General features: G+C 38.5%; 69 protein-coding genes, 1 pseudogene and 2 other annotated features (2 of these 72 cut by a window edge). Of the genes and pseudogenes, 68 read left to right on the forward strand and 2 right to left on the reverse strand.

Translation table 11 applies throughout. From position 1 onward, the window contains the following. The 67 genes from glpT to rpsI all read left to right on the forward strand — a co-directional run. Positions 1-741, forward strand: the 3' portion of a protein-coding gene (gene glpT / locus NSQ14_RS00520; RefSeq protein WP_041846759.1) for a glycerol-3-phosphate transporter. 618 nt of this gene lie to the left of the window's left edge; only the last 741 of its 1,359 coding nucleotides appear in the window; its start codon lies beyond the left edge, outside the window; the stop codon is at positions 739-741. 581 nt (positions 742-1,322) lie between these two features. Then, the gene (locus NSQ14_RS00525) at positions 1,323-1,784 is read left to right on the forward strand and encodes a CtsR family transcriptional regulator (protein ID WP_034766951.1); all 462 of its coding nucleotides are present in this window, start codon (positions 1,323-1,325) and stop codon (positions 1,782-1,784) included. Between the two features lie 23 nt (positions 1,785-1,807). Further along, the gene (locus NSQ14_RS00530) at positions 1,808-2,350 is read left to right on the forward strand and encodes a UvrB/UvrC motif-containing protein (RefSeq protein ID WP_034766953.1); all 543 of its coding nucleotides are present in this window, start codon (positions 1,808-1,810) and stop codon (positions 2,348-2,350) included. 3 nt (positions 2,351-2,353) lie between these two features. Further along, a complete protein-coding gene (locus tag NSQ14_RS00535) occupies positions 2,354-3,424 on the forward strand; it encodes a protein arginine kinase (RefSeq protein WP_034766955.1) in 1,071 nt (356 codons plus the stop codon). 15 nt (positions 3,425-3,439) lie between these two features. Further along, on the forward strand, positions 3,440-5,866 hold the full coding sequence (clpC, locus tag NSQ14_RS00540; protein ID WP_108897210.1) for an ATP-dependent protease ATP-binding subunit ClpC: 2,427 nt from the start codon (positions 3,440-3,442) through the stop codon (positions 5,864-5,866). 148 nt (positions 5,867-6,014) lie between these two features. Next, positions 6,015-7,391: a DNA repair protein RadA gene (gene radA, locus NSQ14_RS00545; RefSeq protein ID WP_227091963.1), complete on the forward strand. Its 1,377-nt coding sequence runs from the start codon at positions 6,015-6,017 to the stop codon at positions 7,389-7,391. A gap of 182 nt (positions 7,392-7,573) precedes the next feature. Further along, entirely contained in the window at positions 7,574-8,659 is a 1,086-nt protein-coding gene (locus NSQ14_RS00550) for a PIN/TRAM domain-containing protein (protein WP_251246677.1), read from the forward strand. 219 nt (positions 8,660-8,878) lie between these two features. Then, positions 8,879-9,568: a 2-C-methyl-D-erythritol 4-phosphate cytidylyltransferase gene (gene ispD, locus NSQ14_RS00555; RefSeq protein ID WP_041846756.1), complete on the forward strand. Its 690-nt coding sequence runs from the start codon at positions 8,879-8,881 to the stop codon at positions 9,566-9,568. 20 nt (positions 9,569-9,588) lie between these two features. After that, positions 9,589-10,065 (forward strand): 2-C-methyl-D-erythritol 2,4-cyclodiphosphate synthase, encoded by a 477-nt coding sequence (gene ispF / locus NSQ14_RS00560; RefSeq protein WP_041847220.1) that lies wholly within the window; start codon positions 9,589-9,591, stop codon positions 10,063-10,065. A 103-nt stretch (positions 10,066-10,168) separates the two neighbouring features. Beyond that, a complete protein-coding gene (gene gltX / locus NSQ14_RS00565) occupies positions 10,169-11,623 on the forward strand; it encodes a glutamate--tRNA ligase (protein ID WP_041847221.1) in 1,455 nt (484 codons plus the stop codon). A 45-nt stretch (positions 11,624-11,668) separates the two neighbouring features. Beyond that, positions 11,669-11,914, forward strand: a binding site (T-box leader). A gap of 73 nt (positions 11,915-11,987) precedes the next feature. Then, positions 11,988-12,686, forward strand: a complete 699-nt coding sequence (gene cysE / locus NSQ14_RS00570) for a serine O-acetyltransferase (RefSeq protein ID WP_034766972.1) — start codon at positions 11,988-11,990, stop codon at positions 12,684-12,686. Then, positions 12,637-14,034, forward strand: a complete 1,398-nt coding sequence (gene cysS / locus NSQ14_RS00575; protein WP_034766974.1) for a cysteine--tRNA ligase — start codon at positions 12,637-12,639, stop codon at positions 14,032-14,034. Before cysE ends, cysS begins: the two co-directional genes overlap by 50 nt. A 3-nt stretch (positions 14,035-14,037) precedes the next feature. Then, complete coding sequence (locus NSQ14_RS00580) at positions 14,038-14,463, forward strand: Mini-ribonuclease 3 (RefSeq protein WP_034766976.1); 426 nt, start codon at positions 14,038-14,040, stop codon at positions 14,461-14,463. Beyond that, a complete protein-coding gene (rlmB, locus tag NSQ14_RS00585; RefSeq protein ID WP_034766978.1) occupies positions 14,456-15,193 on the forward strand; it encodes a 23S rRNA (guanosine(2251)-2'-O)-methyltransferase RlmB in 738 nt (245 codons plus the stop codon). The genes NSQ14_RS00580 and rlmB overlap by 8 nt, the downstream gene beginning before the upstream one ends. Before the next feature lie 5 nt (positions 15,194-15,198). Beyond that, on the forward strand, positions 15,199-15,705 hold the full coding sequence (locus tag NSQ14_RS00590; protein ID WP_034766980.1) for an NYN domain-containing protein: 507 nt from the start codon (positions 15,199-15,201) through the stop codon (positions 15,703-15,705). A gap of 63 nt (positions 15,706-15,768) precedes the next feature. Further along, complete coding sequence (gene sigH, locus NSQ14_RS00595) at positions 15,769-16,434, forward strand: RNA polymerase sporulation sigma factor SigH (protein ID WP_095141911.1); 666 nt, start codon at positions 15,769-15,771, stop codon at positions 16,432-16,434. A gap of 172 nt (positions 16,435-16,606) precedes the next feature. Then, entirely contained in the window at positions 16,607-16,753 is a 147-nt protein-coding gene (gene rpmG / locus NSQ14_RS00600; RefSeq protein WP_072012620.1) for a 50S ribosomal protein L33, read from the forward strand. Between the two features lie 32 nt (positions 16,754-16,785). After that, positions 16,786-16,965, forward strand: a complete 180-nt coding sequence (secE, locus tag NSQ14_RS00605; protein WP_034766984.1) for a preprotein translocase subunit SecE — start codon at positions 16,786-16,788, stop codon at positions 16,963-16,965. A gap of 367 nt (positions 16,966-17,332) precedes the next feature. After that, positions 17,333-17,866: a transcription termination/antitermination protein NusG gene (gene nusG, locus NSQ14_RS00610; RefSeq protein ID WP_034766986.1), complete on the forward strand. Its 534-nt coding sequence runs from the start codon at positions 17,333-17,335 to the stop codon at positions 17,864-17,866. A gap of 167 nt (positions 17,867-18,033) precedes the next feature. Then, positions 18,034-18,459 carry a 50S ribosomal protein L11 gene (gene rplK / locus NSQ14_RS00615; RefSeq protein WP_034766988.1) on the forward strand — a complete coding sequence of 142 codons (426 nt, stop codon included), beginning with the start codon at positions 18,034-18,036 and terminating at the stop codon, positions 18,457-18,459. Positions 18,460-18,566: 107 nt separating this feature from the next. Beyond that, positions 18,567-19,256 carry a 50S ribosomal protein L1 gene (gene rplA, locus NSQ14_RS00620; protein WP_034766990.1) on the forward strand — a complete coding sequence of 230 codons (690 nt, stop codon included), beginning with the start codon at positions 18,567-18,569 and terminating at the stop codon, positions 19,254-19,256. Between the two features lie 52 nt (positions 19,257-19,308). Beyond that, positions 19,309-19,471: a sequence feature (ribosomal protein L10 leader region), on the forward strand. A 41-nt stretch (positions 19,472-19,512) separates the two neighbouring features. After that, positions 19,513-20,013 (forward strand): 50S ribosomal protein L10, encoded by a 501-nt coding sequence (gene rplJ, locus NSQ14_RS00625; RefSeq protein ID WP_034766992.1) that lies wholly within the window; start codon positions 19,513-19,515, stop codon positions 20,011-20,013. A gap of 122 nt (positions 20,014-20,135) precedes the next feature. Then, positions 20,136-20,501 carry a 50S ribosomal protein L7/L12 gene (gene rplL, locus NSQ14_RS00630; RefSeq protein WP_034767001.1) on the forward strand — a complete coding sequence of 122 codons (366 nt, stop codon included), beginning with the start codon at positions 20,136-20,138 and terminating at the stop codon, positions 20,499-20,501. Positions 20,502-20,622: 121 nt separating this feature from the next. Next, positions 20,623-21,234, forward strand: coding sequence for a class I SAM-dependent methyltransferase (locus NSQ14_RS00635; RefSeq protein WP_227139572.1), 612 nt, complete (start codon positions 20,623-20,625; stop codon positions 21,232-21,234). A 224-nt stretch (positions 21,235-21,458) separates the two neighbouring features. Then, on the forward strand, positions 21,459-25,019 hold the full coding sequence (gene rpoB, locus NSQ14_RS00640; protein ID WP_095141914.1) for a DNA-directed RNA polymerase subunit beta: 3,561 nt from the start codon (positions 21,459-21,461) through the stop codon (positions 25,017-25,019). Positions 25,020-25,141: 122 nt separating this feature from the next. Continuing rightward, entirely contained in the window at positions 25,142-28,738 is a 3,597-nt protein-coding gene (gene rpoC, locus NSQ14_RS00645; protein ID WP_095141915.1) for a DNA-directed RNA polymerase subunit beta', read from the forward strand. A 140-nt stretch (positions 28,739-28,878) separates the two neighbouring features. Next, positions 28,879-29,127: a 50S ribosomal protein L7ae-like protein gene (locus tag NSQ14_RS00650; protein ID WP_034767010.1), complete on the forward strand. Its 249-nt coding sequence runs from the start codon at positions 28,879-28,881 to the stop codon at positions 29,125-29,127. Between the two features lie 100 nt (positions 29,128-29,227). Beyond that, positions 29,228-29,647: a 30S ribosomal protein S12 gene (rpsL, locus tag NSQ14_RS00655; protein ID WP_034767013.1), complete on the forward strand. Its 420-nt coding sequence runs from the start codon at positions 29,228-29,230 to the stop codon at positions 29,645-29,647. Between the two features lie 46 nt (positions 29,648-29,693). Further along, positions 29,694-30,164 (forward strand): 30S ribosomal protein S7, encoded by a 471-nt coding sequence (gene rpsG / locus NSQ14_RS00660; protein ID WP_034767015.1) that lies wholly within the window; start codon positions 29,694-29,696, stop codon positions 30,162-30,164. A 77-nt stretch (positions 30,165-30,241) separates the two neighbouring features. Next, complete coding sequence (gene fusA / locus NSQ14_RS00665; protein WP_346216753.1) at positions 30,242-32,320, forward strand: elongation factor G; 2,079 nt, start codon at positions 30,242-30,244, stop codon at positions 32,318-32,320. A 130-nt stretch (positions 32,321-32,450) separates the two neighbouring features. After that, positions 32,451-33,638, forward strand: coding sequence for an elongation factor Tu (gene tuf, locus NSQ14_RS00670; protein WP_034767019.1), 1,188 nt, complete (start codon positions 32,451-32,453; stop codon positions 33,636-33,638). 341 nt (positions 33,639-33,979) lie between these two features. Next, positions 33,980-34,288 (forward strand): 30S ribosomal protein S10, encoded by a 309-nt coding sequence (gene rpsJ, locus NSQ14_RS00675; RefSeq protein ID WP_003156464.1) that lies wholly within the window; start codon positions 33,980-33,982, stop codon positions 34,286-34,288. Positions 34,289-34,321: 33 nt separating this feature from the next. Next, positions 34,322-34,951: a 50S ribosomal protein L3 gene (gene rplC, locus NSQ14_RS00680; protein ID WP_034767021.1), complete on the forward strand. Its 630-nt coding sequence runs from the start codon at positions 34,322-34,324 to the stop codon at positions 34,949-34,951. A 26-nt stretch (positions 34,952-34,977) separates the two neighbouring features. Then, on the forward strand, positions 34,978-35,601 hold the full coding sequence (rplD, locus tag NSQ14_RS00685; RefSeq protein WP_034767023.1) for a 50S ribosomal protein L4: 624 nt from the start codon (positions 34,978-34,980) through the stop codon (positions 35,599-35,601). Further along, positions 35,601-35,885, forward strand: coding sequence for a 50S ribosomal protein L23 (gene rplW / locus NSQ14_RS00690; protein WP_034767030.1), 285 nt, complete (start codon positions 35,601-35,603; stop codon positions 35,883-35,885). Before rplD ends, rplW begins: the two co-directional genes overlap by 1 nt. Before the next feature lie 24 nt (positions 35,886-35,909). After that, positions 35,910-36,740: a 50S ribosomal protein L2 gene (gene rplB, locus NSQ14_RS00695; protein WP_034767031.1), complete on the forward strand. Its 831-nt coding sequence runs from the start codon at positions 35,910-35,912 to the stop codon at positions 36,738-36,740. Between the two features lie 60 nt (positions 36,741-36,800). Beyond that, positions 36,801-37,079 (forward strand): 30S ribosomal protein S19, encoded by a 279-nt coding sequence (gene rpsS, locus NSQ14_RS00700; protein WP_034767032.1) that lies wholly within the window; start codon positions 36,801-36,803, stop codon positions 37,077-37,079. Positions 37,080-37,097: 18 nt separating this feature from the next. Beyond that, the gene (rplV, locus tag NSQ14_RS00705) at positions 37,098-37,439 is read left to right on the forward strand and encodes a 50S ribosomal protein L22 (protein WP_034767033.1); all 342 of its coding nucleotides are present in this window, start codon (positions 37,098-37,100) and stop codon (positions 37,437-37,439) included. Between the two features lie 3 nt (positions 37,440-37,442). Continuing rightward, positions 37,443-38,099 carry a 30S ribosomal protein S3 gene (gene rpsC, locus NSQ14_RS00710; protein WP_034767034.1) on the forward strand — a complete coding sequence of 219 codons (657 nt, stop codon included), beginning with the start codon at positions 37,443-37,445 and terminating at the stop codon, positions 38,097-38,099. Between the two features lie 2 nt (positions 38,100-38,101). Then, positions 38,102-38,536 carry a 50S ribosomal protein L16 gene (gene rplP / locus NSQ14_RS00715; protein ID WP_034767035.1) on the forward strand — a complete coding sequence of 145 codons (435 nt, stop codon included), beginning with the start codon at positions 38,102-38,104 and terminating at the stop codon, positions 38,534-38,536. Beyond that, the gene (rpmC, locus tag NSQ14_RS00720; protein ID WP_034767036.1) at positions 38,526-38,726 is read left to right on the forward strand and encodes a 50S ribosomal protein L29; all 201 of its coding nucleotides are present in this window, start codon (positions 38,526-38,528) and stop codon (positions 38,724-38,726) included. Before rplP ends, rpmC begins: the two co-directional genes overlap by 11 nt. 21 nt (positions 38,727-38,747) lie before the next feature. Further along, positions 38,748-39,011, forward strand: a complete 264-nt coding sequence (gene rpsQ / locus NSQ14_RS00725) for a 30S ribosomal protein S17 (RefSeq protein ID WP_034767038.1) — start codon at positions 38,748-38,750, stop codon at positions 39,009-39,011. Positions 39,012-39,052: 41 nt separating this feature from the next. Then, entirely contained in the window at positions 39,053-39,421 is a 369-nt protein-coding gene (gene rplN, locus NSQ14_RS00730; RefSeq protein WP_034767040.1) for a 50S ribosomal protein L14, read from the forward strand. 38 nt (positions 39,422-39,459) lie between these two features. Beyond that, entirely contained in the window at positions 39,460-39,771 is a 312-nt protein-coding gene (gene rplX / locus NSQ14_RS00735; protein ID WP_034767042.1) for a 50S ribosomal protein L24, read from the forward strand. Positions 39,772-39,799: 28 nt separating this feature from the next. Beyond that, on the forward strand, positions 39,800-40,339 hold the full coding sequence (gene rplE, locus NSQ14_RS00740; RefSeq protein ID WP_034767044.1) for a 50S ribosomal protein L5: 540 nt from the start codon (positions 39,800-39,802) through the stop codon (positions 40,337-40,339). A 20-nt stretch (positions 40,340-40,359) separates the two neighbouring features. Further along, the gene (locus NSQ14_RS00745; protein WP_034767047.1) at positions 40,360-40,545 is read left to right on the forward strand and encodes a type Z 30S ribosomal protein S14; all 186 of its coding nucleotides are present in this window, start codon (positions 40,360-40,362) and stop codon (positions 40,543-40,545) included. A 27-nt stretch (positions 40,546-40,572) separates the two neighbouring features. Further along, on the forward strand, positions 40,573-40,971 hold the full coding sequence (gene rpsH, locus NSQ14_RS00750; RefSeq protein ID WP_034767049.1) for a 30S ribosomal protein S8: 399 nt from the start codon (positions 40,573-40,575) through the stop codon (positions 40,969-40,971). Between the two features lie 27 nt (positions 40,972-40,998). Beyond that, the gene (rplF, locus tag NSQ14_RS00755) at positions 40,999-41,535 is read left to right on the forward strand and encodes a 50S ribosomal protein L6 (protein ID WP_034767051.1); all 537 of its coding nucleotides are present in this window, start codon (positions 40,999-41,001) and stop codon (positions 41,533-41,535) included. A 30-nt stretch (positions 41,536-41,565) separates the two neighbouring features. Further along, positions 41,566-41,928 carry a 50S ribosomal protein L18 gene (rplR, locus tag NSQ14_RS00760; RefSeq protein ID WP_034767053.1) on the forward strand — a complete coding sequence of 121 codons (363 nt, stop codon included), beginning with the start codon at positions 41,566-41,568 and terminating at the stop codon, positions 41,926-41,928. Between the two features lie 21 nt (positions 41,929-41,949). Further along, positions 41,950-42,450, forward strand: a complete 501-nt coding sequence (gene rpsE, locus NSQ14_RS00765) for a 30S ribosomal protein S5 (protein ID WP_034767056.1) — start codon at positions 41,950-41,952, stop codon at positions 42,448-42,450. 13 nt (positions 42,451-42,463) lie between these two features. After that, entirely contained in the window at positions 42,464-42,643 is a 180-nt protein-coding gene (rpmD, locus tag NSQ14_RS00770) for a 50S ribosomal protein L30 (RefSeq protein ID WP_034767059.1), read from the forward strand. A gap of 30 nt (positions 42,644-42,673) precedes the next feature. Next, complete coding sequence (gene rplO / locus NSQ14_RS00775) at positions 42,674-43,114, forward strand: 50S ribosomal protein L15 (RefSeq protein ID WP_034767061.1); 441 nt, start codon at positions 42,674-42,676, stop codon at positions 43,112-43,114. Then, positions 43,114-44,406 (forward strand): preprotein translocase subunit SecY, encoded by a 1,293-nt coding sequence (gene secY, locus NSQ14_RS00780; protein WP_041846752.1) that lies wholly within the window; start codon positions 43,114-43,116, stop codon positions 44,404-44,406. The genes rplO and secY overlap by 1 nt, the downstream gene beginning before the upstream one ends. A gap of 62 nt (positions 44,407-44,468) precedes the next feature. Continuing rightward, positions 44,469-45,119 (forward strand): adenylate kinase, encoded by a 651-nt coding sequence (locus tag NSQ14_RS00785; protein WP_034767063.1) that lies wholly within the window; start codon positions 44,469-44,471, stop codon positions 45,117-45,119. Positions 45,120-45,263: 144 nt separating this feature from the next. After that, on the forward strand, positions 45,264-45,569 hold the full coding sequence (locus NSQ14_RS00790; protein ID WP_034767065.1) for a KOW domain-containing RNA-binding protein: 306 nt from the start codon (positions 45,264-45,266) through the stop codon (positions 45,567-45,569). Then, positions 45,569-45,787 (forward strand): translation initiation factor IF-1, encoded by a 219-nt coding sequence (gene infA / locus NSQ14_RS00795; protein WP_010191517.1) that lies wholly within the window; start codon positions 45,569-45,571, stop codon positions 45,785-45,787. The genes NSQ14_RS00790 and infA overlap by 1 nt, the downstream gene beginning before the upstream one ends. 33 nt (positions 45,788-45,820) lie before the next feature. Next, positions 45,821-45,934 (forward strand): 50S ribosomal protein L36, encoded by a 114-nt coding sequence (gene rpmJ / locus NSQ14_RS00800; RefSeq protein ID WP_003156543.1) that lies wholly within the window; start codon positions 45,821-45,823, stop codon positions 45,932-45,934. Positions 45,935-45,953: 19 nt separating this feature from the next. Next, entirely contained in the window at positions 45,954-46,319 is a 366-nt protein-coding gene (rpsM, locus tag NSQ14_RS00805; protein WP_034767071.1) for a 30S ribosomal protein S13, read from the forward strand. Positions 46,320-46,341: 22 nt separating this feature from the next. Then, positions 46,342-46,731 (forward strand): 30S ribosomal protein S11, encoded by a 390-nt coding sequence (gene rpsK / locus NSQ14_RS00810; RefSeq protein WP_034767073.1) that lies wholly within the window; start codon positions 46,342-46,344, stop codon positions 46,729-46,731. 171 nt (positions 46,732-46,902) lie between these two features. Then, positions 46,903-47,847 carry a DNA-directed RNA polymerase subunit alpha gene (locus tag NSQ14_RS00815; RefSeq protein WP_034767075.1) on the forward strand — a complete coding sequence of 315 codons (945 nt, stop codon included), beginning with the start codon at positions 46,903-46,905 and terminating at the stop codon, positions 47,845-47,847. 49 nt (positions 47,848-47,896) lie between these two features. Beyond that, positions 47,897-48,262 (forward strand): 50S ribosomal protein L17, encoded by a 366-nt coding sequence (gene rplQ, locus NSQ14_RS00820; protein WP_346216754.1) that lies wholly within the window; start codon positions 47,897-47,899, stop codon positions 48,260-48,262. A 639-nt stretch (positions 48,263-48,901) separates the two neighbouring features. Further along, a complete protein-coding gene (locus NSQ14_RS00825) occupies positions 48,902-49,741 on the forward strand; it encodes an energy-coupling factor ABC transporter ATP-binding protein (protein ID WP_034767082.1) in 840 nt (279 codons plus the stop codon). After that, positions 49,717-50,586, forward strand: a complete 870-nt coding sequence (locus tag NSQ14_RS00830) for an energy-coupling factor ABC transporter ATP-binding protein (protein WP_034767084.1) — start codon at positions 49,717-49,719, stop codon at positions 50,584-50,586. Before NSQ14_RS00825 ends, NSQ14_RS00830 begins: the two co-directional genes overlap by 25 nt. Further along, positions 50,583-51,377: an energy-coupling factor transporter transmembrane component T family protein gene (locus NSQ14_RS00835; protein ID WP_034767086.1), complete on the forward strand. Its 795-nt coding sequence runs from the start codon at positions 50,583-50,585 to the stop codon at positions 51,375-51,377. Before NSQ14_RS00830 ends, NSQ14_RS00835 begins: the two co-directional genes overlap by 4 nt. A gap of 93 nt (positions 51,378-51,470) precedes the next feature. Then, positions 51,471-52,208, forward strand: coding sequence for a tRNA pseudouridine(38-40) synthase TruA (gene truA / locus NSQ14_RS00840; RefSeq protein ID WP_346216755.1), 738 nt, complete (start codon positions 51,471-51,473; stop codon positions 52,206-52,208). A 188-nt stretch (positions 52,209-52,396) separates the two neighbouring features. Further along, positions 52,397-52,834: a 50S ribosomal protein L13 gene (gene rplM, locus NSQ14_RS00845; protein ID WP_034767091.1), complete on the forward strand. Its 438-nt coding sequence runs from the start codon at positions 52,397-52,399 to the stop codon at positions 52,832-52,834. 20 nt (positions 52,835-52,854) lie between these two features. Further along, on the forward strand, positions 52,855-53,247 hold the full coding sequence (gene rpsI / locus NSQ14_RS00850) for a 30S ribosomal protein S9 (protein WP_034767092.1): 393 nt from the start codon (positions 52,855-52,857) through the stop codon (positions 53,245-53,247). Between the two features lie 336 nt (positions 53,248-53,583). Here the strand turns inward: rpsI and NSQ14_RS00855 are convergent, their stop codons facing one another. Both NSQ14_RS00855 and NSQ14_RS00860 read right to left on the reverse strand, forming a co-directional pair. Next, positions 53,584-54,939, reverse strand: coding sequence for an Nramp family divalent metal transporter (locus NSQ14_RS00855; RefSeq protein ID WP_328187729.1), 1,356 nt, complete (start codon positions 54,937-54,939; stop codon positions 53,584-53,586). Positions 54,940-55,595: 656 nt separating this feature from the next. Beyond that, a complete protein-coding gene (locus NSQ14_RS00860; protein ID WP_346216756.1) occupies positions 55,596-56,084 on the reverse strand; it encodes a DUF4825 domain-containing protein in 489 nt (162 codons plus the stop codon). A gap of 68 nt (positions 56,085-56,152) precedes the next feature. On the opposite strand from NSQ14_RS00860, the pseudogene NSQ14_RS00865 reads away from it, so the two are divergent. After that, positions 56,153-56,909 (forward strand): annotated as a pseudogene (locus NSQ14_RS00865) (PTS transporter subunit EIIC) (its annotated part continues 8 nt past the right edge of the window); the annotation flags it as partial.

The following is a 56,909-nucleotide window of genomic DNA, read 5'->3' on the forward strand; positions in this document are numbered from 1 at the left end:
GTTGCTATTATTTCGTATTTCTTAATTCGAGATACTCCTCAATCTGTTGGATTACCTCCAATTGAAGAATACCGAAATGATTATCCAACAAAAACGCGAGAAACATTTGAAAAGGAGCTGACAACGAAGGAGATCTTATTTAAATATGTATTAAACAATAAGTGGGTTTGGGCGATAGCATTTGCGAATATTTTTGTTTATTTTGTACGCTATGGCGTTCTTGACTGGGCACCGATGTACTTAAGTGAAGAAAAAGGTTTTGATATGGATAAATCTAGTATTGCCTACTTCTTATATGAATGGGCTGGTATTCCAGGTACGTTATTATGTGGTTGGATTTCAGATAAGGTATTTAAAGGGCGCCGTGGACCCGCAGGCTTTGTCTTTATTCTTGGAGTTTTAGTTGCTGTTCTTGTGTACTGGTTTAATCCAGCAGGAAAGCCGATTATTGATATGGCTTGTCTAATTGCAATAGGATTTTTAATTTACGGACCTGTTATGTTAATTGGTTTACAAGCACTTGATTTTGTACCTAAAAAAGCTGCAGGAACCGCTGCTGGTTTAACCGGATTATTCGGATACCTAGGTGGCACAGTAACTGCAAATGCTTTAATGGGTGTCCTTGTAGATGCAGCGGGATGGAACGCAGGTTTTATATTGTTAACGATATCATGTGTACTCGCAGCAGTTGTTTTTGCATTTACATGGAATGTTCGTGGACAGGAAATTGTTAAAAACTAATTATTAAATCAATTTAGAAATATCCCTGTTTTAAAAAAGTTAATTCAGGTTTCGATTTGGAGAGATCTTAAGAATAAAGGCATAAAAGGATCGCAGTATTTACCAATCAAGTTTATGCTTTCTTAAGATCTCTTTTGCCAATGACATTTACCAAAATCAGTTTTAAAAAAAGAATGAAACCATTTTTCATAATCTCAAACCTTAGAAAACGTCTCATGCTCTGAATAATTTCCCCGAAACCCCAAGAAATTGAAATAACTTTTACCCGGACTTTAAAAAGTCTTTCCCAAAAACTTATCGCTCAAAAAATGTGTTTAGCATTTTTCAAGGAATCATCGTGAAAGACAACTTTTCAATCAAATCATGTGCTATTTTATGTAAACAATGTTTAGAAGGTACTTTCAAAGGCAACAAATAAATTATAAATGAAAATGGTTATTTGGTTTGCGATTCATAATAAAAAAATATATAATAAATTAAAGTCAAATATAGTCAAAGTCAATAGTTAATAATATAATTGATTATAGGAACTTCTGTTGTTTTTGAAAATAATACAAAGAGGTTTTTGGAGGGAGGAAACCTTGAGAAATATTTCGGATATCATTGAGGAATATTTAAAGCAAATATTAGAGATGAGTGAAGAAGAAATATTAGAAATTAAACGCAGTGAGATTGCCAGTAAATTTCAATGTGTTCCTTCACAGATCAATTACGTTATTAATACAAGATTTACCCTTGAACGCGGCTATTTAGTTGAGAGTAAACGTGGCGGTGGCGGATATATTCGGATTATTAAAGTTAGACCGAATAGTAAGAAACACCTTATCGACCAATTGTTTGCGATCATTGGTAATCAAATTCCTCAATCTTCTGCTACAGATATCATAAATCGATTACGAAAAGAAGGAGTTATTAATGAACGTGAAGAAAAAATAATGTTAAGTGCACTGGATCGTTCAGTAATTTATTTAGACTTGCCCGAACGAGATTTAATAAGGGCAAGAATTTTAAAAGCAATGTTATTAACTCTAAAGTATGAATAATATCATAAGGCAGGGGAACTAAGTTGATATGTCAAGAGTGTCAAAAAAGGACTGCAACCTTGCATTTTACAAAGATTATTAATGGGGAAAAAACGGAAATACACCTTTGTGAACATTGTGCACAAGAAAAAGGTACAGAGTTTATGATTAGTGGTACTTCCGGATTTGCAATTAATAATTTATTAGCAGGATTATTCAATTTGAACTCGAATATAGAACAATTAAATCAAAATAATCCGATCCAATCCGGCGAAATTATTCAATGTGACAGATGTGGAATGACATTAAATCAAATTTTGAATATTGGACGTTTCGGATGTGCACATTGCTATAAAGCATTTCAAGAACAATTAAATCCACTTTTAAGAAGACTCCATGGAGGAAATTGGAAACATAATGGAAAAATCCCTCAACGTTCCGGTGGAGTCCTGAACATCCGGAAGAAAATTGATATCTTAAAAGAAACGTTACAAACCTTAGTTGCTAAGGAAGAATTTGAAAAAGCCGCTGAAGTAAGGGATGAAATTCGCCTTTATGAGAAACAATTGCAAGAGGGGGGCGAATAAACTATGTCAATCGAACGGTTTATAAATCAATCGATAAGTTCCTGGATGAATGCAGATGGTCCCCAGGCTGACATTATTTTGACTTCCAGAATTCGTCTGGCAAGAAATTTAAAAGATTACTTATTCCCAACCATTTTTACAAAAGAGGAAGCTGACAAAGTCCTAAAACAAGTTGAATCTGTTATTCCACTTTTAAATTTGCATCCGCTAAAAGATGCGGAATTGTTAAAAATGGAAGAACTTCAACCTTTACAGAAACAAGTGTTAGTGGAAAAACATTTAATTAGTCCAAGTTTAGCCGATCAGTCTATTACCGGTGCATGTCTGTTATCGCAAAATGAAGAAATTAGTATTATGATTAATGAAGAGGATCATATTCGAATACAATGTATTTTATCAGGATTGCAATTACAAGCAGCTCTTGATCTTGCTAATGCGGTTGATGACCAGCTTGAACAGCACTTGGATTATGCGTTTAATGAAGTGCGTGGTTATTTAACAAGTTGTCCGACAAATGTTGGAACAGGACTTCGGGCTTCTGTTATGCTGCATCTCCCCGGTTTGGTCATGACACAACAAATGAGACAGTTGATTCCATCTATTAATCAACTTGGTTTAGTTGTCCGGGGGATTTATGGAGAAGGGAGCGAGGCTTTAGGCAATATCTTCCAAATTTCCAATCAAATTACATTGGGAAAATCCGAACAGGATATTATCATAGACTTAAATGATGTGGTTCAACAGATTGTTAATCAGGAGCGTGCGGCCAGAGAAGCGATTATTAAAACATCCGGTGTTCAATTAGAAGATAAAATTTATCGTTCATTAGGGGTACTAATGAACAGCAGGATTATTGAAACAAAGGAAGCGGCTCAATGTCTGTCCGATGTGCGCCTTGGCATTGATATCGGATATATAAAAAATATCTCAAGGAATATTTTGAATGAGTTAATGATTCTTACACAACCCGGTTTTTTACAACTTTATGCAGGTGGAGGACTTAGGCCATTTGAGCGAGATGTAAGGAGGGCAACGATGATTCGTGAACGCCTCCAAATGGAAAATAACAACTGATAAGGAGGTAAATATATGCTATTTGGACGATTTACTGAAAGAGCACAAAAGGTATTGGCACTTTCCCAGGAAGAAGCCATCCGTTTAAAACATGTGAATGTAGGGACCGAACATATTTTGTTAGGATTAGTCCGGGAAGGTGAAGGGATTGCTGCTAAAGCTTTGTTTGGAATTGGATTAACTCCGGAAAAAATACAAAAAGAAGTGGAAAATTTAATTGGTGTTGGCAAAGAATTAACACAAACTCCCCAATATACGCCGAGAGCGAAAAAGGTTATTGAACTATCCATGGATGAAGCAAGAAAACTCGGGCATTCCTATGTCGGAACGGAACATATTCTTCTCGGGTTAATTAGAGAAGGAGAAGGTGTGGCTGCACGTGTACTTAGCAATCTTGGCGTAAGTTTAAATAAAGCACGGCAACAAGTTCTTCAGCTGTTAGGTAACAGTGATTCGGGTGCTTCTAATGGGAGTGTAACGAATGTAAACACACCAACTTTGGATAGTCTTGCCAGAGATTTAACACAAGTGGCAAGGGACGGCAATCTCGATCCTGTTATTGGTCGCAGTAAAGAAATTCAACGGGTTATTGAAGTATTAAGCCGTCGAACAAAAAACAACCCGGTCTTAATTGGTGAACCCGGTGTCGGAAAAACGGCGATTGCGGAAGGACTGGCACAACAAATTGTCAACAATGAGGTGCCGGAAATTTTACGTAATAAACGGGTAATGACCTTAGATATGGGGACCGTTGTTGCCGGAACGAAATATCGCGGAGAATTTGAGGATCGTCTCAAAAAAGTAATGGACGAAATTCGTCAGGCCGGAAATATTATTCTATTTATCGATGAATTGCATACGTTAATTGGCGCGGGTGGTGCTGAAGGTGCAATTGACGCATCCAATATTTTAAAACCTTCGTTGGCACGTGGTGAATTGCAGTGTATCGGTGCAACGACCCTTGATGAATATAGAAAATATATTGAAAAAGACGCAGCACTAGAACGAAGATTCCAACCGATCATGGTCGATGAGCCAACAGTAGAAGAATCTATTCAAATTTTACAAGGACTTCGTGACCGGTATGAGGCTCACCACCGGGTAGCGATTACCGACGACGCAATTGTAGCTGCTGTAACTCTTTCTGATCGATATATTTCCGACCGTTTTTTACCGGATAAGGCCATCGACGTCATTGATGAAGCCGGTTCAAAAGTTCGTCTCCGTAGCTTTACGACACCGCCAAACTTAAAAGAATTAGAAGTAAAGCTGGATGAAGTTCGGAAAGAAAAAGATGCGGCGGTTCAAAGTCAGGAATTTGAAAAAGCTGCATCATTAAGGGATATGGAACAAAGACTCCGTGAGCAACTTGAAGAAACAAAGAAAATATGGAAAGAAAAACAAGGAAAAGAGAACAGCCAAGTTACTGTTGAAGACGTCGCAAGCGTAGTGTCTAGCTGGACAGGGATTCCGGTATCAAAAATTGCAGAAACAGAGACAGAAAAATTATTGAAACTGGAAGAAATTCTTCATAATCGTGTCGTAGGCCAAACGGAGGCGGTTAAAGCTATTGCCAAAGCTGTACGAAGAGCAAGAGCCGGACTAAAGGATCCGAAGCGTCCAATCGGTTCATTTATTTTCTTAGGTCCTACCGGTGTTGGTAAGACCGAATTAGCAAGGGCTTTAGCTGAAGCAATGTTCGGTGACGAAGATGCAATGATTCGGATTGATATGAGTGAGTACATGGAGAAACACTCCACATCACGTCTTGTCGGCTCACCACCGGGATATGTCGGTTATGATGAAGGCGGTCAATTGACTGAAAAAGTAAGACGAAAACCCTACTCCGTTATTTTGCTGGATGAAATTGAAAAGGCACATCCGGATGTATTTAATATTTTATTACAAGTATTAGAAGATGGACGTCTTACCGATTCGAAAGGAAGAACGGTTGATTTCAGGAATACAATAGTAATCATGACTTCTAATATCGGAGTAGAGTCATTGAAAAGAAATAAGTATGTTGGATTCAGTGTCCAAGATGGAAATCAAGATTATAAAGACATGAAAGATCGTGTCATGGAAGAGTTAAAGCGGGCTTTCCGTCCGGAATTTTTGAACCGGGTTGATGAGATTATTGTATTCCACTCTCTTGAAAGGGAACATTTGAAAAAAATTGTTGACTTGCTTCTGGAATCATTAAAGAAACAATTAAAAGAGCAAGGTGTCGAATTAACATTAACAGATTCGGCTAAAGAAAAAATTACAGAAGTAGGCTATGATCCGGAATACGGGGCAAGACCTTTACGCCGTGCGATTCAAAAACATGTTGAAGATTTACTATCTGAGGAATTATTAAGAGGAACAGTGAAGCCCGGTCAACATGTTACTGTGGATGTTGAAGAGGATGAATTTAAAGTAAAAGCAAGTGTATACTCTTAATGAATATCAGTTGAAGGAATAAACATTAGGAGGCAACTTTTCTAAATACAACTTTAGTAGGTTGCCTCGTTTCCTTATATATGGGAAAATAAGGTAGAAAAATACAAAAATATAACAATGTTTTTATATTAAGGGGAAAATAATATAGATGGCTAAAGTGAAAACAAAATTTATTTGTCATTCTTGCGGCTATGAATCACCAAAATGGTTAGGGCGCTGTCCGAACTGTCAACAATGGAATACATTTGTTGAAGAGATTCAGGAAGTAACAGGCAATCGCCATGCCGGATTTTCTCATCATTCACCATTGACATCGGATCGAAAGGCGGTTCCTCTTACAACGGTTGAATCTAAAGAGGAAACGCGGGTTTTAACTAATTCAGTTGAATTGAATCGTGTTTTAGGCGGTGGGATTGTCAATGGCTCACTCGTGTTAATCGGTGGAGATCCCGGGATTGGGAAATCAACATTACTTTTACAAGTTTCCAACCAGTTGGCTACCAAAGGATTGAAAGTACTGTATATATCAGGTGAAGAATCTGTAAAACAAACAAAAATGCGTGCTGATCGTTTAGGAATAACAAGCGGCAATTTATACGTACTTTCGGAAACGGATATGTTGTTTATTGAACAAACAATTCAAGAAATCAAACCGGATTTTACAGTAATTGACTCCATCCAAACGATATACCACCCGGATGTGACCTCTGCTCCAGGTTCCGTTTCTCAAGTTAGGGAATGTACGAGTGGAATGATGAGAATAGCCAAAACAAGTGGGATTCCGATATTCATTGTGGGGCATGTAACGAAGGAGGGGGCTATTGCCGGTCCAAGAGTTTTAGAACATATGGTTGATACGGTTCTTTATTTTGAAGGGGAACGACATCATTCATTTCGAATTTTACGTGCGGTAAAAAACCGTTTTGGCTCTACAAATGAAATTGGTATATTTGAAATGAAAGAAGAGGGTTTAAATGATGTTGCCAATCCGTCAGAAGTTTTTTTAGAAGAACGCTCAATGGGTTCTTCGGGTTCAACCGTAGTTGCATCAATGGAAGGCACCAGACCGATTTTAGTTGAAGTCCAATCCTTAATTTCGCCATCAACATTTGGAAATCCTCGCAGAATGGCAACTGGAATCGATTATAATCGTGTTTCTTTACTCATGGCCGTTTTAGAAAAACGTGTTGGGATGTTATTGCAAAACCAAGACGCCTATTTGAAAGCAGCTGGTGGGGTAAAATTAGATGAACCGGCCATCGACTTAGCTATTGCTATTAGTATAGCTTCCAGTTTCAGGGACACACCGACACGGGCAACCGATTGTTTTATCGGTGAAGTCGGATTAACAGGTGAAATTAGAAGAGTATCACGAATCGAACAGAGGGTAAGGGAAGCAGCAAAGTTAGGATTTAAAAGAATAATAATTCCCCGGAACAATATAGGTGGCTGGGAAATTAACCAACCTATTCAAATTATTGGGGTAGCGACGATTAATGAAGCACTTCAAGCTGCATTCGATTAAGGAACGATCTGTTTTCTTAATATAAGGAACAATAAGTTGTTTCGGGTGCCCTTACATTTTTTGATAGATTCTGTTGGAAAATAACTATTTCATTCTGATTACATTTAAAAAATAAATCTGTTATATAACGTTTCAAAAATTAGTAATTGTTTATAATGTATATTATACGAGGAGGTGAGTTTATGCTTACACGTATTGTCCAAACTTGTTTCCTGTTTGTAGGAGGAACATTAGGTGTTCTGTTTTTACCGTTTTTATATCATCTGACAAACCTAGATCAGTTTGCACTTGTTGATAACCCTTTTGTATCTGCAATCCTAGGAGCTATTATCTTTTATCTTATCACTTTTTGGGCTGTTAAATATGTTGTGAATTTTATTAAGTGGGTCGAGGAATCATTAATAAAAGCGCCAATTTTGGATTTACTGTTCGGAACAATAGGATTAATACTCGGATTGGTTGTAGCGTTTTTGATTAGTTATGCCTTAAATGCTGTATTCTTACCTGTTCTTAATGAAATTGCCCCGATTATCTTGACTTTGCTTTTTGGCTATCTGGGTTTCCAAGTAGGTTTTAAAAAGCGGGATGAACTATTAAGTATTTTCCAAAATCGGGCAAATAAGAAAAAAGTAGCAGATGGTAATACCCAAAAAGGTAGTGGTCAATTAAAAATTTTAGATACTAGTGTCATTATTGACGGCCGAATTGCGGATATTTGTCAGACAGGTTTTTTGGAAGGGACCATTGTGATTCCCCAATTTGTTTTAGAAGAACTGCAACATATTGCTGATTCATCAGATGTTCTAAAGCGAAACCGCGGCAGAAGAGGGCTTGATATTTTAAATAAAATCCAAAAAGAGCTTCCCATTAAAGTGGAAATATATGAAGGGGATTTTGAAGATATCCAAGAGGTTGACAGCAAGCTGGTAAAATTGGCTAAATTAACAAATGGTACAGTGGTTACCAATGACTTTAATTTAAATAAAGTATGCGAGCTTCAACAAGTAAACGTGCTAAATATTAATGACTTGGCTAATGCGGTTAAACCGGTCGTTCTTCCGGGTGAAGAAATGATTGTTCAAGTAATTAAAGACGGGAAGGAACACAACCAAGGAATTGCCTATCTTGATGACGGAACGATGATTGTTGTTGAAGAAGGACGTAATCATATAGGTAAAACAATTAATGTTCTCGTAACAAGTGTATTGCAAACATCTGCGGGTCGAATGATATTTGCCAAGCCCAAATTATTAGAGAAAGCATTATAGATTAATGAAAGGAGGATCCAATTTGAATTATGATCCTCCTTATTTTATTATATTAAGAAAAGGCTGGTTTAAAATTTTGTTGCTATTGGATGCAGAAGCGGATACATAAAACTTGAAATCGTTCCTGAGGTTAGAAGTGATTAAAAGTTATTTTTCAATCAAAATGCAACAATCTTACAGAAAAGAGTCAAAATATAGAGGATCAGGGGAAGTATACGAATGGAATATCATGTTGTCATCCCGGCAGCAGGTACGGGGAAACGAATGGGTATGGAAAAAAACAAATTGCTTGTTCATATTGATGAAATACCGGTACTTGTACATACCTTGAAAATTTTTGAAAAGGACAATTGGTGTAAATCCATTACACTCGTTATTCATAAACAGGATCGAAAAGAAATAAGGGACTTGGTTGAGCAATTTCAATTAAGAAAAATTGCGGCTATGGTAGAAGGAGGCAGTGAACGGCAACAGAGCGTATATAAAGGATTGCAACAGCTGCAAAATGAATGCATTGTGCTTATACATGACGGGGCAAGACCGTTTGTAAAGCAAAAATATCTTCATCAACTGGTTGAAAAGGCAAATCACTACGGGGGAGCGGTGTTGGCTGTTCCGGTAAAAGATACAATCAAAAAAGTGAGGAACCGTATTGTTGAGGAAACGATTGATCGTTCAACATTATGGTCGATCCAAACGCCTCAAGCATTTCAACTCCATTTAATCATGAATGCCCATAAAAAGGCTGAAGAAGATGGATATATAGGGACAGATGATGCTAGTTTGTTAGAAAGATTTGGAGGAAAAGTTGTTGTCGTTGAAGGAGATTATGAAAATTTTAAAATAACCACACCGGAGGATTTAATTTTTGCCAATGCAATTATTCAAAGACAAAAAGGGAATGAATAACAGGAAAAGGAGAGATTGGCTTGTTGCGTGTTGGACAAGGATATGATGTTCACCAGTTAGTTGCAGGACGTCCGTTAATTATTGGCGGGGTACATATCCCGTATGAAAAAGGGCTTTTGGGGCATTCAGATGCGGATGTTTTATTACATGCAGTGACAGATGCGTGTTTAGGAGCGGTTGGTTTAGGTGATATCGGCAGTTATTTCCCGGACAATGATGATGCTTATAAAAATGCAGACTCCGCTGTTTTATTGAAAAATGTTTGGGAAATGATTAAAGATAAAGGTTACCAACTGGTAAATATTGATGCCACTATTATTGCACAAAAGCCGAAAATGGCACCCTATATTGAATTAATGAAAACAAATATCGCCTCTATTCTGGAAGCTGAACGAGAACAAATAAATGTTAAAGCAACAACTACGGAAAAGCTCGGATTTACAGGAAGAGAGGAAGGGATTGCCTCATTGGCTGTCGTTTTGTTAGAAAAGGTTTAAAATAATTCAAGTTAAGATGATAACAAATCTCTGTTTTTGTTGTAAAATAAGTAAAGTTAACGATAGTAAAATCGTATTGATAAATAATTGGAGGTAAATTTAAATGAGCGACATACGCGTTCGATATGCACCGAGCCCAACCGGTCATTTACATATCGGAAATGCAAGAACGGCACTTTTTAATTATTTATTTGCCCGTAATCAAAAGGGTCAATTTATTATTCGGATAGAGGATACGGACCAAAAGCGGAATATTGTCGGCGGGGAAGAAAGTCAGCTAAAATATTTAAAATGGCTTGGTATGGACTGGGATGAAAGTGTTGATGTCGGTGGTGAATATGGACCGTATCGGCAATCAGAACGACTCGACATTTATAAAAAATATTATGAGGATTTACTGGAAAAAGGATTAGCCTATAAGTGTTATTGCACGGAAGAAGAATTAGAAAAAGAACGGGAAGAACAAATTGCCCGTGGAGAAGCACCGCGTTATTCCGGTAAATGCCGTCATTTAACAAAAGAAGATCAGGCTAGACTTGAAGCGGAGGGACGAAAACCAAGTATTCGTTTCCGTGTCCCGGAAGGAAAAGTTTATCGCTTCAATGATATCGTCAAGGGGGAAGTTTCCTTTGCGTCTGAAGATATCGGGGATTTTGTCATTGTCAAAAAAGACGGGATGCCGTTATACAATTTTGCTGTGGCTATTGATGATCATTTAATGAAAATCAGTCATGTTCTTCGCGGTGACGATCATATTTCCAATACACCGAAACAATTAATGATTTATGAAGCGTTTGGATGGGAACCTCCAACTTTTGGACATATGACATTGATTGTTAATGAAAATCATAAAAAATTGAGTAAACGGGATGAATCGATTATTCAATTTATCGAACAATACGAAGCGCTCGGCTATTTACCGGAAGCATTATTTAATTTTATTGCATTATTAGGCTGGTCACCGGTTGGAGAAGAGGAAATTTTCTCCAAGGAAGAGTTAATCGAGATATTCGACCCGGCTCGCCTCTCCAAATCACCTGCTGTTTTTGACAGACAAAAATTGATTTGGATGAATAACCAATACATGAAAAAACTTCCGGTTGAAAAAGTTGTACAATTGGCATTGCCACATTTAGTGAACGCAGGACGTGTTCCTGAAAATCCAAGCCCCGAACAATTGGAAATGGTGAATAAACTGGTTGCTCTTTATCAAGAACAAATGAGTTATGGGGCGGAGATTGTTTCATTGTCCGAGCTTTTCTTCAAAGAGGAAATCAGCTATGATGAAACTGGAAAAGCAATCTTAAGTGAAGAACAAGTACCTGAAGTATTACGGGCATTTTTACAAGAACTGGAGGATTTAGAGCCATTCGAAGCTGCGGAAATTAAAGCTGCAATCAAACGGGTTCAAAAAGCGACCGGTCAAAAAGGTAAAAAATTGTTTATGCCAATCCGTGTTGCTGTTACAGGTCAAGAACATGGACCGGAACTACCGAATACAATCGAGTTATTAGGCAAAGAAACAGTAAAAAAACGGATCCAAAACATTTTAAGTTAACTTTTTTATAAAAATGTAATATAGTAAATGTACAAAGAGAATAAAATGAAAGCTGTGACGGGGAGAAGTAAATAATGATACTTTTTCAGAGAGGATCACATAAGCTGAGAGTGGTCTAAAGTTATGGTTATTGAAATGCACCCCGGAGTCCTTTGTTGAAACAATCATTGGAGTAGGTAAAGGCGGCATCCTACCGTTATTAGGACAGAGTTGGGACCATAAACCTTCATTTGCTGTTTCTATAAAATTGGTCCAAACAGAGTGGAACCGCGCAAAATTAGCGTCTCTGTCCTTGTGACAGGGGCGTTTTTAATTTTTAGAAAAGCAAAAAGGGAGAGAGATTCTAGCCAAAGAGGGTGAGATGATGTTTAAAAGGATGAAAGAAGATATTGAAGTTGTTTTTGATCAGGACCCTGCAGCCAGGAGTTATGTGGAAGTAATTTTGACCTACTCAGGATTACATGCCATTTGGTTCCATCGGATTGCTCATTGGTTTTTTAAGAAAAAATTATTTTTTGTGGCTAGATTTATTTCACAATTCAGCCGGTTTTTGACCGGTATTGAAATCCACCCGGGAGCAAAAATCGGTCGACGCCTTTTCATCGATCATGGGATGGGTGTAGTTATTGGGGAAACTTGCGAAATTGGCGATAATGTAACCATTTATCAAGGTGTAACACTTGGAGGGACAGGTAAAGAAAAAGGGAAAAGACACCCGACATTGAAAGATAATGTGCTGGTTGCTACCGGTGCGAAAGTGCTCGGCTCAATCACCATTGGCGAAAATTCAAAAATTGGTGCCGGTTCGGTCGTATTAAAAGATGTTCCTCCGAACGCAACTGTGGTAGGAATTCCCGGGCATGTAGTTGTTCAAGATGGTGTGAAAATAAAGAAAGATCTGAATCATACGGACTTGCCTGATCCGATAGCCGACATTTGCAAATCGATGCAACAACAAATAAATGAACTCAAAGATGAAATCGAACGGCTAAAGAAGGAAAGGAGTTTAGAAGATGTCCATTCGAATTTACAATACATTGACGCAGAAAAAAGAAGTGTTTAAACCGATAGAAGAAGGAAAAGTAAAGATGTATGTGTGCGGGCCGACCGTTTATAATTATATTCATATCGGCAATGCACGGCCCGCGATCGTTTTTGATACGGTACGTCGCTATTTAGAGTTTCGTGGTTATGAAGTGAAGTATGTATCGAATTTTACCGATGTGGATGATCGAATTATCAAAGCAGCGAACGAAAATAATGAAGATGTGTTTTCTTTGGCCGACCGGTTTATCCGGGCTTATTTTGAAGATATCGCTGCTCTCGGATGCCTCAAGGCTGCACATCATCCGCGGGTTACTGAAAATATGGATATTATCATCCATTTTATTAAAGGCCTCATTGATAAAGATTTTGCTTATGAATCGGATGGGGATGTGTATTTTCGGACGAAGAAATTCCAAGAATACGGAAAGTTATCTCATCAATCAATTGATGATTTACGACTTGGTGCAAGAATTGAAGTAGGCGAGAAAAAACAGGACCCGCTGGATTTTGCTCTTTGGAAAGCGGCAAAACCCGGTGAAGTATACTGGGAAAGTCCATGGGGAAAAGGCCGACCGGGTTGGCATATTGAATGCTCGGCAATGGCAAGGGAATATCTCGGTGATACGATTGATATTCATGCCGGGGGGCAGGATTTGACATTTCCACACCATGAAAATGAAATCGCTCAATCGGAAAGTTTAACGGGAAAACCTTTTGCAAATTATTGGATGCATAATGGCTATATTAATATTGATAACGAAAAAATGTCCAAATCGTTAGGAAACTTTGTGCTTGTTCATGACATTATTACGCAGCATGACCCGAATGTATTACGCTTTTTTATGCTGTCGGTTCATTACCGGCATCCGATTAATTACAGTGAAGAATTATTGAACAACGCAAAATCAGCATTGGAACGCTTACAAACGTCGTACCAAAACTTAAAACATCGCTTGGAGGCGAGTACAAACTTAGTAGAAGATGACCAAAAATGGCTCGATCAAATTGCAAACTTCCATAATCAATTTATTGAGGAAATGGATGATGACTTTAATACAGCCAATGCAATATCGGTTCTGTTTGAGGTATCCAAGTTGGCAAATTATTATTTGATGGAAAAAAATACATCGCCAGTTGTGATTCGTAAATTTTTAGAGACATTTGAACAATTTTTTAATGTTTTAGGATTGGAACTGACCAAAGACCAATTACTGGATGAGGAAATTGAACAATTGATTACAAAAAGAAATGAAGCGAGAAAAAATCGTGATTTTCATACAGCCGATCAAATTCGTGACCAATTAAAAGAGATGAACATCGTTTTGGAAGATACCCCTCAAGGAACGCGTTGGAAAAGGAGTTAACGTATGCTGATAAGTGATTATGTTCGAGACCCAAAAAGCTTAAATAGTCTTGCCCTTGCCTACATGGGTGACGCCGTCTATGAAGTATATGTCAGGCGTCACTTATTAAAAAAAGGGGAAGTAAAACCGAATATCTTACAGAAAAAAGCGATTCAATATGTATCGGCAAAAGCACAAAACTTTATTATCCATGCTTTTATTAACGATGAATATCTGACTGAAGAGGAATTGGCCGTTGTCAAAAGAGGAAGAAATGCGAAAAGTCATACAACCCCTAAAAATACGGATGTTCAAACCTATCGTTATAGCACTGCCTTTGAAGCATTGCTTGGGTATCATTTTCTCTCGCAAAACTTCCTTCGTTTGGAGGAATTAATCCAGCAAGCTTTTATGAAAGTAGAAGAAAGAATAGGTGATCAACATGGATGATTTTATTATTGGAAAAAATCCTGTTTTGGAGGCAATCAAGGCAAAGCGGGATATAAATAAAATATGGATAGGCGAAGGTTCCCAAAAAGGGGCGATGCAACCAATTATTAAAGCGGCAAAGGAAAATCAATTAATTATTCAGTTTGTACCTAGAAGAAAGCTTGATGAAATGGTGGACGGCAACCATCAAGGAGTAGTTGCTCAAGTTGCCGCTTATCAATATTATGAACTTGATGAACTGTTCAGAAGGGCAGAAGAGCAAAATGAACCCCCTTTTTTCCTCATCTTGGATGAAATTGAAGATCCGCATAATTTGGGCTCCATTATGCGTACGGCAGATGCCTGCGGGGTCCATGGCATCATTATTCCAAAACGAAGATCAGTTGGTTTGACAGCAACTGTGGCAAAGGCTTCGACCGGAGCAATTGAGCATATTCCTGTTGTAAGAGTAACAAATATTACCCGGATCATAGATGAACTGAAAGAAAAAGGAGTATGGATTGCCGGAACAGATGCCAAAGGAGACATGGATTACCGGGATGTTGATGGAGTCTTGCCGATTGCCCTTATCATCGGCAGTGAAGGAAAAGGGATCAGCCGATTACATAAAGAAAAATGTGATTTTCTTCTGCAATTACCAATGAGAGGTCATGTCACTTCCTTGAATGCATCGGTAGCAGCGGCACTGCTAATGTATGAAATTTATCGAAAACGTAGTCCGTTAAGGTAAAACCCATGGATATTCTTATTGTTGATGGATATAACATGATCGGAGCATGGCCAGAATTGCAGAAATTAAAGAATAAAGATTTAGCAGCTGCAAGGGATTTACTAATTGAAAAAATGGCTGAATACCAAGGGTTTACCGGAGTCAAAGTCATCATTGTTTTTGATGCCTATATTGTAAAAGGCTTAGAACGGAAATATAGAAATTTTAATATCGAGATTATTTTTACTAAGGAAAAGGAAACGGCAGACGAAAGAATTGAAAAATTGGCTAATCAGTTGGTTAACCGTACAACAAAAGTATTTGTCGCGACATCTGATTATGCTGAGCAAGGGCAAATTTTTGGCAAGGGAGCATTTCGTAAATCTGCCCGGGAATTGTATAATGAAATTAAAGAAATAGAAAAAAAGATTTCAAAAAATGTGGATGAAATTAAGCATGAACGGCCAATTTCCAAAATACCTTTAACGAAGGAAGTGCTTGATTTTTTTGAAAGATTCAGAAGAGGCGAATGAATGATGTTGACGCTATAAAAATTGCTAATGTATAATGTACCTAACAACTGAGTGGCCGGGGTGATGTTCTTGAGGGAAAAGGGTAAAATATACGGTAATCTTCAGTTTGGCAATATGGATGATGAGCAACTCGTTGAAATGGTTCACAAAGGAGATAGTGAGGCACTTGATTATTTAATCCATAAATATCGTCAGTTCGTCCGAGCCAAAGCAAGATCGTATTTTTTAATTGGTGCTGACCGTGAAGACATTGTTCAGGAAGGTATGATCGGATTATTTAAGGCCATCCGGGATTATAAAGATGATAAGTCGTCGTCTTTTAAAGCGTTTGCGGAATTGTGCATTACAAGGCAAATTATTACGGCAATTAAAACGGCAACGCGGCAAAAGCATATTCCCCTCAATTCTTATGTATCATTGGACAAGCCTGTCTATGACGAAGAATCAGATCGGACTTTAATGGATATGTTGACAGAAACAAAATCATTGGATCCGGAAGAGCTAATTATTAATCAGGAAGAATTTGATCATATTGAAATAAAAATGGCAGAGTTGTTAAGTGACTTGGAGCGGGAAGTTTTAGCATTATATTTGGACGGGCAATCCTATCAGGAAATTTCCGGAGAGTTGAATCGACATGTCAAGTCAATTGATAATGCTTTACAAAGAGTGAAACGGAAACTGGAAAAATACTTAGAATCCAGGGAAACGCCGATGAAGGGTTTCTAATTTTATAGAATAAGAATAAAACATCCGGGTCAATAACTTTGGACTAGTTTTATTGTTCAGTCCACAAGAAAAACCGCGACAGGACATTCAAGAGACATTGACATAATAACCGGTTACATGTTAAAGTTTGAAAGATAGAGTAGTTTAGATTAAAGATTGATGGTGTGTGTAGATGCCTAAAAAAATAGTATTAGCATGTTCGGTATGTGGGTGTAGGAATTACCGGACGACGGAAACAAATGATAGCAAAGACGAACGTCTGGAGTTAAAAAAATATTGTCCAAAATGCCAAACACATACAGTTCATAGACAAGCATAAACCTAGTAATTTCCCAATTTTGGAGGTTTGACATGCAAAGGATCAGCAAGTTTTTCCATAATGTTATCGTAGAAATGCGTAAAGTTCGATGGCCGCACCGGAAAGAATTGACCAAGTATACGATTACTGTAATTACAACACTTATCTTTTTTACAATTTTTTTCACTTTAGTAGATCTAGGTTTAACACAAATTATTGAGTTATTACCTTAATAAGTGAATAACATGTTCATCCTTTGTTATAATGGTAATGAACAGTGTAAAACCCGGTTGTCGGGTTTTTTCATTATACGTTAGTAAAGTATAAATTTCCAGCTAGGATGAGAATTCGCTTGTGGCGGGAAATTTTAAGTTTTCAATATAAGTGCACAAGGAATGCTGTGTAGAGCAAGGAAGGCTTCGAAAGCATAGGCTCCGCAGTTGAAAGAACAATGACTTTTCCAACGAATAAATCGTAGCCGAAAAATTATATTTTTTTCGGTGATCGACGAGTCACGAGTCGTTCATAAAGGCTCGGACGCTTAAGTTTTCTTTATCTTATATTTTGATTTAGGGAGGGAAGGACATATAGTCCTCTTCAATGGAAAAAAATTGGTATGTTGTTCATACGTATTCAGGGTATGAAAATAAAGTGAAGGCAAATTTGGAAAAACGGGTTGAAACGATGGGGATGGAAGATAAAATCTTTCGTGTGATCGTCCCGGAAGAAGAAGAGACAGAAATAAAAAACGGAAAATCCAAAGTCGTAAAGAAAAAAGTATTTCCGGGTTATGTGTTAGTGGAACTGATCATGACAGATGATTCCTGGTATGTTGTCCGTAATACTCCTGGAGTAACAGGCTTTGTTGGTTCAACCGGTTCCGGCTCAAAACCGATACCGTTATTACCGGAAGAGGTTAGCGCACTTTTAAAACGGATGGGTATTGAAGAAAAACGTATTGAGGTTGATCTGGAAGTAGGGGACACTGTAAAAGTAATTGAAGGGCCATTTGCCAACTTTACAGCTTCTGTTGAAGATATCGACCGTGCTAAGGCAAAAATCAAAGTACTAGTGAATATGTTTGGCCGGGATACGCCGGTAGAATTAGACTTTTCACAAATTGAAAAAATATAATAACGAATAGCTTGAAAAATGTCTTGAAATTTGATACTATTTTTAAGTCGGTATGTCTCTTTATTGAGATTGACAGTGTTTTAGTGCTGTTGTAAGATATATGCTATTGAATGAGTGGGAGGGCATAGACCCATTTACCACATCACGGACTTAAGGAGGTGTGTCTCGTGGCAAAAAAAGTCATCAAAGTAGTGAAACTGCAAATTCCAGCAGGTAAAGCAAATCCTGCGCCACCAGTCGGTCCTGCATTAGGTCAAGCTGGCGTTAACATAATGGGATTTTGTAAAGAATTCAACGCTCGTACAGCTGATCAAGCTGGTTTGATTATACCGGTAGAAATTACAGTCTTTGAAGACCGTTCGTTTACTTTTATTACGAAAACACCACCTGCTGCTGTACTTCTCAAAAAAGCAGCTGGTATTGAATCTGGTTCCGGTGAACCAAACAGTAAAAAAGTTGCGACAGTTAAACGTGATAAAGTGCGTGAAATTGCTGAAACAAAAATGCCTGACTTAAATGCAGCAAGTGTTGAAGCAGCCATGAAAATGGTTGAAGGTACTGCACGCAGCATGGGTATTGTGATTGAAGATTAATTGTTTCATGAAGAGTATGGGGTTGCGGCAACAGTGTTTATTTTCAAGTCGCAACCTCTATTCGTGGGAGGTCCCAACCGTTAAAACCACAGTTAAGGAGGATTATTATGGCTAAAAGAGGTAAAAAATATATTGAAGCTGTAAAGCTGATTGATCGTTCAAAAGCATATGATGCAAAAGAAGCAATTGAACTATTGAAAAAAACAAGTTATGTAAAATTTGACGCATCGGTAGAAGTTGCATTTCGCTTAGGCATTGACCCTAGAAAAAATGACCAACAAATCCGTGGAGCAGTTGTTCTTCCAAACGGAACCGGTAAAACGCAACGTGTGCTAGTTTTTGCGAAAGGTGATAAGGCAAAAGAAGCAGAAGCTGCCGGAGCTGACTATGTAGGTGATGCAGATTATATTAATAAAATTCAACAAGGTTGGTTTGAATTTGATGTAATCGTCGCAACACCTGATATGATGGCAGAAGTTGGGAAATTGGGTCGTGTGTTAGGTCCGAAAGGCTTAATGCCAAACCCGAAGACAGGTACGGTTACATTTGATGTTACACGTGCTGTAAATGAAATTAAAGCAGGGAAAGTTGAATATCGTGCAGATAAAGCAGGAAATGTCCATGTTCCAATTGGAAAAATTTCCTTTGACAATGATAAACTTCTCGAAAACTTAGCTACTATTGTTGAAACAATTAATAAAGCGAAACCTGCTGCCGCAAAAGGCACTTATATAAAAAATGTAACAATCAGTTCAACAATGGGACCTGGAATTAAACTTGACCCAACAACTGTTTAAAAATGACAGTTGACTGATAAAGCATATATATGTTATGATTTTTTTCGTAAATGAAATAAAAGCATTTATACCGTAGACAGTAGGTGCTCCTCAAGAGCTTAATTTCCTACCGAGGTAATAAACATAGATCGTATGATTACCAGGATTTCGAATGTCGAAAAGACTGGCTATGTAAACCTCCTTGTCTACCGGCAAGGAGGTTTTTTGGTAGACAGGCCGGTATAGATGTGATAATCATCAACTGGGAGGTGTAGGTATGTCTAGTGCTGTTGAACAAAAGAAACAGTTAGTGGAAGAAATTGCTGAAAAACTAAAAAACAGTGTTTCAACCATTGTTGTTGACTATCGCGGATTGAATGTTGCTGAGGTAACAGAACTGCGGAAACAACTTCGTGAAGCAGGGGTTGAATTTAAAGTTTATAAAAACTCTTTAACCCGCAGAGCTGCTGAAGCTGTTGATTTAAACGGTTTAACTGAAGTTTTAACAGGTCCGAATGCCATTGCGTTCAGTAATGAAGACGTTGTGGCTCCTGCAAAAATTTTAAATAACTTTGCAAAAGAACATGAAGCATTAGAAATGAAAGCAGGCGTTATTGAAGGAAAAGTATCTTCGGTTGAGGAAATTAAAGCTCTTGCTGAACTTCCTTCAAGAGAAGGTTTACTCTCTATGTTGCTTAGCGTTCTTCAAGCTCCAATCCGCAACTTTGCGCTTGTTACAAAGGCAGTTGCTGATCAAAAAGAAGAACAAAGTGCATAATTCAATAAAGATTGCATGATTTAAACTTTTTAATGTTTCTTAATGCAAGAGATTAGGGTTCGTTCGGTTTAAAAACATTCGATTATTTAATATGAAAATTATCAAATTAGGAGGAAAAACTGATGACGAAAGAACAAATTATTGAAGCTGTAAAAAATATGTCAGTTTTAGAATTAAACGATTTAGTAAAAGCAATTGAAGAAGAGTTTGGTGTAACTGCTGCTGCTCCTGTAGCTGTAGTTGGCGGAGCTGCTCCTGGAGCTGCTGGTGATGAAAAAACTGAATTTGATGTTGTTTTAACTGAAGCCGGTGCTCAAAAAATTAAAGTTATTAAAGTGGTTCGTGAAATCACAGGTCTTGGACTTAAAGAAGCAAAAGATCTTGTTGACAACACACCAAAACCAGTTAAAGAAGGTGCTTCTAAAGAAGAAGCAGAAGAAATTAAAGCAAAACTTGAAGAAGTTGGAGCAGGCGTTGAAGTTAAATAATTTACTTGAGCAAGTTCATCTCGGATTGATTATATAAAATAAAAAAAGCTCGCTGACAATAGCGAGCTTTTTTCACAAAACTTTCCCCCTTCCTACCTAGAACTGAATTGAGGTGATGATCATGGTTGATCATTATTATTCCCATAAACCAGATGTAGCCAGTGATCCGAAATATTGGTCTTGTCAGCTAAAAGGATACCTGTTTCGCTTTAAAACGGACCGTGGTGTGTTTTCGAAAAATGAGGTAGACTATGGATCAAAATTGCTTATCGACACATTTATACCCCCGGATGTTGATGGAACCATACTTGATGTTGGATGCGGTTATGGTCCAATCGGTTTGGCGCTCGCACGTTCCTATCCAAACAGACAAATACATATGATAGATATTAATGAGAGAGCCATTCGGCTGGCGAAAGAAAATGCGGAACAAAATCACATTGATAATGTAAACATTTTTGAAAGTGATGTTTTTGAAAATGTGATTGAGCATAACTATGCAGCAATCGTAACTAACCCTCCAATCCGTGCCGGTAAAAAAGTAGTGATAGAAATCATAGAAAAAAGCTATCAGCATTTATGCGATGGCGGTGAATTTTGGGTTGTTATCCAAAAGAAGCAGGGCGCCCCATCGGCAAAAAAAGTGATGGAAGAAATATATGATGAGGTGAAAATTGCAAAACGGGATAAAGGATATTATATTTTAAAGGCAAAAAAATTTGACTCTGATTAATGCATATGTTAATATAATTTAATGCCAATATGTATTTACCTATATAACCAATTTTTCCATAATTATTCGTATATTTTTATGGAAAAATGGGGAAAATAGTATAAATAAGACTAGATTTTTTGTGGTTTTCAAAGGAAACCCTTTTTTCTTTTTACAATAACTTAGTAAGAGCATTTCAATGATTTTTGGCATTTTCAAAACGTTTGATTTGAGGGGTGAATCAGTTGACAGGTCAACTAGTTCAATATGGACGGCACCGCAAGCGGAGAAGTTATGCGAGAATACGTGAAGTTTTAGAATTACCGAATCTTGTTGAAATTCAAACCGCATCATACAAATGGTTTTTTGATGAAGGTTTGCGGGAAATGTTTCAGGATATTTCCCCGATAGAGGATTTTACGGGTAATTTGTCTCTTGAGTTCATTGACTATGAATTGGGAGAACCAAAGTACTCTGTTGATGAAGCAAAAGAACGTGATGTTACATATGCAGCACCACTGAGGGTAAAAGTTCGGTTAGTTAATAAGGAAACTGGGGAAGTAAAGGACCAGGATGTGTTCATGGGTGATTTTCCGCTTATGACAGAAACAGGTACCTTTATTATTAATGGTGCTGAACGGGTCATTGTCTCCCAATTGGTTCGTTCCCCCAGTGTCTATTATAATGCAAAAGTTGATAAGAATGGTAGAAGTGGTTTCAGTGCAACTGTAATACCAAACCGTGGTGCTTGGCTCGAATATGAAACCGATGCGAAAGATGTTGTTTACGTTCGCATCGATCGTACGCGAAAACTTCCGGTTACAGTATTATTACGTGCTTTAGGATTTGGTTCAGATCAAGAGATCATTGATTTAATAGGTGATAATGAGTTTTTGCGAAATACGCTGGAAAAAGATAATACCGATAGCACGGAAAAAGCATTAATAGAAATATATGAGCGCTTGCGGCCGGGTGAACCGCCAACCGTTGAAAATGCAAAGAGTTTATTGATCTCACGTTTTTTCGACCCAAAACGGTATGATTTAGCCAATGTTGGGCGCTATAAAATGAACAAGAAATTAAATATTTCCAATCGTTTGTTTGGGCAAACCTTGGCTGAAACACTCGCTGATCCCGAAACCGGAGAAATTGTTGCTGAAAAAGGGACAGTATTAGATCGACGTACTTTGGATCGACTTATTCCTTATATCGAAAAAGGAATTGGTTTTAAACGATTTAATCCGACCGGCGGCGTTTTGGAAGAAGAAATTTTAATCCAATCCATTCGAGTTTATGCTCCAAATGATGATGAGAATAAAGAAATTAATATTATTGGGAATGCAGGTATAAAGGAAAAAATTAAACATATCACACCGGCAGATATTATTTCGTCTATTAGTTATTTCTTCAATTTGCTTCATCAAGTTGGTAGAACGGACGATATTGATCATCTGGGTAATCGCCGGATTCGCTCTGTTGGTGAATTATTACAAAACCAATTCCGTATCGGTTTATCAAGAATGGAACGGGTTGTCCGTGAAAGAATGTCGATTCAAGATACGAACACAATTACACCACAGCAACTCATTAATATTCGCCCGGTAATTGCGGCAATCAAAGAGTTTTTTGGCAGTTCTCAGCTGTCACAATTCATGGACCAAACGAACCCGTTAGCTGAACTTACCAATAAAAGACGTTTATCCGCTCTTGGACCGGGTGGTTTGACACGAGAACGGGCAAGTATGGAAGTACGGGACGTTCACTATTCACACTATGGAAGAATGTGCCCGATTGAAACACCTGAAGGTCCGAACATTGGGTTAATCAACTCGCTTTCCACGTATGCGAAAGTGAATAAATTTGGCTTTATTGAAGCACCGTATCGCAAGGTTAATCACGAGACTGGTAAGGTTACTAATGAAATTCATTACATGACAGCGGATGAAGAAGATAACTATGTTGTCGCTCAGGCGAATGCGAAAGTGGATGACGAAGGGAACTTCTTGGAAAAAGAAGTTTTTGCAAGATTCCGTGGTGAAAACTTAGTTGTTTCAGTTGACCGTGTCGATTATATCGATGTTTCTCCTAAACAAGTCGTTTCCGTTGCGACTGCTTGTATTCCGTTCCTTGAAAACGATGACTCTAACCGCGCTTTGATGGGAGCAAACATGCAGCGTCAAGCTGTTCCGTTACTTGTTCCTGAAGCACCAATTGTAGGTACGGGAATGGAACATGTCAGTGCTCGTGATTCAGGGGCGGCAGTTATTTGTAAACATGATGGTATCGTTGAACATGTTGAAGGCGATCAAATTCGTGTTCGTCGTATTTCAACAATTGATGGTCAAGAAGTTCGCGGTGACTTGGATCGTTATAAAGTTCATAAATTTGATCGTTCCAATAATGGAATGAGCTTTAACCAGAGACCAATTGTCAAGGTCGGTGATCGTGTCAAAAAAGGTGAAATTTTGGCCGATGGACCTTCCATGGAAAAAGGGGAATTGGCTTTGGGACGAAATGTACTGGTTGCTTTCATGACATGGGAAGGTTACAACTATGAAGATGCGATCGTCATGAGTGAACGTCTGGTGAAAGATGATGTATATACTTCTATTCATATTGAAGAGTATGAATCTGAATCCAGGGATACAAAACTAGGGCCTGAAGAAATCACGAGAGATATTCCGAATGTTGGGGAAGATGCTCTTCGAAATCTTGATGAGCGTGGAATCATCCGCATTGGAGCAGAAGTGAAAGATGGCGATCTTCTCGTTGGGAAGGTAACACCAAAAGGAGTTACGGAATTAACTGCTGAAGAAAGACTTCTACATGCGATCTTTGGTGAAAAAGCAAGGGAAGTTCGAGATACCTCTCTGCGCGTTCCACATGGCGGCGGCGGAATTGTTCTTGATGTAAAAGTATTCAATAGGGAAGACGGCGATGAACTGCCACCTGGAGTTAATCAATTAGTTCGGGTATATATTGTACAAAAACGGAAAATCCGTGTTGGCGATAAAATGGCCGGACGACATGGGAATAAAGGGGTTATTTCACGCATTCTTCCGGAAGAAGATATGCCGTACTTACCTGATGGAACCCCTGTTGATATCATGCTAAATCCATTAGGTGTGCCGTCACGGATGAACATTGGGCAAGTTTTAGAGTTGCATTTAGGGATTGCTGCAAAGAAACTTGGCATCCATGTTGCTACACCGGTCTTTGACGGTGCAACCGAAGATGATGTGTGGGATACGTTGGAGGAAGCCGGTCTTGCCCGTGACGGTAAAACCATTCTTTATGACGGTAGAACTGGTGAACCGTTTGATAACCGTGTATCTGTCGGTATCATGTATATGATTAAACTGGCACATATGGTTGACGACAAATTGCATGCTCGCTCAACAGGTCCTTACTCGTTAGTTACCCAACAACCGCTGGGCGGAAAAGCACAGTTTGGTGGACAACGGTTTGGTGAAATGGAAGTGTGGGCTTTAGAAGCCTATGGAGCGGCATATACGCTTCAAGAAATCTTAACCGTTAAGTCGGACGATATTGTTGGTCGGGTAAAAACATACGAAGCTATCGTTAAAGGCGAGAATGTTCCTGAACCGGGTGTTCCGGAATCTTTCAAAGTGTTGATGAAAGAATTGCAAAGTTTAGGTTTGGATGTCAAAATCCTTTCCGGAAACCAACAGGAAATTGACATGAAGGACTTAGAAGATGATGATGATTTTCAACAAGCTGATGCTTTAAATATACAATCCGAAAACAATAATCAAGAATCTGAAAAAGTAGGTGTCACCGAGTAAAAAAAGAAAAAAACTCAATACTTACAGATCTCAATTTTAAATCGAGAGCCTGTGTATTGGGTTTTTCTTTCCCTGAAATGAACCAAATTGGGAATTACCCTTATGAATAGGAGGTCGACCCCTTGCTAGACGTAAATAACTTTGAATATATGAAAATTGGTTTGGCTTCACCGGATAAAATTCGTTCATGGTCACACGGTGAAGTCAAAAAACCGGAAACAATCAACTATCGCACATTAAAACCGGAAAAAGACGGTCTATTTTGTGAACGGATTTTTGGTCCGACAAAAGATTGGGAATGCCATTGCGGTAAATACAAACGAGTAAGATATAAAGGTGTTGTCTGTGATCGCTGCGGTGTTGAAGTGACCCGTTCAAAAGTTCGTCGGGAAAGAATGGGGCATATTGAACTGGCAGCTCCGATATCACATATATGGTATTTTAAAGGAATTCCAAGCCGGATGGGGCTTGTGCTGGACATGTCTCCGAGAGCACTTGAGGAAGTTATTTATTTCGCCTCATATGTCGTTACAGAACCGGGAAATACAACATTAGAAAAGAAACAATTACTATCTGAAAAAGAGTACCGTTCTTATCGGGAAAAATATGGCAATAAATTCCAAGCCGGAATGGGTGCAGAAGCAATTAAAAAACTTCTCCAAGATGTCGATCTTGAAAAGGAAAGTGCCACTTTAAGGGAAGAGCTAAAAACTGCTCAAGGACAAAGAAGAACCCGTGCGATTAAACGGTTGGAAGTTATTGAGGCCTTCCGTAATTCAGGGAACGATCCTTCATGGATGGTTCTTGATGTTCTACCCGTTATCCCGCCTGAATTACGTCCAATGGTCCAACTGGATGGCGGTCGTTTCGCCACTTCTGACTTAAATGATTTATATCGTCGGGTAATTAACAGAAATAACCGGCTGAAACGTTTATTAGATCTTGGTGCTCCCAGCATTATCGTTCAAAATGAAAAACGGATGCTGCAAGAAGCTGTCGATGCGTTAATTGATAACGGTCGTCGCGGCAGACCGGTAACAGGCCCGGGAAATCGTCCGTTAAAATCTTTATCCCATATGTTAAAAGGAAAACAAGGTCGATTCCGTCAAAACTTGCTCGGAAAACGTGTTGACTATTCGGGGCGTTCTGTTATCGTTGTCGGTCCAAACTTAAAAATGTATCAATGCGGTTTGCCGAAAGAAATGGCCATTGAATTATTTAAGCCGTTTGTCATGAAAGAACTTGTTGCCAAAGGCTTAGCTCACAATATTAAATCAGCAAAACGGAAAATAGAACGGCTCAGTCCGGAAATCTGGGATGTGTTGGAAGAAGTTATTAAAGAACACCCGGTCTTATTGAATCGTGCCCCAACACTACATAGATTGGGAATTCAAGCATTTGAGCCAACATTGGTGGAAGGTCGTGCCATTCGTTTGCACCCGTTAGTCTGTACGGCTTACAACGCGGACTTTGACGGTGACCAAATGGCTGTCCATGTTCCGCTATCTGCTGAAGCCCAAGCGGAAGCACGTTTACTCATGCTTGCTGCTCAAAACATCTTGAATCCGAAAGACGGAAAACCGGTTGTTACACCTTCCCAAGATATGGTGCTAGGTAACTATTATTTAACATTAGAAAGAAAAGGGGCAATCGGTGAAGGAATGGTCTTCAAAGATCGGGAAGAAGCACTCATTGCTTACCAAAACGGATATGTCCATTTACACACAAGGGTAGCGGTTCATGCCGGTTCGTTGAAAAACCCAACATTTACCGAAAAGCAAAACAAAAAATTGCTATTAACAACGGTTGGGAAATTAATTTTCAATGAAATTTTACCGAAATCTTTCCCATATATAAATGAGCCGACAACTTCAAATTTGGAAGAAAAGACACCTGCAAAGTATTTTGTTGACCCTTCTGCAAATATTAAGGAAATCCTTGAAGAAAGAGAATTGATTTCTCCATTCAAGAAAGGCTATTTAGGAAAAATTATTGCGGAAGTGTTTAAACGGTACAAAATAACCGCAACATCAAAAATGCTTGATCGCATGAAAGATCTCGGTTTTAAATATTCAACAAAAGCAGGTATTACCATTAGTATTGCGGATATCACTGTACTTCCACAAAAATATGAAATCTTGGAAGATGCCCAAAGAAAAGTTGATAATGTACAAAAACAATTCCGGAGAGGTTTAATAACGGAAGATGAACGCTATGATCGTGTCATTTCCATCTGGAGTGCGGCAAAAGATGAAATTCAAGGAAAACTGATGGAATCGTTGGATAAATTCAATCCGATCTTTATGATGAGTGATTCCGGTGCCCGGGGTAATGCGTCGAACTTTACCCAACTTGCCGGTATGCGTGGCTTGATGGCGAACCCGGCCGGGCGAATCATTGAGTTGCCAATTAAATCAAGTTTCCGTGAAGGCTTGACTGTTCAAGAATACTTTATCTCTACCCATGGTGCCCGGAAAGGTCTGGCGGATACTGCACTTAAGACGGCAGACTCGGGTTATTTAACGAGACGTCTCGTAGATGTCGCCCAAGATGTCATTATTCGAGAAGAAGACTGTGGAACAGATCGCGGAATTTACGTTTCTGCAATCATGGATGGAACAGAGATTATCGAACCGCTGGAAGAACGCTTAATCGGACGTTACTCCAGGAAAACCGTAAGACATCCGGAAACAAATAAAGTGATCGTGGGACAAAATGAGTTAATTACTGAAGACATTGCCAAAGAAATTGTAAAAGCAGGAATTACTTCTGTTTGGATTCGTTCTGCATTTACATGTAATACAAAACATGGTGTATGTAAAAAATGTTATGGATATAACTTGGCTACAGGACAGGAAGTTGAAGTCGGTGAAGCAGTTGGAATTATTGCTGCCCAATCAATTGGTGAACCGGGAACGCAGTTGACGATGCGTACGTTCCACACCGGTGGGGTTGCCGGGGATGATATTACCCAAGGTCTTCCTCGTGTTCAAGAGCTTTTTGAAGCACGGAATCCAAAAGGTCAAGCCGTTATTACTGAAATCGACGGTGAAATCACTTCAATAAGCGAAGGAAAAGATCGTCAACAAGAAATTGTTGTTTCCGGTAGTATTGAAACAAGGACATACAATGCACCATATACAGCCCGCTTAAAAGTTGCTGTGGGTGATATGGTTAAACGGGGTCAAGAATTAACAGAAGGTTCGATTGATCCGAAAGAACTATTAAAGGTAACAGATGTTCAAACTGTTCAACAATATTTATTGCATGAGGTACAACGTGTTTACCGGATGCAAGGGGTTGAAATCGGCGATAAACATATCGAAGTAATGGTTCGTCAGATGTTACGTAAGGTTCGAGTGATCGATTCAGGAGAAACAGATGTTTTACCGGGTACGCTAATGGATATCCATCAATTTACCGAAGCGAACAAAAAAGCATTGCTTGAAGGGAAAAATCCGGCAACCGGAAAACCTGTACTGCTCGGAATTACGAAAGCCTCTCTTGAAACTGACTCATTCTTGTCGGCGGCATCATTCCAAGAAACAACCCGTGTTCTTACTGATGCAGCCATTAAAGGAAAACAAGATGAATTACTCGGCTTAAAGGAGAATGTTATTATCGGGAAACTTGTTCCAGCCGGTACAGGAATGCAAGTATATCGGAAAACTAAGTTCAAAAAAATGAAAGATATTGAAGAACCGGTAATTGTCGAATAAAAATGAAACGTGCCGGGATCAGTCCGAACGGATCCCGGCCCATATAAAAATATTCAATTAACAACTTGACTTTTAATTTTTATGGTGCTAATATATTCAAGGTGCTCCTAATCATCCTGTTGCTTTGGAGGATATATAAGATGTCTTATGAAAAAGTAAAACAGGCCAGGAATATAAAAATAGGAACAAAGCAAACTTTGAAAGCTCTGAAGTCGGGCTCTGTTCATGAAGTGATCGTTGCTAGCGATGCCGATAAGAAACTCATATCGGAAATTGTTAAAATTGCGAATGAGGCAAATGTGCCAATTATCTATGTAGATTCCATGGAGAAACTTGGAAAAGCGTGTGGTATAGACGTGCGTGCTGCAACAGTTGCTATTATGAATTAAATATTACTGTAGTTAATTATTTAACTACAAAATTATTTTTGCCCAAAAATGAATCACCTGGATGTGTGGGCTTAAAAAACCAAGAAGGGAGGAAAAAATCATGCCTACAATTAATCAATTAGTTCGTAAACCACGTAAAGCGATTGTTGAAAAGTCAAAATCTCCTGCACTAAACAAGGGTTATAACAGTTTTAAAAAGGAACAAACGAACCTTGCATCACCTCAAAAACGCGGTGTATGTACACGTGTAGGGACGATGACACCGAAAAAACCAAACTCCGCACTTCGTAAATATGCTCGTGTTCGGCTAACGAACGGAATCGAAGTAACAGCTTATATTCCCGGGATCGGACATAATTTACAAGAACACAGTGTTGTGTTAATCCGTGGCGGACGTGTAAAAGACTTACCTGGGGTACGTTACCATATCGTTCGTGGAGCGTTAGATACGGCAGGAGTAGAAAACCGTAAACAAGGTCGTTCGAAATACGGTACAAAACGTCCGAAAGAGAAGAAATAATAAACCATTTTTAAGTTGATTATCTTTTGAAAGGAGGAATAAGGTAATGCCACGTAAAGGCCCAGTTGCGAAAAGAGATGTGTTACCGGATCCGATTTATAATTCAAAACTAGTAACACGTTTAGTAAATAAAATTATGATTGATGGAAAAAGAGGAAAAGCTCAAACAATCCTTTATAAAGCATTTGATATTATCCGTGAGCGGACCGGAAAAGAGCCAATGGAAGTTTTCGAACAAGCTCTTAAAAATGTTATGCCGGTATTAGAAGTAAGAGCCCGCCGTGTAGGTGGTGCGAACTATCAAGTGCCTGTAGAAGTTCGTCCTGACCGTCGAACAACATTAGGTTTACGCTGGTTAGTAAACTATGCTCGTCTTCGCGGAGAAAAAACAATGGAAGAACGTTTAGCCAACGAAATCATGGATGCTGCAAATAATACAGGTGCTTCCGTGAAAAAACGTGAAGATACACATAAAATGGCTGAAGCAAACAAAGCGTTTGCTCACTATCGTTGGTAATTCATTACTTCTATTATTAAGTATACGATTTTTGCAATTAACTTTTTAATAATTATAACAAGGAAGGAGAAATATGGATGCCAAGAGAGTTCTCCTTAGAAAACACTCGTAATATTGGAATCATGGCACATATCGATGCAGGAAAAACAACAACAACCGAACGCATCCTATTTTACACTGGCCGGATCCATAAAATTGGTGAAACCCATGAAGGTGCTTCCCAAATGGACTGGATGGAGCAAGAACAAGAACGGGGGATTACCATTACTTCTGCTGCTACGACAGCACAATGGAAAGGTCACCGTGTAAATATTATCGACACCCCGGGACACGTAGACTTCACTGTTGAAGTTGAACGTTCCTTACGTGTACTAGACGGTGCAGTGACTGTTCTTGACGCCCAATCCGGTGTTGAACCACAAACAGAAACTGTATGGCGTCAAGCAACAACATACGGGGTACCGAGAATTGTTTTTGTAAATAAAATGGATAAAATCGGGGCCAATTTCTTGTATTCAGTCGATACACTTCATGATCGTTTGCAAGCAAATGCCCATGCGATTCAGTTGCCGATGGGTGCCGAAGATCAATTCAACGGTATCATCGATTTAGTTGAAATGAAAGCTGTATTTTATGCAAATGATCTTGGTACTGAAATTACTGATGGAGAAATTCCTGACGAGTATAAAGACCAAGCTGAGGAATATCGCAACAAATTAATTGAGGCTGTTGCTGAACTTGATGAAGACTTAATGATGAAATATCTTGAAGGTGAAGAAATTACAGTTGAAGAACTGAAAGCAGGTATTCGTAAAGCAACTTTAAGTGTTGAGTTCTTCCCGGTACTTTGCGGTTCAGCGTTTAAAAACAAAGGTGTTCAGTTGATGCTGGATGCAGTAGTCGACTATCTGCCATCACCGATTGACATACCTTCTATCAAAGGTATTATTCCGGATACGGATGAAGATGTTGAACGTCATGCAGATGACGATGAGCCTTTCTCTGCATTAGCATTTAAAGTAATGACCGATCCATATGTTGGTAAACTGACATTCTTCCGTGTTTACTCGGGTACATTGCAATCCGGCTCTTATGTACTGAACTCTACAAAAGGGAAACGTGAGCGGATTGGGCGTATTCTGCAAATGCACGCAAATCACCGTCAAGAAATTCCAGAAGTTCATGCCGGCGACATTGCTGCAGCGGTTGGTTTGAAAGATACAACAACCGGCGATACCCTTTGTGATGAAAAAAATCCGGTTATTTTAGAATCTATGGAATTCCCGGAACCGGTCATCTCTGTTGCGATTGAACCAAAATCGAAAGCTGACCAAGACAAGATGAGTACAGCATTACAAAAACTTCAAGAAGAAGACCCGACATTCCGTGCACATACAGACCAAGAAACAGGTCAAACCATCATCGAAGGTATGGGTGAACTTCACCTTGATATTATCGTCGATCGTATGCGCCGTGAATTTAAGGTAGAAGCAAATGTGGGTGCTCCACAAGTTGCATATCGTGAAACATTTACTACTTCAGCTCAAGTTGAAGGGAAGTTTGTTCGCCAATCCGGTGGACGTGGACAATATGGTCACGTTTGGATCGAGTTCTCACCGAATGAACAAGGTAAAGGCTTTGAATTTGAAAATGCAATTGTCGGTGGGGTTGTTCCACGCGAATATATACCAGCCGTTCAAGCAGGACTTGAAGATGCAATGAAAAACGGTGTCATTGCCGGTTATCCTTTAGTTGACATTAAAGCAAAATTATTTGATGGTTCTTATCATGATGTTGACTCTAGCGAAATGGCATTTAAAGTTGCGGCTTCACTTGCTTTGAAAAATGCCGCTAAAAAATGTAACCCTGTATTACTGGAACCAATTATGAGAGTGGAAGTTGTTATTCCGGAAGAATACTTGGGCGATATTATGGGCGATATTACTTCTCGTCGTGGTCGCGTTGAGGGAATGGAAGCCCGGGGGAACGCACAAGTTGTTCGTGCAATGGTTCCTCTTGCCGAAATGTTTGGATATGCAACCTCATTGCGTTCCAACACACAAGGACGCGGTACTTTTACAATGTTTACGGATCACTATGAAGAAGTACCAAAATCAATTGCTGAAGAAATAATTAAAAAAAATAGCGGTCAATAATTGATTTTGTAAAGTGAATCTTGTATAACTACTATTGAAGGTTACAAATGCGATGGAAATGGTTTAACCACCTTTCCAGAGCTACATAATATATTTTGTAAATTTTAAAATTAAAGGAGGATATATCCTAATGGCTAAAGCTAAATATGATCGTTCAAAACCACATGTTAATATTGGTACTATCGGACACGTTGACCATGGTAAAACTACTTTAACTGCAGCAATTACTGCTGTTCTTGCAAAACAAGGGAAAGCAGAAGCTCGTGCATATGACCAAATCGACGGTGCTCCTGAAGAAAAAGCTCGTGGAATCACGATTTCTACTGCACACGTTGAATATGAAACTGACAAACGGCACTATGCACACGTTGACTGCCCAGGACATGCTGACTATGTTAAAAACATGATTACTGGTGCAGCTCAAATGGACGGAGCAATCCTTGTTGTATCTGCTGCTGACGGTCCAATGCCACAAACTCGTGAACACATTCTTCTTTCTCGTCAAGTAGGTGTTCCCTACATCGTTGTATTTTTAAACAAATGCGATATGGTTGACGATGAAGAATTATTAGAATTAGTTGAAATGGAAGTTCGTGACCTGTTATCAGAATATGACTTCCCGGGTGATGATATCCCTGTTATTAAAGGTTCTGCTTTAAAAGCTCTTGAAGGAGACGCAGAATGGGAAGGTAAAATCCTTGAATTAATGGAAGCTGTTGATGAATACATTCCAACTCCACAACGTGAAACTGATAAACCATTTATGATGCCGGTTGAAGATGTATTCTCAATCACTGGTCGTGGTACAGTTGCAACCGGTCGTGTAGAACGCGGTGAGTTAAAAGTTGGTGACGTTGTTGAAATCGTTGGTCTTTCAGAAGAACCAAAACAAACAACTGTAACTGGTGTTGAAATGTTCCGTAAATTATTAGACCAAGCAGAAGCCGGTGACAATATCGGTGCACTTCTTCGTGGGGTTGCTCGTGATGAAGTTGAACGTGGTCAAGTACTTGCTAAACCAGGAACAATTACACCACATACAAAATTTAAAGCACAAGTTTACGTATTAACAAAAGAAGAAGGTGGACGTCATACTCCATTCTTCTCAAACTATCGTCCGCAATTCTATTTCCGTACAACAGATGTTACAGGCATCATTGAATTACCTGAAGGCGTAGAAATGGTTATGCCTGGCGACAATGTTGAAATGACAGTAGAATTGATTGCACCGATCGCTATTGAAGAAGGTACAAAATTCTCAATTCGCGAAGGTGGACGTACAGTCGGAGCAGGCTCTGTTGCTTCTATCGAAAAATAAAAATCATTTCGATCAGACGAAAGACGGGTAGATAATCTATCCGTCTTGTTTTTTTAAACAAAAAATTTCAAGCAGATGTATGGCTTCAAATTATTATCAAAAGTTACCATGCTAATGATGTTGAAAAAAGGTTATGTTCTATGTATAATAGTAGAGGTTTTGTTACAGATAACTTTGGAAAAAGGTTGCATTCGTTATACTTTTTATGTATAATATCAAATGTTGACTTTTATTAGCGATGAAGTGAGAGGTTGCTGACACACCCGGCCGCTTTGCCATGGCATGTGTGCAGGAAATTTTCATGGAGAAGTCTAGCAATTAGGCGAAAAGGAGGGAAAATAATGGCAAAACAAAAGATTCGTATCCGATTAAAAGCATATGATCATCGTATTCTTGATCAATCAGCAGAAAAGATTGTGGAAACCGCAAAACGTTCCGGAGCATCAGTAAGTGGTCCGATTCCGTTGCCAACTGAAAAATCAGTTTATACCATTTTACGTGCGGTACACAAATATAAAGATTCCCGAGAACAATTCGAAATGCGTACACATAAACGTTTGATCGACATCGTGAATCCAACTCCACAAACTGTTGATGCTTTGATGAGATTGGATTTACCATCCGGTGTTGATATTGAAATTAAATTATAATCAATTCACTTTAAAATTTAGGAGGTGTGACTGATGACCAAAGGAATCTTAGGAAGAAAAATTGGTATGACTCAAATTTTCTTGGAAAACGGCGATCTTATCCCTGTTACAGTTGTTGACGTAACACCTAACGTCGTTCTTCAAAAGAAAACTGTTGAAACAGACGGTTATAATGCAATTCAATTAGGTTATGAAGATAAACCTGAAAGATTGGCAAATCAGCCCGAAAAAGGCCATGTTGCCAAAGCAAATACCGCTCCTAAGCGCTTCATCAGTGAAATTAGAGATGTAAATATAGAAGAATATGAAATTGGTCAAGAAGTCAAAGCAGATATTTTTCAAGAAGGTACGATTGTCGATGTAACCGGAATTTCCAAAGGGAAAGGATTCCAAGGTGCTATTAAACGGCACGGACAATCACGTGGACCAATGTCACACGGTTCTCGTTATCATCGTCGTCCTGGTTCAATGGGGCCAATAGCTCCAAACCGTGTATTCAAATCTAAAGAATTACCGGGTCGTATGGGTGGAGAACAAATTACCATTCAAAACCTGGAAATTGTCAAGGTGGATACAGATAGAAACCTTCTATTAATTAAAGGAAATGTTCCTGGTCCAAAAAAATCATTCTTGAAAATTAGAACGGCGATAAAAGCAAAGTAAATTAAAGAGGAAAGGAGGACATAGGAATGCCAAAAGTAACTGTGTATAACCAAGCCGGATCACAAGTCGGAGAAATCGAACTGAATGATTCCGTATTTGGTATTGAACCGAATAAACATGTCATGTCAGAAGTGATCATTAGTTTGCGAGCTTCTCAGAGACAAGGAACTGCAAAAGTAAAAAATCGTTCCGAAGTTCGCGGCGGTGGTCGTAAACCATGGAGACAAAAAGGAACAGGCCGTGCTCGTCAAGGCTCAATTCGCGCACCTCAATGGCGTGGGGGTGGTACAGTATTTGGCCCAGTACCGCGTAGTTATGCATATAAACTTCCGAAAAAGGTGCGTCGCTTAGCATTAAAATCGGCTTTATCAACAAAAGTACAAGAAAACAATATTGTGATACTTGATCAATTAACATTTGAAGCACCAAAGACAAAAGATTTTGTAACTGTTCTAAAAAATCTGTCAGTGGATACAAAAGCACTTATTGTAACAAGTGATACTAATGAAAATGCAGTATTATCTGCGCGAAATATCCCTGGTGTAAAAGTTGTCAGCTCAAATGCGGTTAATGTATTAGATATTATTGGTCATGAAAAGTTAATCATGACAGAAGATGCTGCCAGAAAAGTAGAGGAGGTGCTAGCATAATGGATGCACGTGATGTAATCAAGCGCCCCGTCATTACTGAACGCTCTATGAACGATTTGAACGATAGAAAATATACATTTGAAGTAGATGTCAGAGCGAATAAAACCCAAGTAAAACAAGCCGTTGAAGAAATTTTCGGTGTTAAAGTAGAAAAAGTTAACATTATGAACTACAAAGGTAAGTTCAAAAGAATGGGCAGATATACCGGTTTTACAAATAAACGTAGAAAAGCAATTGTCAAATTAACGGAAGATAGTCAAGAGATTGAAATCTTTCAAGCTTAAGTAATTGAAAAGGAGGGAAAATAAATGGCGATTAAACATTATAAACCTACCTCAAATGGTCGGCGTAATATGACGGTTTCCGATTTTGCGGAAATTACTACAGATAAACCGGAAAAATCATTGTTACGTCCGTTAAACAAAAAGGCAGGCCGTAATAACCAAGGTAAGTTAACTGTTCGTCACCAAGGCGGTGGACATAAACGCCAATACCGTGTGATTGATTTTAAACGTAACAAAGATGGCATACTCGGACGCGTTGCCACTATTGAATATGATCCGAATCGATCTGCAAATATCGCCTTAATCCATTATCATGATGGAGAAAAAAGATATATTCTTGCACCAAAAGGATTAGAAGTCGGAATGGATATTGAATCCGGTCCGGATGCGGATATTAAAGTTGGAAATGCTCTACCTTTGGCAAACATTCCGGTTGGTACCGTAATTCATAACATTGAATTAAAACCCGGAAAAGGCGGTCAATTAGTTCGTTCTGCCGGAGCAAGTGCACAAGTGCTCGGTAAAGAAGGCAAATATGTACTAGTTCGCTTAACATCCGGTGAAGTTCGTATGGTTCTTGGTACTTGCCGTGCAACAGTCGGTCAAGTTGGAAATGAACAACATGAACTTATAAATATCGGTAAAGCAGGTCGTTCCCGCTGGTTAGGCAAACGCCCAACTGTACGCGGATCTGTAATGAACCCGAATGACCATCCACACGGTGGTGGTGAAGGTAAAGCTCCTGTTGGACGTAAATCTCCAATGACTCCTTGGGGTAAACCTGCACTTGGATATAAAACTCGTAAGAAAAATAATAAGTCAGATAAGTTTATCGTACGTCGTCGTAAAAAATAAAATGATTTGGCTACGGTTCGATGATAGAACCGTAGGGCAATTAAGAAGGGAGGTTCAAACATGGGTCGTAGCTTAAAAAAGGGTCCTTTTGCAGATGAACATCTTCTGAAAAAAGTAGATGTATTAAATGAAAGTGGTAAAAAACAAGTAATTAAAACATGGTCTCGTCGTTCAACGATTTTCCCGTCATTTGTAGGGCATACGATTGCAGTATATGATGGACGTAAACATGTACCGGTTTACATTACCGAAGATATGGTGGGTCATAAACTTGGTGAATTTGCACCAACTCGTACTTATAAAGGCCATGCCGGTGATGATAAGAAAACAAGACGTTAATGAGAGGAGGGCAAATCCATGGAAGCTAAAGCTGTTGCTAGAACAGTTCGTATTGCACCTCGTAAAGCTCGCTTAGTCGTTGATCTAATTCGAGGAAAACAAGTCGGTGAAGCAATTTCTATTTTAAAATTCACACCTAAAGCTGCATCCCCAATCGTTGAAAAAGTATTAAATTCTGCTATTGCGAATGCTGAACATAACTACGAAATGGATGTAAACAATTTAGTTGTTTCAAAAGCATATGTTGACGAAGGTCCGACATTGAAACGTTTCCGTCCGCGTGCACAAGGACGTGCTTCACAAATTAATAAACGTACTAGCCATATTACAATTGTGCTATCAGAAAAAAAGGAGGGATAATGAGTGGGTCAAAAAGTTAATCCTATCGGTTTGCGTGTCGGGATTATTCGTGATTGGGAATCCAAATGGTACGCAGATAAAGATTATGCAGAACTATTACATGAAGATATTAAAATTCGTGAATATATTTATAATCGCCTCAAAGATGCTGCAGTATCCGGCGTTGAAATTGAACGTGCGGCAAACCGTGTAAATATTACCATCCATACAGCGAAACCGGGAATGGTCATCGGTAAAGGTGGTTCCGAAGTTGAAGCATTACGAAAAGCGTTAAATGCAATTACGGGTAAAAAGGTGCATATTAACATTGTTGAAATTAAAAAGGCAGATCTTGATGCAAAACTGGTTGCTGAAAATATTGCACGTCAATTAGAAAACCGTGTTTCATTCCGTCGTGCGCAAAAACAAGCAATTCAAAGAACGATGCGTGCAGGTGCAAAAGGTATCAGAACAATGGTATCCGGACGTCTTGGCGGAGCTGATATTGCACGTGCCGAACACTATAGTGAAGGAACGGTGCCACTTCATACTTTACGTGCAGACATCGATTATGCACATGCAGAAGCGGATACAACTTACGGTAAACTTGGTGTAAAAGTTTGGATCTATCGTGGTGAAGTTCTTCCTGCGAAGAAAAATTCCGAGGAAGGAGGAAAATAATAATGTTAATGCCTAAACGTGTAAAATATCGTCGTGAACATCGTGGGAAAATGCGTGGCCGTGCGAAAGGCGGTACTGAAGTTGCGTTCGGTGAATACGGCCTGCAAGCACTTGAAGCTTCATGGATTACAAACCGTCAAATTGAAGCAGCACGTATTGCGATGACTCGTTATATGAAACGTGGCGGTAAAGTTTGGATTAAAATTTTTCCGCATAAACCATATACTGCAAAACCGCTTGAAGTTCGGATGGGTTCCGGTAAAGGTGCTCCTGAAGGCTGGGTGGCAGTTGTAAAACCTGGTAAAATATTGTTTGAAATTGCCGGAGTTTCTGAAGAAGTTGCTCGTGAGGCATTGCGTCTAGCATCTCATAAACTTCCGATTAAATGTAAGTTTGTAAAAAGAGAAGAAATTGGTGGTGAAGTAAATGAAAGCTAAAGAAATTCGTGATTTAACCACTACCGAAATTGAACAAAAAATTAAGTCGTTAAAAGAAGAACTTTTCAATCTTCGCTTCCAATTGGCGACCGGTCAACTTGAAAATACTGCTCGTATAAGGGAAGTACGTAAATCCATTGCACGTATGAAAACTGTCATCCGTGAAAGAGAGATCGGCATTAACAACTAATACTAGGGAGGAGGTAAGGTAATGAGTGAACGCAACCAACGTAAAGTTTATACAGGGCGTGTTGTTTCAGATAAAATGGATAAAACCATTACCGTTTTAGTTGAAACATATAAAAAACATCCTCTTTATGGTAAACGCGTGAAATATTCGAAAAAATTTAAAGCCCATGATGAGTTGAACGAAGCAAAAGTTGGCGATATTGTTCAAATCATGGAAACTCGTCCGCTTTCTGCAACAAAACGTTTTCGTTTAGTAAAAGTTGTTGAAAAAGCTGTTATTATTTAATTTCCAATAGAACGTATTGTTTCCGAAGGGAGGTTTCATTTATGATTCAACAAGAAACTCGTTTGAAAGTTGCTGATAATTCAGGAGCACGCGAAGTCTTAACGATTAAAGTATTAGGCGGATCCGGCCGTAAATATGCGAATATCGGTGACGTGATTGTCGCAACTGTTAAACAAGCAACACCAGGAGGCGTTGTTAAAAAAGGTGATGTAGTTAAAGCAGTTGTTGTACGTACAAAACGTGGTGTACGGCGCAGTGACGGTACTTATATCCGTTTTGATGAAAATGCTTGTGTCATAATCCGTGACGATAAAAGCCCGCGCGGCACCCGTATTTTTGGACCTGTTGCACGTGAACTTCGTGATAACAACTTTATGAAGATTGTCTCACTTGCTCCGGAAGTTCTTTAATTTTAAAAAGATTTATGCCTTTTAAGGAGGTGCGAATGATGCATGTAAAAAAAGGTGATAAAGTGATGGTTATTTCCGGTAAAGATAAAGGCAAGACAGGTATTGTTTTAGCCGCCTATCCTAAAAAAGACCGGGTGATTGTAGAAAATGTAAATATTGTTAAAAAGCATGCAAAACCATCTCAAGATAATCCTCAAGGTGGAATTATAAACATGGAAGCTGCCATTCATGTTTCTAACGTTATGCCGATTGATCCTAAGACCGGTGAACCAACTCGTGTTGGTTATCAAGTAATAGATGGTAAAAAAGTACGTATTGCCAAAAAATCAGGTGCGGTATTAGATAAATAATTCGTGGTGAAGAAAGGAGGTACACATGATGAACCGCCTAAAAGAAAAATATATAAAAGAAATCGTTCCAAGTTTAATGAGTAAATTTAACTATAAATCTGTCATGCAAGTTCCTAAACTTGAAAAAATTGTTGTCAATATGGGTGTTGGAGATGCCGTTCAAAACTCAAAAGCATTGGATAATGCTGTAGAGGAATTAACACTAATTACCGGTCAAAAACCGGTAGTAACCAGAGCGAAAAAATCAATCGCAGGTTTCCGTCTTCGTGAAGGAATGCCGATTGGCGCCAAAGTTACTCTTCGTGGTGAACGGATGTATGATTTTCTTGATAAATTAGTTTCTGTTTCATTACCTCGTGTACGTGATTTCCGTGGAGTTTCAAAAAATGCGTTTGACGGTCGCGGTAATTACACTCTAGGGATTAAAGAACAATTAATTTTCCCTGAAATTGATTATGATAAAGTTGCCAAAGTACGCGGTATGGACATTGTTATTGTTACAACTGCAAATACTGATGAAGAATCTCGTGAGCTATTAACTCAATTAGGAATGCCGTTCAAAAAGTAATCGAAAAAGGAGGCGAAACCGTGGCTAAAAAATCAATGATTGTGAAACAAAAACGTCAACCAAAATTTAAAGTTCAAGAATATACACGCTGTGAACGTTGTGGCCGTCCACATTCCGTATATCGCAAATTTAAATTATGCCGTATTTGTTTCCGTGAATTAGCTTATAAAGGTCAAATTCCTGGTGTTAAAAAAGCAAGTTGGTAAAACCCGTTTCGAAAGGAGGTAAATGGTATGGTAATGACAGATCCAATTGCAGATTTATTAACTCGTATTCGTAATGCGAATATGGTACGTCACGATAGTTTAGAAGTATCTGCTTCGAAAATTAAAAAAGAAATTGCAGAAATTTTGAAACGTGAAGGATTCGTTCGTGATGTTGAATATATCGATGACAACAAACAAGGGATCATTCGTATTTTCTTAAAATACGGTCCAAACAACGAACGTGTTATAACCGGTCTAAAGCGTATAAGCAAACCTGGCTTACGTGTGTACGCAAAAGCTGATGAAGTACCAAAAGTATTGAACGGATTAGGTATTGCTATTATCTCAACATCATCAGGTGTAATTACGGATAAAGAAGCGCGTGCACGTAAAGTAGGCGGAGAAGTTTTAGCATACGTTTGGTAATCTAGGTATGAATGGAGGTGTATTTTAATGTCACGTATCGGTAAAAAACCTATCGAAGTTCCTGCAGGTGTCACGGTGACACTTAACGGAAATAGAGTAACTGTAAAAGGACCTAAAGGGGAATTAAGCAGAGAGTTTAATAAAGACATAACGATCACTGTTGAAGATAATGTTGTAACCGTCACTCGTCCATCTGATTCCAAAGAACATCGGACAGTTCACGGTACTACCCGTGCAATCCTTGCAAATATGGTTGAAGGAGTTTCAAAAGGTTTTGAAAAATCTCTTGAACTGATTGGGGTTGGATATCGGGCACAAAAACAAGGGAATAAACTTGTTTTAAGTGTTGGTTATTCTCATCCTGTAGAGATCACTCCGGAAAATGGGCTTGAAATTGATGTTCCATCCAATACCCAAATCGTTGTGAAAGGTATTGACAAGGAACAAGTTGGGGCATTAGCGGCAAATATTAGAGATGTCCGTCCGCCTGAACCATATAAAGGTAAAGGTATTCGCTATGTTGGTGAATATGTCCGTCGAAAAGAAGGTAAGACTGGTAAATAAGGATAAACGTTTTAGAAGGGAGTGACACACATGATTATAAAACCTGATAAAAATGCGGTTCGCAGAAAAAGACATACACGCATTCGTGCAAAAATATCCGGTACTCCTGAACGTCCGAGACTCACTGTCTTTCGTTCAAACAAACATATTTATGCACAATTAATCGATGATACGAAGGGTGTAACTGTAGCAAGTGCATCAACTTTAGATAAGGAAATTAATTTAGAATCAACCAGCAATATTGAAGCAGCTGCAAAAGTAGGCGAGTTGGTGGCTAAACGTGCGTTAGAAAAAGGTTATAAGTCGGTTGTTTTTGATCGTAGTGGTTATCTGTATCATGGTCGGATTCAAGCTTTAGCAGATTCAGCACGGGAAACCGGTCTGGAATTTTAATAGAAAAAGGAGGGAAAATTTATGCGTCGTATTGATCCATCAAAACTTGAACTTGAAGAACGTGTAGTTACTGTTAACCGCGTGGCTAAAGTTGTTAAAGGTGGTCGCCGCTTCCGTTTCACAGCGCTTGTTGTTGTAGGTGACAAGAATGGCCATGTAGGATTTGGAACAGGGAAAGCTCAAGAAGTTCCGGATGCAATTCGTAAAGCAGTAGAAGATGCTAAGAAAAACTTAGTGGAAGTTCCTCGCGTTGGTACTACCATTCCTCATGAGGTAATCGGAAACTTCGGAGCTGGAAAAATTCTTTTGAAGCCTGCTCATGAAGGTACCGGAGTTATCGCAGGCGGTCCTGTACGTGCCGTGCTAGAACTAGCTGGAATTTCTGATATTTTATCAAAATCACTAGGATCTAACACACCAATTAATATGGTACGAGCTACAATGGACGGAATTCATCAATTAAAACGTGCTGAGGACGTAGCGAAATTACGTAATAAATCAGTTGAAGAATTGTTAGGATAAGGAGGGAAATCAGATGGCTAAAACTTTAGAAATTACCCTCACCAAAAGCCTTATTGGTCGTCCAAAAGACCAGAGAGAGACTGTTAAAGCATTGGGTTTACGCAAAATGCATCAAACGGTTGTAAAAGAAGATAATGCTGCGATTCGCGGTATGATTAATAAAGTGTCACATTTAGTTTCGGTAAAAGAATAATAATTGCGTTTTAACAAAGGAGGTGCCAACATGAAACTACATGAATTGCAATTGAACGAAGGATCCCGTAAAAGTCGGAAACGTGTCGGTCGCGGTACTGGTAGCGGTCACGGAAAAACAAGTACACGTGGTCAAAAAGGTCAAAATGCTCGTTCAGGCGGTGGTGTCCGTTTAGGTTTTGAAGGTGGACAAATGCCGTTATTCCAACGTTTACCAAAACGTGGGTTTACAAACATCAATCGGAAAGAATATGCAGTTGTAAACTTAGATGCCTTAAATCGTTTTGAGGATGGAACTGAAGTAACACCTGAGCTCTTACTTGAAACCGGCGTTGTAAGCAATCAAAAATCCGGAATCAAGATTTTAGCAAAAGGAACCGTTGAGAAAAAGTTAACCGTTAAGGCTCATAAATTTTCCGCTGCTGCAAAAGAAGCAATTGAAGCTGCAGGTGGCAAAACCGAGGTGGTTTGATGTTCCGGACATTCTCCAATTTTATGCGTGTACGAGACATAAGAAATAAAATTATTTTTACCTTGTTGATGTTAATCATCTTCAGAATTGGCACATTCATTCCTGTACCGGGGGTTAATGCCGAGGCATTAAACTTTGGATCACAAGCAAATGCATTTGGTGTATTGAATATCTTTGGCGGTGGAGCGTTAAAAAACTTCTCTATTTTAGCGATGGGGATTATGCCCTATATTACTGCTTCTATCATTATGCAGTTATTACAAATGGATGTTGTTCCAAAGTTGACGGAATGGTCAAAACAGGGTGAAGTCGGCCGTAAAAAAATCGCCCAAGTTACCCGTTACGCTACAATAATTCTTGGTTTCATTCAAGCTTTGGGAATGTCTTACGGTTTTAATGCATATGTTGGTGGACTTTTGATAGAAGATAATTCAGTCGCAAATCATCTCTTGATTGCACTTGTACTGACAGCCGGCACTGCCTTTTTACTTTGGTTGGGCGAATTGATTACCGCAAAAGGTGTAGGAAATGGTATATCCATTATCATTTTTGCCGGTATCGTTTCTGCTTTCCCGTCAATGATTAATCAAATCTATGCTTCTCAATTTGAAAATGCCGGTGAGCAATTATTTATCCGTATTTTGATTGCGTTGCTACTAGTTTTCTTAATTTTAGCGATCGTTGTTGGTGTTATTTTTATCCAACAAGCAGTACGGAAAATACCAATTCAATATGCAAAAAGAGTGGCCGGGCAAAATACAGTTGGCGGTAATTCCTCTCATATTCCGCTGAAGGTAAATTCTGCAGGGGTTATCCCAATTATTTTCGCTGTATCATTCTTAATTACACCACCGACAATTGCATCTTTTTTTGGTGATAATAAGGTAACGCGATGGATTACCGAATGGTTTAATTATTCCCATCCGTTTGGAATGAGCATTTACGTAATTTTAATTATTGCATTTACGTATTTTTATGCGTTTATTCAAGTGAACCCTGAACAACTGGCAGATAATTTAAAGAAACAGGGCGCATACGTACCCGGACATAGACCCGGTAAACAAACCCAAGATTACTTTACAGGTGTTTTATATCGTCTCACCTTTGTAGGTTCGATCTTCCTGGCAATTGTTGCGATTTTACCTGTTATTTTCACGGGAATCGGGAATTTACCGTCCAGTGTTCGAATTGGCGGAACAAGTTTATTGATCGTTATTGGTGTTGCTCTTGAAACGACGAAACAGCTTGAGGCACAACTTGTCAAACGTCATTATAAAGGGTTTTTAAAATAGGATAGGGTTTAGGAACGTCCATCCAGGAGTTCCTATAATCCTAAACTTTAGGGGGAATTCAAGTGAATTTAATTTTAATGGGTTTGCCTGGTGCCGGTAAGGGGACTCAAGCAGAAAAAATTGTTCAAAAATATCAAATCCCTCATATTTCAACAGGTGATATGTTTCGTCAAGCAATAAAAGATGGAACAGAACTAGGCTTAAAGGCAAAATCCTATATGGATAAAGGTGAATTGGTTCCAGATGAAGTTACGGTTGGCATTGTAAGAGAACGCTTATCAAAATCGGATTGCCAAGCCGGTTTTTTACTCGACGGATTTCCGAGAACTGTCCAACAAGCAGAAAGCCTTGATCAAATATTGAATGATTTAAATAAAAAAATCGATTATTGCATTCACATTAACGTTGATAAAAATATATTGATGGAACGTTTGACAGGTCGCCGTATCTGTAAATCATGCGGGGCAACCTATCACCTTGTATTTAACCCGCCGCAAGTGGCAAATACATGCGACAAATGTGGTGGCGAGCTTTACCAACGTCCGGATGATCATGCAGAAACCGTACAAAACCGCTTGGATGTCAATGTAAAACAAATGAAGCCGTTACTTGATTTTTATGCCTCTAAAGATGTGCTAAAAACCATTAATGGTGTCCAAGAAATTAATAAAGTTTTTGAAGAGATTGATAAGCTGCTTGCCGGTTTAAAATAAAATACTTTTAGCCATAATGTTGATAGAATATTTTTGTTAACTTTTTTCTCCGTTGGCAAAAATTTTTTCGTGATTTATTAGGAGAATCATTGTATAATGTTTATTTGTGTATAGTATTCTGTTTCCCTTAAGCAGGTGGTTTCTATGGAGAATAGGTATCCTGCACATATTGGTCGAATTGTCTGTGAAACCAGAGGGAGAAACGCTGGTGTTTTCTCTGTCATTGTAGGTCAAATCGACAATAAACTTGTATTAATTGCGGATGGGGATAAGCGAAAGTTTGATCGTCCCAAGAAGAAAAATATAAATCATTTACATTTATACAATTATGTTTCCCCTGAAGTAAAAAACAGTATTTTACAAACAGGTCGGGTAACTGACGGAAAACTGCGATATGCCTTGCATACATTCCGGTCATTTTACTTGGCTCGCGAGGAGGGAACACATTAATGGCCAAAGACGACGTGATTGAAGTCGAAGGTACTGTCATTGAAACTTTGCCGAATGCAATGTTCAAAGTTGAGTTGGAAAATGGGCATACGGTACTTGCTCATGTTTCCGGTAAGATTCGTATGCACTTCATTCGGATTTTGCCGGGTGATAAAGTTACTGTTGAATTATCACCTTATGATTTAACGAGAGGAAGAATTACTTATCGTTTTAAATAAGGTACTCCGAAAAGTTAAGGAGGTAAAAAGCAAATGAAAGTGAGACCATCTGTAAAACCTATTTGCGAAAAATGTAAAGTTATTCGCAGAAAAGGAAAAGTTATGGTAATTTGTGAAAATCCTAAACATAAACAAAAACAAGGATAATTAAAGGAGGTGCTCAAGTATGGCACGTATTGCAGGTGTAGATATTCCAAGAGATAAACGCATCGTCATTTCTTTAACATATATCTACGGTATTGGTAAATCAACTGCTCAAAAAATCTTAGCAGAAGCCGGTGTTTCTGAAGACACTAGAGTTCGTGACCTCACAGAAGAGGAAATTAATAAAATTCGTGACCTGGTAGACAGATTAAAAGTTGAAGGTGACCTTCGCCGTGAAGTATCCTTAAACATCAAACGTTTAATGGAAATCGGTTCATACCGTGGATTACGTCATCGTCGCGGATTGCCTGTACGTGGACAAAATACGAAGAACAATGCTCGTACACGTAAAGGTCCACGTAAGACAGTCGCTAATAAGAAAAAATAATAGGTAAAGGAGGTTTTGTAAAATGGCTCGTAAAACAAATACACGTAAACGTCGTGTGAAAAAGAATATAGAATCAGGTGTAGCACATATTCGTTCTACATTTAATAATACAATCGTTACAATTACGGATATTCATGGGAATGCAGTTTCTTGGTCAAGTGCCGGTGCCCTTGGTTTCAAAGGCTCTCGTAAATCCACTCCATTTGCTGCACAAATGGCAGCTGAGGCAGCAGCAAAAGCATCAATGGAACACGGAATGAGATCTTTAGAAGTAAATGTTAAAGGTCCAGGGGCAGGACGTGAAGCAGCAATCCGTGCACTGCAGGCTGCAGGTCTCGAAGTTACAGCTATTAAGGATGTGACTCCGGTACCTCATAACGGTTGCCGTCCGCCAAAACGTCGTCGTGTATAATTTTTGTGTATAGAAATCGTATCGCCCGTCTATAATGGGTTATGATACAGTAAACAAATTTTTAGAAAACCAAAATGTTGTGCACAAACGGGAATACTTTACAGGGGGAATTTCGGTTAGAATATATTATTCTTGCCGGGGTTTCGACGTTTTGAAGGAGGGTAAATTTGAATGATCGAAATTGAAAAACCGATAATTGAAACAGTTGAGATCAGCGATGACGCCAAGTACGGAAAGTTTGTAGTCGAGCCGCTTGAGCGTGGATATGGTACAACTTTGGGTAACTCCTTACGTCGTATCCTGCTATCCTCACTTCCTGGTGCCGCTGTCACATCTATTCAAATAGATGGAGTGCTACATGAGTTTTCAACTATTGAAGGCGTCGTGGAGGATGTAACTACAATCATCTTGAATTTAAAAAAATTAGCGTTAAAAATTTATTCCGATGAAGAAAAAACGCTTGAAATCGACATGAGTGGTGCGGGAGTTGTAACAGCAGCTGATATTAATCATGATAGTGATGTTGAAATTTTAAATCCTGATTTATACATTGCCGAATTAGCAGCAAACGGGAAACTACGGATGCGTTTAACAGCCAAAAATGGGCGCGGCTATACGGTTGCCGATGATAATAAACGAGAAGATCAACCAATTGGTGTGATTCCAATTGATTCGATTTATACTCCTGTTTCAAAAGTTTCTTATTTTGTTGAGAATACGCGTATTGGTCAATCAGCGGATTATGATAAATTAACGTTAGAAGTTTGGACAGATGGGAGTATTGGTCCAAAAGAGGCTATCTCCTTGGCTGCAAAAATTATGATGGAGCATCTGAATATTTTTGTTGACTTAACAGATGAGGCACAGCATGCTGAAATTATGGTAGAAAAAGAGGAAGACCAAAAAGAGAAAGTGCTTGAAATGACCATTGAAGAACTTGATCTTTCGGTTCGTTCTTATAACTGTCTAAAACGTGCAGGAATTAACACTGTTCAGGAATTAGCGAATAAAACAGAAGAAGATATGATGAAAGTTCGTAACCTTGGACGAAAATCTTTAGAAGAAGTAAAGGCAAAATTAGAAGAACTCGGTTTGTCCTTACGTAAGGACGATTAATGAAAACCGGTAATTTGAAGGAATTTACTTCAAAAAGGAGGGAAACAACATGGGCTACAGAAAATTAGGACGTACAAGCGATCAGCGTAAAGCTTTGTTACGTGACTTAGCAACTGATCTTATTATTAATGAACGCATTCAAACGACTGAAACTCGTGCGAAAGAATTACGTTCCGTTATTGAAAAATTAGTTACTTTAGGTAAACGCGGAGATCTTCATGCACGTCGTCAAGCAGCTGCCTTCGTTCGTAAAGAAGTTGCAGATGATGAATCAAATAAAGATGCGTTACAAAAATTATTCTCAGATATTGCACTTCGTTATGAGGATCGACAAGGTGGATATACAAGAATTCTTAAAGTGGGACCTCGCCGTGGTGATAGTGCACCGATGGCCATTATTGAATTCGTTGACTAATTGAATGATGTTGTTTTATGGAGATTTTCCTCATGTTAACAACATATGCAAAGAGGGCAGTAAGGGATTGTACTGAATTCTGCCCTTTTTCCATAAATAATTTGTACTCAAAAAGGATTGACGGGAAATTTCTTGAATCGTATTTATTTTGGCTTAAAATATTGTATGTTAAGCATATATTTTTTAGTAAATTTATTTTTGGATGCGGTTCATCAAGATCCTGTTTTGAAAAATTGAGTTTAACGGATGATACTGAAAAAAAGCGAGTGTTACGATAAAGGGAAAAGTCCTTTGTCTAGCTCTGGTACCCTTTCTAATTACGGATACATTTTATAATCTTACGCTGTAAAAAACTTAAAAGAATAATGGTTCGTTTGAGCAATATGACTGCGCATGGAAAGGGTGCAGGCTTTTTTTTATACATGAAGTATAAATATTCAACAGGGCTTCGACAAGGTTGGAAATTTTTAGAGGACGTAAGCGCATAAGGAAACTTTTGTAAATTTACCTTTAACTCTTTATAATAGAATGAATTTACTGTACTGAAAAATTAGTTGGTTAAATTGAACATTTTCCATTATAATGTTTTTAGCTAAGTCAGTTAGACTGGCTTTTGTATTCCGAGGTGAAATGAAATCCATGGCTAAAGAAATTGTACGGTTCCAAGATGTTACGTTTAAATATGATGAAAATGCCTCTTATGCATTAAACGGTGTCAATTTTTCGGTGTATGAAGGTGAATGGCTGGCGATTGTCGGTCATAACGGATCAGGAAAATCGACCATTGCGAAATTGATGAATGGTCTTATATTTCCCGATTCCGGATCGATTTATGTGAATGGAAAAGAAATCTCTGAAGAAACGGTTTGGGATGTTCGTGATTTGGTTGGGATGGTTTTTCAAAATCCGGATAATCAGTTTGTTGGTACTACAGTTCAAGATGATGTTGCTTTTGGTTTAGAAAATCACGGGATTCCGCGAGAGGAAATGGTGAAACGTGTCCATGACTCACTTGCGAAAGTAAAGATGGACCAATTTCTTAATCAAGAGCCACACCATCTTTCCGGGGGGCAAAAGCAAAGAGTTGCAATTGCCAGTGTTTTAGCATTAAGACCGGCTATTATTATCCTTGATGAGGCGACTTCAATGCTTGATCCGAGGGGAAGAAGTGAAGTACTGGGAACCGTAAGAGAATTGAAAAACCTTAACAATTTAACAATTATTTCGATTACCCATGATTTAGAGGAAGCAGTGAAAGCGGACAGGCTAATTGTCATGAATCGCGGAACTGTTTATGCAGAAGGAACACCTGCGGATATTTTCTTAATGGATGAAAAATTAGTTGAACTGGGGCTGGATATTCCTTTTACTCAAAAACTGATAAAAAAGTTTAAGGAAAATGGATACCATATACCGGATGAAATTCTACATGAAGACAAGTTGGTGGACTATTTATGCAAATTGTTACAAAAGATTTAGAGTATGTTTATCAAAAAGGAACACCATTTGAAAAACGGGCGCTCTTTCATATCAATGTTACGATTCCTTCCCATAGTTACACAGCAGTCATCGGTCATACCGGTTCGGGGAAATCAACCTTATTACAACATTTGAATGGATTATTGCAACCGACAGGAGGAGAAATCCGGATTGGTGATTTGACGGTAACTTCTGAAAAAAAGGGAAAAGGCTTAAAGGGAATCAGGCAAAAAGTCGGTATTGTGTTCCAATTTCCTGAACACCAGCTTTTTGAAGAAACAGTTGAAAAGGATATTTGTTTTGGACCTATGAATTTTGGGGCAACCGAGGAAGAGGCAAGACAACAGGCAAAAACGGCGCTAAAATTAGTGGGTTTGTCGGAAGAACTCCTAAACAAGTCCCCCTTTGACCTTTCCGGTGGTCAAATGCGGAGGGTGGCCATTGCCGGTGTCCTTGCGATGAATCCGGATATTCTTGTTTTGGATGAACCAACTGCGGGGCTTGATCCCCGGGGACGAACGGAAATTATGGAAATGTTTTACCAACTTTATCAGGAAAAAGGGATTTCGATTGTTCTTGTCACCCATAGTATGGAGGAAGCCTCGAAATATGCTGATTCAATTATTATTATGCATAAAGGGACGGTCTATAAAAAGGGGACACCAAAGGAAATATTCTCATCACCGGCTGAATTAATTGATTTAGGTTTAGATGTACCGGAATCGGTTCGTTTTCAATTGAAACTGGAGGATAAAATTGGAAAGGAAATTGCCGAACCGAGCTTATCTATCGATGAGCTGGTTGAAAATATATTTGCTTATATAAAGCGGGTGAACGAGAAATGATGGAGAAAATGATTTTCGGCCGGTATATACCAGTTGATTCACCATTACATAAAATGGATCCCCGTGCGAAGTTATTAACAATAATCATATTCATTGCTGTTGTTTTTCTGGCTGATAATACGTTGACATATGGATTATTGGCGATTTTTACCTTAGCGGCAATATGGCTATCAAATATCCCGATTAAATTTTTATTTAACGGTTTAAAATTTTTGTTTTGGATTATTTTATTCACGTTCTTTTTGCATATATTTTTCACGAAGGAAGGGGATCTCTTATATAAATTTGGTTTTATCGAAATTTATCAAGGAGGTCTGCGTCAGGGGATTTTTATTTCCCTCCGCTTCTTCTTTTTATTACTCGTAACTTCTTTATTAACTTTGACGACAACACCGATTGAAATAACAGACGGGATTGAAAGTTTGCTGAAACCTTTGAAGAAAGTAGGTTTTCCTGTTCATGAATTATCACTGATGATTTCCATTGCTCTTCGTTTTATTCCAACATTAATGGATGAAACAGATAAAATAATGAAAGCACAAATGGCCCGTGGGGTTGATTTTTCAGAAGGTACCATTAAACAACGGGCAAAAGCGGTCGTACCTCTATTAATTCCGCTCTTCATTAATGCATTCAAACGGGCGGAAGAGTTAGCTACAGCAATGGAAGCGAGAGGCTATCGCGGTGGCGAAGGAAGGACGAAATATCGTCTGCTAAAATGGGGGATGATTGACAATATCGCCATACTAACTTTATTCATTTTGACAATTCTATTACTTTTACTTCGCTAGAGTTCTTCTTTAGCGGTACAAAAGCAGGGCTGTGCGCTTTTCTTATTAAAAATTAGCTCGTGTAAAACTGATGGAGACTCGGAGATTATTAGAATGAAAAGATTGAAATGTGTCATCGCCTATGATGGAACTCATTTTGAGGGATATCAAAGACAACCGGAAAAACGAACGATTCAAGGTGAGATTGAAAAAGTGCTGATGAAAATGCATAAAGGGGAAATGATTCCGATTTTTGCTTCTGGAAGAACCGATGCCCATGTACATGCAAAGGGGCAAGTCATCCATTTCGACAGTCCTCTTGAAATACCTGAAGACCGCTGGAAAATTGCACTGAATTCATTACTTCCTTCTGATATTGTTGTTGTAACATCCGAGGAAGTACCGTCTGATTTTCACGCTCGTTTTTCCGTTAAAGGGAAAGAATATCATTATTATATTTCATTAAAAAAAGATCGGGACCCTTTTATGAGAAATTATTATTACCATTTCCCATATCCCCTTCATTTCCAGAAAATGGAAAAAGCTGCAAAATATTTAGTCGGAACCTATGATTTTACCAGCTTTTGTTCAGCGAAAACAGAAGTAAAAGACCGGACTCGTACGGTTGAAAGCTTAACCCTTATTCAAGATGGGGACCAACTGATTGTAAAAATAAAAGGGACCGGATTTTTGTACAATATGGTAAGAATTATTGTTGGTACATTGCTGGAGGTTGGCACAGGGAAACGAGAGCCGGAAGAAATTCCGCGAATTATAGAAGCAAAGGACAGAATGCAAGCAGGAAAAACCGTGCCTGGGCATGGTTTGTACTTATATAAAGTTTACTATTAAATTTGACTGCCGAAATTGGGAGCCCCATTTATTGCCACATACTTTTAGTAACGAAATTAAGTATATTACCTTGACAGCACGTTTCAGAACCGTTATTATATCATATGGTACATTGTTTTTTCCATGATAAGCCCCGGAAACTTATTATGTTGAATATAAACAATTGATGGATATTAGGAGGGTAATCAATGCGTACGACTTATATGGCTAAGCCACAAGAAATTGAACGCAAATGGTACGTTGTTGATGCTGCCGGTCAAACACTTGGACGTTTGGCAAGTGAAGTAGCATCGATTTTACGCGGTAAACATAAACCAACTTATACACCGCATGTAGATACTGGTGATCATGTTATTATTATTAATGCAGAGAAAATTGAATTAACAGGAAACAAATTAGCTGACAAAAAATATTATCGTCATAGTCAGCATCCAGGTGGGTTGAAAGTTCGGACCGCTGATGAAATGCGTACGAACTATCCAGAAAGAATGCTTGAATTGGCTGTGAAAGGCATGCTTCCGAAAAATTCTTTAGGACGTCAAATGTTTAAAAAATTACATGTATATCGTGGCCCGGAACATCCACATCAAGCACAAAAACCTGAAAACTACGAGTTGCGCGGTTAATCTAGAGGAGGGAAATCATTTTGGCAAAAGTACAATATTACGGAACAGGTCGTCGCAAAAGTTCTGTTGCACGTGTTCGATTAGTTCCTGGTGATGGTCGTATCGTTATTAATGATCGTGATATTGAAGAATATATTCCTTTTGCAGCATTGCGTGAAGTTGTTAAACAACCGCTTGTTGCAACGGAAACAGTTGGTCGTTATGATGTATTAGTAAATGTAAATGGCGGCGGTTATACCGGTCAAGCAGGAGCCATTCGTCACGGGATTGCTCGTGCATTGCTTCAAGCGGATCCAGAATATCGCGCTGTTCTAAAACGTGCCGGCTTCTTAACACGTGACGCCCGCATGAAAGAACGTAAAAAATACGGTCTTAAAGGCGCTCGTCGTGCACCTCAGTTCTCAAAACGTTAATCTTGCGTTTCAAGGCTCTTTTCACTATGGTGGAAAGGGTCTTTTTTATGCCTAAAAAGAGCCTGTGACCACATTTTGACCACGAGAATTTTTCTGACCACTTCTGATCACGGTTTAACTAAATTCAATCCTTATTATACATGTCGTACAAGGAAAATTGAATCGAATTGCTACACTGCAAAATTACTTAGAGCCTGCACCAGTTATAATTAAAGCGAAATAGATGTTAAATGGGAAGTAATGCTATAATGAATCAAAGGCAACCTTTCTTTTAGGCGGGATAAAAACTGCACCTCTTGTTAATGAAAAGGACAATGAAGGTGCAGTTTTAGCATTTTAGCCTAAATCATGTCCCGTAACAAAAATATACCCAACTAGGAAAATATTTAACACAATAATAATCACTGTTACAATCCATGCTAGTATGGTGACCCATTTACTGTTTACAAATTCGCCCATTTTTTCTTTGTTACTTGTAAATAGTACTAATGGAACAATGGCAAATGGAAGTTGTAAGCTTAAAATAACTTGACTCCATAGTAGTAAGTCTCCGGTTCCTTTCTCTCCTGCAATCCACGTAACAATAAAAGCAGGAATGACTGCAATAAATCGAGTTATTAATCTTCTTAACCAAGGGGAAATTCGTAAATGGATGAATCCTTCCATTACAATTTGCCCAGTTAATGTTCCGGTAATTGTCGAGTTTTGTCCAGATGCTAATAGTGCTACAGCAAATAATGTGCTCGCAATACCGATACCTAATGTAGGACTAAGCAATTCATATGCGGCTTCGATTTCAGAAACATTTAGTCCTGTACCATAAAATGCAGCTGTACCAAGAATTAAAATAGCTGAGTTAATAAAAAATGCAATTGTAAGCGAAAAGGTTGAGTCTAAGACGGAAAATTTAAGTGCTTCCCTTTTACCTTCTGTTGTACGTTTATATTGCCTTGTTTGTACAATAGATGAATGTAAATATAAGTTATGGGGCATTACGGTAGCACCGAGAATTCCGAGTGAAATAAATAACATATCAGGATTCGTAACAATTTCTGCTTTTGGTAAATAACCGCTGAAAAGTGCAGAAACATTTGGATGAGAAACGACCACCTCAAAAGCAAAGACGCCTAAAATCATAATCATTAGTACGATGACAATGGACTCGATTATTCGAAATCCTTTTTTCTGTAGTAATAATAACAAAATAACATCTAGCGTCGTAATCACAATCCCGATTAATAAAGGAATTTTAAACAATAAATTAAGAGCGATTGCGGAACCAATAACTTCTGCCAAGTCTGTTGCAATAATGGCAAGTTCAGTTAATAACCAAAGAATAATTGCCGTTTTTGCACTGGTAGCTTCCCGTGTAGCTTGTGCTAAATCTCTTCCGGTTACAATTCCGAGTTTAGCTGCAAGAGACTGTAGTAACATTGCTGCTAAGTTAGCAATTAAAATAACGAATAATAATGTATAGCCAAATCGAGCACCACCTGCAATCGACGTTGCCCAGTTACCTGGATCAACATACCCAACAGCAACGAGTGACCCCGGTCCGGCAAATGCAAAAAATTTCTTCCAAAATCCTGCATGTTCTGGAACACGTACTGAATTATTTACTTCCTCTAAACTAATATGTGAACTTTTTTGAATCCATGGTTGTTGCTTTTTTTGTTGTGCATGTACACTCATTTTTCCCACCTCTCAATAGTATGATTTAATCAAATTAAGTTGTGTTAGGGCAACATTGAAGTAAAAAATAAAAGTTGCAATTCAATGTGCAACAGGAATAACAAGTTTACTCTAATAAAGTTATTAATATTATCTACTTGATTATAATAAATCTAATCTGCATTTTTTACAAGTTTTTTATTTTAGTCTTTTTTATAAAAAAATACCAACCTTAACTAGATCACACCCCAAAATCTAGTCTAAACGGGGGCCTTTGGAGTGGAGGACAAAAGAATTATCTAGGCAGGAGAAAATACGGTAGAAAGACTATAAAGGCTGCCTTAAAAATTTACTAAGGCGTTCCCTTTTGAATCACAAAAATTGAAATCGCAATAAAAATAAGGTACGATATTGCAACGATTTCCGCACCTTATTTTTTGTTGATTTATCAATGTTTTTGACATGAGGGATTTAATTTATATGAAATAAGGGACCATTCTAAAGAAAAGGCTCTGTTAAAGTTAGCTGTTGATATAACCTAAAAATAAGGGGTTGTGCAGAAAATGAAAATCCGTAAAAAATGTGATGATTAAGAATGTTGATATACCAAGGTTTTGAAACATGAAAAGGGGGATCCAGAAGTCAAAAATATGCCTTTCTGGACAGCTACTTATTTTCTATTGGTTAAAAAACTCACTTACTGTTTCCTCAGACTTTAGGTGTTCCTGTATCAGTTTCTTTAAGTCTTGTTCATTTTCAAATCCATCCAACTTATTGTTGTACCATTCTTGTATTTTCTCCCTTGTTACGGAGAATTCTTTGTCTGGAAATTTGAAAGTAATCCAATCTACATTTTTGATTAAAGCAAAAAGAAATGTAGAGTTAGTTATAACAGTTTCCTTCATTTCTTTATCTATACTGTTCGTATCAATATCTTTGTACTCCAAAATAATTCCATATGGTTCTTTCTTGGTTTCAAGTGAAATTTGATTTAACTCATTGTTGTATGTCAATTCATTTACAATATTTCCAACTGCACTGTTGTCACCCACATACGAATTCTTATATTGAAACAAATCTGTTTTCGATTTAGCACTTTGACTACAACTAGTCAATAACATCATTAGCGATAACAATGAAATAATACGAATGGTAATTCGCTTCACTATTACACCTCCTTTCATCTAATAATTTCCATCTAATTTTATCATATTCAACAAAACCGCTCCTAATAATTACTTATTTTAACTTGTTCGGTTTAGAGATACAAAAGGTTGGTTATCAAGGTCAAGTTTTACCGGTCCTTGTCGCTTCATGGGTGTTGGCGAAACTTGAACTTTCATTAAAAAAACGGATACCGGATGCCTTTCAGCTGTTATTAGTTGCTCCCATTGCGCTCTTAGTCACCGGATTCATTTCCTTTATCGTCATTGGCCCGGTTACATTTGCCATTGCAAAAGGAATTACATCAGCTGTTGTAGCAATCTTTAAAGCCGCACCGATTTTGGGCGGATTAATATACGGTGGTCTTTATGCACCCCTTGTCATTACAGGGATGCACCATACGTTCTTAGCAGTGGATTTACAACTAATTGGGAGTACCGGAACGACTTTCTTATGGCCGATGGTGGCATTGTCAAATATTGCCCAAGGTTCAGCAGCTCTTGCCATGTTCTTTGTTTTAAAAGAAGAAAAACTTAAAAGCTTATCCGCAACAACTGCTGTATCTGCTTACTTAGGTATCACTGAACCGGCTATGTTTGGTGTAAACTTACGCTATCGTTTTGCATTTATCTCCGCAATTATTGGTTCAGCTCTGGCCGGTGCAATTATTACATTACAGGATGTCCAAGCTCCATCGGTAGGTGTCGGAGGATTACCGGCATTCTTATCAATTTTACCGGGAAGTTGGGGTTCATTCTTTATCGGCATGGCGATTGTCATTATCGTACCTTTTGCCCTAACCTTGTTTTTTGGTAAAGTTCGCAAAG

Origin of the sequence: Caldifermentibacillus hisashii, assembly GCF_039654145.1 — a bacterium.
GTDB classification, from domain to species: Bacteria; Bacillota; Bacilli; order Bacillales; family Caldibacillaceae; genus Caldifermentibacillus; species Caldifermentibacillus hisashii.

Bases quoted from the DNA above. Each gene is read 5' to 3' on its own strand.
- NSQ14_RS00535 (WP_034766955.1), top strand. From the start codon at position 2,354: ATGTCAATCGAACGGTTTATAAATCAATCGATAAGTTCCTGGATGAAT.
- clpC (WP_108897210.1), top strand. From the start codon at position 3,440: ATGCTATTTGGACGATTTACTGAAAGAGCACAAAAGGTATTGGCACTT.
- radA (WP_227091963.1), top strand. From the start codon at position 6,015: ATGGCTAAAGTGAAAACAAAATTTATTTGTCATTCTTGCGGCTATGAA.
- NSQ14_RS00550 (WP_251246677.1), top strand. From the start codon at position 7,574: ATGCTTACACGTATTGTCCAAACTTGTTTCCTGTTTGTAGGAGGAACA.
- ispD (WP_041846756.1), top strand. From the start codon at position 8,879: ATGGAATATCATGTTGTCATCCCGGCAGCAGGTACGGGGAAACGAATG.
- gltX (WP_041847221.1), top strand. From the start codon at position 10,169: ATGAGCGACATACGCGTTCGATATGCACCGAGCCCAACCGGTCATTTA.
- cysE (WP_034766972.1), top strand. From the start codon at position 11,988: ATGTTTAAAAGGATGAAAGAAGATATTGAAGTTGTTTTTGATCAGGAC.
- cysS (WP_034766974.1), top strand. From the start codon at position 12,637: ATGTCCATTCGAATTTACAATACATTGACGCAGAAAAAAGAAGTGTTT.
- NSQ14_RS00580 (WP_034766976.1), top strand. From the start codon at position 14,038: ATGCTGATAAGTGATTATGTTCGAGACCCAAAAAGCTTAAATAGTCTT.
- rlmB (WP_034766978.1), top strand. From the start codon at position 14,456: ATGGATGATTTTATTATTGGAAAAAATCCTGTTTTGGAGGCAATCAAG.
- NSQ14_RS00590 (WP_034766980.1), top strand. From the start codon at position 15,199: ATGGATATTCTTATTGTTGATGGATATAACATGATCGGAGCATGGCCA.
- sigH (WP_095141911.1), top strand. From the start codon at position 15,769: ATGTTCTTGAGGGAAAAGGGTAAAATATACGGTAATCTTCAGTTTGGC.
- rpmG (WP_072012620.1), top strand. From the start codon at position 16,607: ATGCCTAAAAAAATAGTATTAGCATGTTCGGTATGTGGGTGTAGGAAT.
- secE (WP_034766984.1), top strand. From the start codon at position 16,786: ATGCAAAGGATCAGCAAGTTTTTCCATAATGTTATCGTAGAAATGCGT.
- nusG (WP_034766986.1), top strand. From the start codon at position 17,333: ATGGAAAAAAATTGGTATGTTGTTCATACGTATTCAGGGTATGAAAAT.
- rplA (WP_034766990.1), top strand. From the start codon at position 18,567: ATGGCTAAAAGAGGTAAAAAATATATTGAAGCTGTAAAGCTGATTGAT.
- rplJ (WP_034766992.1), top strand. From the start codon at position 19,513: ATGTCTAGTGCTGTTGAACAAAAGAAACAGTTAGTGGAAGAAATTGCT.
- rplL (WP_034767001.1), top strand. From the start codon at position 20,136: ATGACGAAAGAACAAATTATTGAAGCTGTAAAAAATATGTCAGTTTTA.
- NSQ14_RS00635 (WP_227139572.1), top strand. From the start codon at position 20,623: ATGGTTGATCATTATTATTCCCATAAACCAGATGTAGCCAGTGATCCG.
- NSQ14_RS00650 (WP_034767010.1), top strand. From the start codon at position 28,879: ATGTCTTATGAAAAAGTAAAACAGGCCAGGAATATAAAAATAGGAACA.
- rpsL (WP_034767013.1), top strand. From the start codon at position 29,228: ATGCCTACAATTAATCAATTAGTTCGTAAACCACGTAAAGCGATTGTT.
- rpsG (WP_034767015.1), top strand. From the start codon at position 29,694: ATGCCACGTAAAGGCCCAGTTGCGAAAAGAGATGTGTTACCGGATCCG.
- fusA (WP_346216753.1), top strand. From the start codon at position 30,242: ATGCCAAGAGAGTTCTCCTTAGAAAACACTCGTAATATTGGAATCATG.
- tuf (WP_034767019.1), top strand. From the start codon at position 32,451: ATGGCTAAAGCTAAATATGATCGTTCAAAACCACATGTTAATATTGGT.
- rpsJ (WP_003156464.1), top strand. From the start codon at position 33,980: ATGGCAAAACAAAAGATTCGTATCCGATTAAAAGCATATGATCATCGT.
- rplC (WP_034767021.1), top strand. From the start codon at position 34,322: ATGACCAAAGGAATCTTAGGAAGAAAAATTGGTATGACTCAAATTTTC.
- rplD (WP_034767023.1), top strand. From the start codon at position 34,978: ATGCCAAAAGTAACTGTGTATAACCAAGCCGGATCACAAGTCGGAGAA.
- rplW (WP_034767030.1), top strand. From the start codon at position 35,601: ATGGATGCACGTGATGTAATCAAGCGCCCCGTCATTACTGAACGCTCT.
- rplB (WP_034767031.1), top strand. From the start codon at position 35,910: ATGGCGATTAAACATTATAAACCTACCTCAAATGGTCGGCGTAATATG.
- rpsS (WP_034767032.1), top strand. From the start codon at position 36,801: ATGGGTCGTAGCTTAAAAAAGGGTCCTTTTGCAGATGAACATCTTCTG.
- rplV (WP_034767033.1), top strand. From the start codon at position 37,098: ATGGAAGCTAAAGCTGTTGCTAGAACAGTTCGTATTGCACCTCGTAAA.
- rplP (WP_034767035.1), top strand. From the start codon at position 38,102: ATGTTAATGCCTAAACGTGTAAAATATCGTCGTGAACATCGTGGGAAA.
- rpmC (WP_034767036.1), top strand. From the start codon at position 38,526: ATGAAAGCTAAAGAAATTCGTGATTTAACCACTACCGAAATTGAACAA.
- rpsQ (WP_034767038.1), top strand. From the start codon at position 38,748: ATGAGTGAACGCAACCAACGTAAAGTTTATACAGGGCGTGTTGTTTCA.
- rplN (WP_034767040.1), top strand. From the start codon at position 39,053: ATGATTCAACAAGAAACTCGTTTGAAAGTTGCTGATAATTCAGGAGCA.
- rplX (WP_034767042.1), top strand. From the start codon at position 39,460: ATGCATGTAAAAAAAGGTGATAAAGTGATGGTTATTTCCGGTAAAGAT.
- rplE (WP_034767044.1), top strand. From the start codon at position 39,800: ATGAACCGCCTAAAAGAAAAATATATAAAAGAAATCGTTCCAAGTTTA.
- rpsH (WP_034767049.1), top strand. From the start codon at position 40,573: ATGGTAATGACAGATCCAATTGCAGATTTATTAACTCGTATTCGTAAT.
- rplF (WP_034767051.1), top strand. From the start codon at position 40,999: ATGTCACGTATCGGTAAAAAACCTATCGAAGTTCCTGCAGGTGTCACG.
- rplR (WP_034767053.1), top strand. From the start codon at position 41,566: ATGATTATAAAACCTGATAAAAATGCGGTTCGCAGAAAAAGACATACA.
- rpsE (WP_034767056.1), top strand. From the start codon at position 41,950: ATGCGTCGTATTGATCCATCAAAACTTGAACTTGAAGAACGTGTAGTT.
- rpmD (WP_034767059.1), top strand. From the start codon at position 42,464: ATGGCTAAAACTTTAGAAATTACCCTCACCAAAAGCCTTATTGGTCGT.
- rplO (WP_034767061.1), top strand. From the start codon at position 42,674: ATGAAACTACATGAATTGCAATTGAACGAAGGATCCCGTAAAAGTCGG.
- secY (WP_041846752.1), top strand. From the start codon at position 43,114: ATGTTCCGGACATTCTCCAATTTTATGCGTGTACGAGACATAAGAAAT.
- NSQ14_RS00790 (WP_034767065.1), top strand. From the start codon at position 45,264: ATGGAGAATAGGTATCCTGCACATATTGGTCGAATTGTCTGTGAAACC.
- infA (WP_010191517.1), top strand. From the start codon at position 45,569: ATGGCCAAAGACGACGTGATTGAAGTCGAAGGTACTGTCATTGAAACT.
- rpmJ (WP_003156543.1), top strand. From the start codon at position 45,821: ATGAAAGTGAGACCATCTGTAAAACCTATTTGCGAAAAATGTAAAGTT.
- rpsM (WP_034767071.1), top strand. From the start codon at position 45,954: ATGGCACGTATTGCAGGTGTAGATATTCCAAGAGATAAACGCATCGTC.
- rpsK (WP_034767073.1), top strand. From the start codon at position 46,342: ATGGCTCGTAAAACAAATACACGTAAACGTCGTGTGAAAAAGAATATA.
- NSQ14_RS00815 (WP_034767075.1), top strand. From the start codon at position 46,903: ATGATCGAAATTGAAAAACCGATAATTGAAACAGTTGAGATCAGCGAT.
- rplQ (WP_346216754.1), top strand. From the start codon at position 47,897: ATGGGCTACAGAAAATTAGGACGTACAAGCGATCAGCGTAAAGCTTTG.
- NSQ14_RS00825 (WP_034767082.1), top strand. From the start codon at position 48,902: ATGGCTAAAGAAATTGTACGGTTCCAAGATGTTACGTTTAAATATGAT.
- NSQ14_RS00830 (WP_034767084.1), top strand. From the start codon at position 49,717: ATGCAAATTGTTACAAAAGATTTAGAGTATGTTTATCAAAAAGGAACA.
- NSQ14_RS00835 (WP_034767086.1), top strand. From the start codon at position 50,583: ATGATGGAGAAAATGATTTTCGGCCGGTATATACCAGTTGATTCACCA.
- truA (WP_346216755.1), top strand. From the start codon at position 51,471: ATGAAAAGATTGAAATGTGTCATCGCCTATGATGGAACTCATTTTGAG.
- rplM (WP_034767091.1), top strand. From the start codon at position 52,397: ATGCGTACGACTTATATGGCTAAGCCACAAGAAATTGAACGCAAATGG.
- NSQ14_RS00855 (WP_328187729.1), bottom strand. From the start codon at position 54,939: ATGAGTGTACATGCACAACAAAAAAAGCAACAACCATGGATTCAAAAA.